Here is a 56,098-nt window from a genome sequence, read left to right as displayed (position 1 = left end):
GTGCCGGCGTTGAAGTTCACGAAGCCCTCGTGCATCACGGTGGTGCCGGAGGCCAGGTGGGCGCCGAGCCGGACCCGGTCGGCGTCGGCGATCCGCACGCCGGAGGGGACCACGTAGTCGGTCATCCGGGGGAACTTGTCCACCCCGTGGACGACCAGGTGGCGGCCGGCGGCCCGCTCGATCACCCGCAGCTCGTCCACCCGCTCCGGCGGGCACGGCCCGGCCGAGGTCCAGGCCACGTTGGCCAGCTTGCCGAAGATGCCGTCCAGGTTGACCTCGTTGGGCCGGACCAGGCGGTGGGAGAGCAGGTGCAGCCGGAGGTACGCGTCGGCGGCGTCCTTGATCGGGTCGTCCAGCGAGCCGATCACGGTGGTCACCTCGACCGTACGCAGACCGGGCAGTGCCCGCTCGCCGAGCGCGCCGGGCGGCAGGTCGAGCACGTCGGCCTCGTCCTCGCCGGGCACCAGCGGCAACTCGCCGAGACCCAGCTTGCCGGTCGGGTACCAGGTGTCGAGCACCTGGTCGTCGGCGGTGACGGTGGCCAGGCCGATGCCCCAGGCGGAAACTGCGGACGTCACTGATTCACCTTTCGTTCGCGGCTGCGGGGCTCGGAAGCTCACTCCTCGCGCTCACGTGAACTGACGGTACCGTGCGAACCATGGAGAACCCGCTGACCCCCGAGGTCCTCGCCGATCCGGTGGCGCTGACCCGCGCCCTCGTCGACATCGAGTCCGTCTCCCTGAACGAGAAGGCGATCGCCGACTGCGTCGAGGAGGTGTTGCGGGGGGTGGCCCACCTGACCACCTTCCGGTACGGCAACACCGTGATGGCGCGTACCGACCTCGGGCGGAGCCAGCGGGTGGTGCTCGCCGGGCACCTGGACACCGTGCCGCTGAACAACAACTTCCCGTCCACCATGCGGGGCGACCTGATGTACGGCTGCGGCACCTCGGACATGAAGTCCGGCGTCGCGTTCGCGCTGCACCTGGCGGTGACCCTGCCCGACCCCCGCTACGACGTGACGTACCTCTTCTACGAGGCCGAGGAGATCGAGTCGAGGTACAACGGGCTGGAGCTGGTCGGCGCGGCGCATCCGGAGTGGCTGGTGGCCGACTTCGCGGTGCTGCTGGAACCGACCTACGGCATCGTCGAGGCCGGCTGCCAGGGCACCATGCGGGCGATCGTCACCACGCACGGCGAGCGCGCCCACGCGGCCCGGTCCTGGCACGGGGTGAACGCCATCCACGGTGCCGGCGAGGTGCTGCGCCGGCTGACCACGTACGAGGCGCGCCGGGTGACCATCGACGGCTGCGACTACCGCGAGGGGCTCAACGCCGTGCGGATCAACGGCGGGGTGGCCGGCAACGTCGTCCCCGACCGCTGCGAGATCGAGATCAACTACCGGTACGCCCCGGACCGCGACCCGGCGGCCGCCGAGGCGCACCTGCGGGAGGTCTTCGCCGGCTTCGACCTGGCGGTGACGGACGCGGCGGCCGGCGCGCCGCCCGGGCTGGACGCGCCACCGGCGCAGGAGTTCCTGGCCGCGGTCGGCGCCGCGCCGATCGGGAAGCTGGGCTGGACCGACGTGGCCCGGTTCGCGGCCATGGGCATTCCGGCGCTGAACTTCGGCCCCGGCGACCCCAACCTGGCCCACCACCGGGACGAGCACGTCGAGATCAGCAAGATCCGCGACGGCGCGGCCACCCTGCACCGCTGGCTGGCCTCCGCGTAGGTGTCCCTCGCGTGACCAGGAGGTTCGCGTCGACCGGGTCTGCCCCGGTGACGCGAACCTCCTGGTCGAGAACGGGCCCCGGCGGGTGGGCGCCGGTGGGCGGTCAGAGCGGCAGGGACGTGTCCGGGGTGGCGCGGACGTCCGTGGGGTCGCCGGCCGGGTCGGCGGCGACGGGCTCCATCTGTCGGGCGCGGCGGCGCTCGGCCACCACGTCGCGGATCCGCCGCTGCATCTGCCGGCGGATCCGGATCATCTCGCTGTTGCTGATCACGCTGACTCCTCCCCCGAAGGCGCGCGCCGGGGCATACCCGGTATGTGAATAGTAAGACGTACGAGCGAGCGAATTAGTTGCCCAAGATCGCGGAATTTTTCCGGCCTCGTCGCCCCGCGCACCCGGCCGGTACGACTCCACTACGGTTGCTCCCATGAGTCAGAGCAACGGGCGGGAGGCCGGCCGCGCACCCGGGCGGGAGCGGCACCGGGGCGCGGTCACGCTGCGCCGGCAGGCGATCCCCACCAGCACCGCCGACCAGCGCCTGCTCGACTCGCGGGCCCGCAGCGACTGGAAGACCAAGGACGCCTGGCGGGCGCTGCGGATCCTCTCCGAGTTCGTCGAGGGCTTCGACACCCTGGCCGACCTGCCCCCGGCGGTGAGCGTCTTCGGCTCCGCCCGCAGCCGGCCGGAGAGCCCGGAGTGCCAGCTGGCCGAGGCGCTGGGCGCCGCCCTGGCCCGGGCCGGCTACGCGGTGATCACCGGTGGCGGCCCGGGGGTGATGGAGGCGGCCAACCGGGGTGCCAGCGAGGCGGGCGGCCTCTCCGTCGGGCTCGGCATCGAGCTGCCGTTCGAGCAGGGCCTCAACGACTGGGTCGACCTGGCCATCGACTTCCGCTACTTCTTCGCCCGCAAGACCATGTTCGTCAAGTACGCCCAGGCGTTCGTGGTGCTGCCCGGCGGTTTCGGCACCATGGACGAGCTGTTCGAGGCGCTGACCCTGGTGCAGACCGGCAAGGTCACCCGGTTTCCGGTGGTGCTGATGGGCGCGGACTACTGGAGCGGGCTGCTCGACTGGCTGCGCGACACGATGGCCGCCGACGGCAAGATCGGGCCGACCGACCTGGAGCTGATCTGCGTGACCGACGACGTCAACGCGGCGGTCCGGCACATCGTGGAGGCCGAGGCCACCCTCTCCGCGGAGCAGGAGGCGGTCCGCGAGGAGGCCGTCGCCCGGACCGCGGCCGACCAGCAGGCGGCGGGGGAGGCGACCAGCGGTGACCGGGCGGCCGGTGGTCCGTCGGCCGGCGGTCGGCCGGCGGGCGGAGCGGTGGAGCCGGTCGGCGGCGGGGCCACCGGCGAGCGCCCCGGCCGGATCACCGGTGCCGGTGGCGACCGCTCGGGCGAGCGGCCGGCCGGTCCGGCCCGCCCGGCGGGTGACGGGGAAGGGGCGGGCTGACCGTGGCCGCGATCTGCGTGTTCTGCGCGTCCTCCCGTACCCTCGACCGGCGCTGGCTGGATCTCGCGGCCGAGACCGGCGCGGAGATCGCCCGGCGGGGGCACACCCTGGTCAGCGGCGGCGGGTGCGTCGGCATGATGGGCGCGGTGGCCGACGGCGCGCGGGCGGCCGGCGGCCCTACCGTCGGGGTCATCCCGCAGGCGCTGGTCGACCTGGAGGTCGCCGACCTGTCCTCCGACGAGCTGCTGGTCACCGACTCGATGGCCAGCCGGAAGAACCTCATGATCGAGAAGTCGGACGCCTTCCTCACCCTGCCCGGCGGTCTCGGCACGCTCGACGAACTCTTCGAGGTCTGGACCACCGCCACCCTGGCCCTGCACGCCAAGCCGATGGTGCTGGTCGACACGGACGGCTTCTACCGGCCGCTGCTCGACTGGCTGGCCACACTCGCCGACGCCACCTTCCTCAAGCCCGCCGGCCTCGGCCTGCTCACCGTGGTCGACACCGTGCCCGCCGCCCTCGACGCCATCGAGTCCCGGCTCACCTGACGCACCACGCCCGCCATTCCCGGCCGGGCCCGGGCACGTGGCGCCAGGCCTGGGCACGCGGCGCCGGGCCCGGGCACGCGGGGTCCGGGCCGAGCGGGGGCGGGTGTGCCGAGCGAAGGGGCCAGCAGCAGGGGGGGCGGCGGCCGTGGCGGCCGGTCACCCCGTCCGTGACGCGTCGTCGGGAACCGGCGGACGTGCGGCCGCGGGGGCCGTCGCCGCTCGCCCGCTGGTCGCCGGCTCACCGGACGGGTGCGCGCTGCCGGGACGGGTGGAGTGTCGGGGAGGGGGTGTCGTACCGGCGTGGTGGGATGGGCGGATGCAGGCGTACCGGTTGGTGCGTCGGCCGGACCGGCCGACCGAGGAGCTCGGGTCGACCGGGCGGCCGACCGAGGAGCTCGTGCCGCGGCGCGACGACCCGGTGCAGGCGGAGGTCATCGGGCACACCGACGGGCCGATGCTGGTGCTCGGCGGCCCCGGCACCGGCAAGACCAGCACCCTGGTCGAGGCGGTCGCCGCCCGGGTGGCCGAGGGCGTCGATCCGGAACGCATCCTGGTGCTCACCTTCGGCCGGCGGGGCGCCACCGACCTGCGCCACCGGATCGAGGCCCGGGTCGCCCGGGGCGGGCCCCGGGTGCTCCGCGAGCCGCTGGTGCGCACCTTCCCGGCGTACGCCTTCGGCCTGCTCCGCCGGGCCGCGGCCGAGCGGGGCGAGCCGTCGCCCCGGCTGCTCACCGGCCCGGAACAGGATCTGATCATCCGTGAGCTGCTGGACGTGGTCGGCGAGGAGCCGGACGACGACCCGGTCGGCTGGCCGGAGGACCTGCGCCCGGCGCTGCGCACCCGGGCCTTCGCCGCCCAGCTGCGCGACCTGCTGATGCGGGCCGCCGAGCGCGGGGTCGGGCCGGTCGAGCTGGCCCGGCTCGGCGAGAAGCTCGGCCGGGCCGACTGGCCGGCCGCCGCCCGCTTCCTGCGCGAGTACGTCGCGGTGCTCGCGCTGCGCGACGTCAGCAACCGCGGTTCCATCGCCTACGACCCGGCCGAGCTGGTCCGGGCCGCCACCGGGATGCTGCTCGACGACGAGGAGCTGCTCGCCGCCGAGCGGCGCCGGCTGGCCCACGTCTACGTCGACGAGCTGGCCGACACCGACCCGGCCCAGCTCGACCTGCTGGCGGCGGTGGCCGGGGGCGGCAAGCCGCTGGTCGCCTTCGCCGACCCGGACTCCTCCACGTACGCCTTCCGGGGCGCCGACCCGGCCGGGGTGACCACCTTCCCGCACCGGTTCCGCACCGCCTCCGGGGCGCCCGCCGCGCAGGTGGTGCTCACCACCTCTTACCGGGCCGGGCCCCGGCTGCTGTCCGCGTCCGCCCGGCTGGCCCGGCGGTTGCGCGGCCCGGCGGCGCACCGCCGGCTGCGCTCGCTGCCCGACGCGGCGCCCGGGTCGGTCGAGGTGCACACCTTCCGCTCGGCGACCAGCGAGGCGGCCTGGCTGGCCCACGCGTTGCGGGCGGCGCACCTGCTCGACGGCGTCCCCTGGTCGGAGATGGCGGTGCTGGTGCGCTCCACCGCACGGCAGTTGCCCTCGCTGCAACGGGCGCTGCACGCCGCCGGGGTGCCGACCGTGGTGCACGGCGAGGACCTGCCGCTGCACCTGCAACCGGCGGTGGCGCCGCTGCTGCTCCTGCTGCGCTGCGCGCTGGAGCCGGAGCGACTCGACGAGGAGGCCGCGGTCGCGCTGCTGCACTCGCCGCTGGGCGGCGCCGACCCGCTGGCCGAGCGGCGGCTGCGGCAGGGGCTGCGGGCGCTCGCGCTGGCCGCCGGTGACCGCCGCCCGTCCGGTGAGCTGATCGTCGAGGCGCTGCGCGACCCGGCCGAGCTGGCCGGGATCGAGCGCCGCTGGGCGGAACCGGCGCAGACCGTGGCCGGGCTGCTCGCCGTCGCCCGGGAGGCGGCAGCCCGGCCGGGGGCGACCGCCGAGGAGGTGCTCTGGGCGGTCTGGCGGGCCAGCGGGCTGGCCGAGCTCTGGTCGTCGGCGATCGGCCGGGGTGCGGCGGCGCCCGGCGAGGGCGACGTGGCGCGGCGGCGCCGGGCCGAGGCGGCCGACCGCGACCTGGACGCGGTGATGGTCCTCTTCGACGCCGCCGCGCGGTTCACCGACCGGCTGCCCGGCGCGCGGACCGAGGTCTTCCTCGACCACGTGCTCGGCCAGGACCTGCCCGCCGACACCCTGGCGCCGACCGCCGACCGAGGCGAGGCCGTCCGGCTGCTCACCGCGCACGCGGCGAAGGGGCTGGAGTGGGACCTGGTCGCGGTGGCCGGGGTGCAGGAGGGGGTCTGGCCCGACCTGCGGCTGCGCGGCAGCCTGCTCGGCTCGGAACGGCTGGTCGACGTGCTCGCCGGCCGGGCGGGCGGGGGCAGCGTGGCCACCCTGGTCGGGCAGACCTCGGCGTTGCTCGACGAGGAACGCCGGCTGTTCCACGTCGCGGTCACCCGGGCCCGGCGCCGGTTGCTGGTCAGCGCGGTGGCCTCGGCCGCCGTCGGCGGCGACGACCACGAGGAGCAGCCGAGCCGTTTCCTCTACGAGCTCGGCCCCACCGACCCGCCCACCGGCGGCGACCCGCCGGACGGGCCCCCGCCGACGCCCGACCGCGGCGGTCCGGACGACGCGTCCGCGCCGGCCGGCGACGGCGCAGGCGGTGACCCGGCCGGGCCGGGCGACAGCGGGAACGGCGCGGGGCACCCGCGGCCGGGCGGTGTGGCCGGTGCGGAGCCGGACCCCGGCCGGTCGGCCGGCGAGGCCGACGAGGGCCGGCCGGGCAGCCTGCCGGTGAGCCGGCCGCCCCGGGCGCTGACCCTGCCGGCGCTGGTGGCGGAGCTGCGGACCGCGGTCAGCGACCCGGATCTGCCGTACGCCCGCCGGCGCGCCGCCGCGGCCGAGCTGGCGAGGTTGGCCGCCGCCGGGGTGTCCGGCGCGCACCCGGACGACTGGTGGGGGCTGCGCCCGCTCTCCGACGACCGCCCGCTGGTGGACGACGGGGAACCGGTCCGGGTCACCCCGTCGGCGATGGAGAGCGCCCTGCGGTGCAGCCTGCGCTGGCTGCTGGAACGGCACGGCGGCAGCGGCCCGGCCAGCGCCGCGCAGGGGGTGGGCAACCTGGTGCACGCCGCCGCCATGCTGGCCGAGGACGCCAGCGCCGACCGGGGCGCGTTGCTCGACTACGTGGCCGCCCGGTTCGACGCGATCGAGCTGGCCGCCCGCTGGATGGCCGGGCCGGAACGGGCCCGGGCCGAGGCGATGGTGGACAAGCTGCTGCGCTGGCTGGCCGCCAACCCGCGCCGGCTGCTCGCCATCGAGCACGAGTTCGCGGTCCGCCTCGACGACCCGCAGCGTCCGGTCCAGCTCACCGGCCGGGTCGACCGGCTGGAGGTGGACGCGGACGGCCGGCTGGTGGTGGTCGACCTGAAGACCGGCAAGTCCACCGCGGTGACCGCCGCCGACCTGGCCGAGCACCCGCAGTTGGGCGCGTACCAGGCGGCGGTGGAGGCGGGGGCGTTCGCCGAGTTCGGCGACGAGCCCGGCGGGGCGGCCCTGGTGCAGCTCGGCACCGGGGCGAAGGACGCGAAGGAGCAGAGCCAGCCGCCGGCCGGGGAGGGTCCGGAGGCGGGCTGGGCGACCGCGCTGGTCCGGCGTACCGCCGATACGATGGCCGCCGCCACCTTCGCCGCGGTCGCCAACTCCAAGTGCCGGGTCTGCCCGGTGCGGACGAGCTGCCCGGTCTCCGGGCAGGGGCGCCAGGTGGTCGAACCGCCCACCGTCCGTCCCTCCGAGAACCCGTGAGCGCGAGGAGTGAGCTTGCGAGCTGAGGTGGCACCGTGACCCAGCCGACGCTCTTCGGCACCGCGACCCCGGCGCCCCGGGTGGCCGACGCCGGCCCCCGGTACACCCCGGTGGAGCTGGCGAAGCTGCTGCGGCTGCCGGCCCCGACCCGGGAGCAGGCGGCCATCATCGCCGCCCCGGTGGAGCCGCTGCTGGTGGTCGCGGGCGCCGGGTCGGGCAAGACCGAGACGATGGCGGCCCGGGTGGTCTGGCTGGTGGCCAACGCGTACGTGCGGCCGGAGCAGGTGCTCGGGCTCACCTTCACCCGCAAGGCGGCCGGCGAGCTGGCGCACCGGGTGCGTACCCGGCTGGACCAGCTGGTGCGCCGGCTCGGCCGGCAGCGGCGGGACCCGCTCGACGACCCGCTGGCCGGGGAGCCGACCGTCTCCACCTACCACTCGTACGCCGGCCGGATCGTCACCGAGCACGGCCTGCGGGCCGGCTACGAGCCGTCCACCCGGCTGCTCACCGAGGCGTCCCGCTGGCAGTTGGTCGACCTGCTGGTGCGCAACTACGACGGCGACATGTCCGAGGTGGACCGGATGCCGAGCACCATCACCGACGCGGTGCTGGCGCTCGCCGGCGAGCTGGACGAGCACCTGGTCGACCCGGACGACCTGGCCGCCTGGACCGGGCGCTTCTTCGCCGAGGTGCAGGCCCGCCCCGGCCGGGTCTACGCCGACGTGCGCAAGGCGCTCGCCCTCCAGCAGACCCGGCTGAAGCTGCTCCCGCTGGTGCGCGCGTACGCCCGGCGCAAGGAGGACTTCGAGGCGATGGACTTCGCCGACCAGCTGGCCCGGGCGGCCCGGGTGGCGCGCGACCACCCCGGCGTCGGCGAGATCGAGCGGGACCGCTTCCGGGTGGTGCTGCTCGACGAGTACCAGGACACCAGCCATGCCCAGGTGGTGCTGCTCAACGCGCTCTTCGGCGGCGGGCACCCGGTGACCGCGGTCGGTGACCCGTGCCAGTCCATCTACGGCTGGCGCGGCGCCTCCGCCGGCACCCTGGACCGCTTCCCGACCGAGTTCGCCCGTGCCGACGGCACCCCGGCCGAGGTGCTCAGCCTCACCACCAGCTGGCGCAACCGCCCGGAGATCCTCGGGGTGGCCAACGCGCTGGCCACCCCGCTGCGGGCCGCCGGCGCCCGGGTGCCGGAGCTGCACGCGGCGCTGAGCGTCAAGGACCCGGTGCCGCACCGCAGCGCCCGCGGCGCCGCCGGCGGCACCGTGCACTGCGCGCTGCTGCCGACGTACGCCGACGAGGCGGAGTGGATCGCCGACAGCGTGCTCAACGCGTGGCGCGGCGCGGCCGGCGCAGCCGGCGCGCTGCCCGAGCACATCCCGGTGCCGCTGCGCCCGACGACGGCGGTGCTGGTCCGGCTGCGCAGCCAGATCCCGGCGATCGAATCGGCGCTGCGCGCCCGTGGCCTGCCGGTCGAGGTGGTCGGGCTCGGTGGCCTGCTGGACACCCCCGAGGTGCGGGACGTGGTCTGCACCCTGCGGGTGCTGGCCGATCCGACCGACGGGGCGGCCCTGCTGCGGCTGCTCACCGGGGCCCGCTGGCGGATCGGGCCGCGGGACCTGGTGGCGCTGCACCGCCGGGCGCGGGCCATCGCCGCGGCCCGCCGGCAACTGGCCGACGACGGTACGCCGGAGATCACCCCGGACGCGCTGGACGAGGCGACCCTGGTCGAGGCGCTGGCCGACCTCGGCCCGGCGCAGGCGTACTCGGCCGAGGGCTACGCGCGGCTGCGCGCGTACGCCCGGGAGCTGGGCCTGCTCCGCTACCGGATGGACCAGTCGCTGCCGGACCTGATCGCGGACATCGAACGGACCATCGGCCTGGACGTGGAGGTCGCGGTCCGGGCCGGCCGGGACGGCGCCGGCGACGCCGGGCTGGCCCGGGGGCACCTGGACGCGCTCGGCGACGTCGCCGCCCGGTTCAGCGGGGAGACCCCGGGCGCCACGTTGTCGGCCTTCCTCGCCTACCTGGCCGCCGCCGAGGACGAGGAGCGCGGCCTCACCCCGGGCGAGGTGGAGGTGGTCGAGGGGGCGGTGCAGATCCTCACCGCGCACGCCGCCAAGGGGCTGGAGTGGGACGCGGTGGCGGTGGCCGGGCTGTGCCGGGGGGTGTGGCCGGGGCCGGTGCGCAACTCCGACCACTGGCTCGGCGGGCTCGGCGTGCTCCCCTTCCCGCTGCGCGGCGACGCCGACGGGCTGCCCGAGCTGGGCCTGGCCGGGGCCGAGGACCAGCGCGGGGTGGCCCGGGCGCTGGAGGACTTCACCGACGCCTGGCGGGCCCACGACGAGCGGGAGGAACGGCGGTTGGCGTACGTGGCGGTCACCCGGCCGCGCCGGCTGCTGCTCTGCTCCGGCTACTGGTGGGGGGAGGGCACCAAGCGGCCGCGCGGCCCGTCGGTGCTGCTCCGCGAGGTGCACGACGCCTGCCTGGACGGTGGCGCGGGGCACCTGGTCGACGAGTGGGCGCCGGAACCCCCGCCGGACGCGACCAACCCGACCGCCGAGGTGGTGCTGCGGGCCGAGTGGCCGGCCGACCCGCTGGGCGCCCGCCGGCCGGCGCTGGCCGAGGCGGCGGCGCTGGTCCGCCGGTTCCTCGCCGACGGCGACGGCGACCCGGCCGACGGCGATCCGCTGGCCGACGACCCGGAGGTGGCGCGCTGGCGGCGGGAGGCCGACCTGCTGCTCGCCGAGCGGGCCGAGCTGACCCGGCAGGCCGGCGCGGTCGAGGTGGCGCTGCCCGGGCACCTCTCGGTGACCCAGCTGGTGGCGTTGCGCCGGGATCCGGCCGGGCTGGCCCGGACGCTGCGCCGCCCACTGCCCAGCGAGCCCAACCCGTACGCCCGCCGGGGCACGGCGTTCCACGCCTGGCTGGAGCAGCGGTTCGGGGCCGACCGGCTGCTCGACGTGGACGAGCTGCCCGGCGCGGCGGACGCGGACGCGGCGCCCGACGAGGCGCTCGCCGAACTCCAGGAGCGCTTCCTGGCCAGCGAGTGGGCCGACCGGGTGCCGGTCGAGGTGGAGGTGCCGTTCGCCACGGTGATCGCCGGGGTGGTGGTGCGGGGCCGGATGGACGCCGTGTTCGCCCGTCCGGGCGGGCGGTTCGACGTGGTCGACTGGAAGACCGGCGGCCAGCCCACCGGGGCCGCCGCCGAGGTCGCCGCGGTGCAGCTCGCGGTCTACCGGCTGGCCTGGGCGGAGCTGGCCGGGGTACCGGTGGAGCGGGTCGGCGCGGCGTTCCACTACGTCCGCGACGGGGTGACCGTACGCCCGGCGGACCTGCTCGACGCCGAGGGGCTGACCGCGCTGATCGCCGCCGTGCCGGAAGTTCCGCAAGACAGCGCGCGCCAACCGTGATAGGTTCGGTGAGTTGCAGTTTTGGTTACCAGAGACTCTGTGTGCGCCTGGCGGATTGTGGCCCCAGGCGCTCTTTGTTGTGTCCGGAGTTCTCCGGGCGGGGCGACCAGCAGCGACAGGCGAGCCACGCACTCCGCGTGGACCGCTCCTTTCGAGCCCGCAACAGGTGCGGGTTCGACGTTCCGTCAAGGAGACGAGACAAGCATGGCTATTGGCACCGTCAAGTGGTTCAACGCTGACAAGGGCTTCGGTTTCATCACCCCGGACGGCGGCGGCGCCGACGTCTTCGCCCACTTCTCGGCGATCCAGTCCTCCGGCTACCGGAGCCTGGACGAGAACCAGCGGGTCGAGTTCGAGATCACCCAGGGCCAGAAGGGCCCGCAGGCGGAGAACATCCGCCCGCTCTGATCTGCGGCGACATCCGTAGTTCGTGACATCCACCGCGCCCTCCGGGCGCGGTGACGGGGCCGGCCCGCCCCACTGCGCGGCGGGCCGGCCCCGTACCCCCTCGGTTCGTGCTTGTGACCACCGCGGCCTGCCGCCGCCGGTGACAGCGCCGCCTCCGGCGCCTTCCTCGACACGTGCCGCCTCGAGGAAGGCCTCCTTTTGACCACCGTCGTACCCTCCTTCGCCGGCACCGGCCTGGCGCCGGCTCTGCTCGCCACGCTGACCGCGCAGGGCATCACCGAACCGTTCCCGATCCAGGCGGCCACCCTGCCCGACTCGCTCGCCGGCCGGGACGTGCTCGGCCGGGGCCGTACCGGCTCCGGCAAGACCCTCGCCTTCGGGCTCCCGCTGCTGCACCGCACCGCCGGCCACCGGGCCCGGCCGGGCCGCCCGCTGGCGCTGGTGCTGGTGCCGACCCGGGAACTGGCCCAGCAGGTCACGACCGCCCTGGCCCCGTACGCCCGCGCCGTCGGGCTGCGCTGCGCCACCGTGGTCGGCGGCCTGTCGCTGGGGCGCCAGGCGGACGCGCTGCGTGCCGGCGCCGAGCTGGTCGTGGCCACCCCCGGCCGGCTGCACGACCTGATCAACCGCGGTGACGTCCGGCTCGACCAGGTCGCCACCACCGTGCTCGACGAGGCCGACCAGATGGCCGACATGGGCTTCCTGCCGCAGGTCACCAAGCTGCTGGAGCAGGTCGCCCCGGACGGGCAGCGGATGCTCTTCTCCGCCACCCTGGACGGTGGCGTGGACCGCCTGGTCCGCCGCTTCCTCAGCGAGCCGGTCACCCACTCGGTCGACCCGGGCACCGCCACGGTGACCGCGATGACCCACCACCTGCTGCACGTCGACGCGGTGGACAAGCCGGCCACGCTCACCCAGATCGCCGCCCGCGAGGGCCGCACCATCCTCTTCATGGGCACCAAGCACCGCGCCGACCGGCTGGCCCGGCAGTTGCTGGCCAAGGGGGTCCGCGCCGCGGCGCTGCACGGCGGCAAGTCGCAGCCGCAGCGCACCCGGATCCTGGAGCAGTTCCGCACCGGGCAGGTGACCGCGCTGGTCGCCACCGACGTCGCGGCCCGCGGCATCCACGTCGACGGGCTGGACCTGGTGGTCAACGTGGACCCGCCGGCCGAGGCGAAGGACTACCTGCACCGGGGCGGGCGTACCGCCCGGGCCGGCGAGTCCGGCACCGTGGTCACGCTGGTCCTGCCGGAGCAGCGCCGGGACGTGTCGCGCCTGATGGCGGCCGCCGGCATCCGGCCCCACTCGGCGCAGGTCCGCCCCGGCGACGCGTCGCTGGTCCGGGCGACCGGTGCCCGCGAGCCGTCCGGCGTGCCGGTGACCATCGCCGCCCCGCCGGCCCCGGCCGCCCGCGCCACCGGCGCCGCCCCGGGCACGGCCGGTCGCACTCCGCACCGCGCCTCCGGCCGCCCGCGTCGCCCGCGTCGCCCCCGCGCCTCCTGACGCCGGCCGCCGCTTCGGTCACCGTCACCCCGGTCGGCGCCGGCCCGGCGCCGGTCACCCTGCTGAGTCGGCAATCAGCGCCGACGGGGTCGGGTGGCCGACTGTGCCGGTCCGGTCCGTGGTCGAGGCTGACGGCGGGGGGAACGGCCGGGCGGATCGGCTCGACACGGGAGGGGTGACCATGGCGGGCGAGACCGGCTCGACGGCACTGCGCGAGTTGCTGTTCGTGGTCGCGGTCGCCGCCGCCGGGCTGCTGCTCGCCATGGTCGCGGTCTTCACGCCCTGGCACGCCACGCCGGGCGGGGCCGCCCCGGCCGCCCCGGTGGAGCTGCACAGTCCCGCCGGTGTGGTGGACGAGCCCGGCCCGGCCGGGCGGACGGACCCGACCGCCGGCTGAGCCGCGGTCGTCGTACCCCGGCCGGACCGGAGCCCGCGGAGGGGCGGGCCCGGTCGCGCGGCGCGGGGTGCGAGGTGTGGTCGGGCCGGCGGGGCACCGGCCCGGCCACGCCGACCGGCGCCACCGCCGTCCGGTCCCGGTCGGCGGAGGTCGCCGGCACGGGGGTGCCGACGCGTTAGAGTCGATCACGTGCCGACGCGGAGAGCGAGAATCCCAGTCACCAAGTACCCGGCCGAGCGGTTCACCCTCGACAACGGCCTGCGGGTGGTGCTGACCCCAGACCGCAGCGCACCGGTGATCGGGGTGGCGGTCGTCTACGACGTCGGCATCCGCTCCGAGCCGGAGGGCCGCACCGGCTTCGCCCACCTCTTCGAGCACCTGATGTTCCAGGGCTCGGAGAACCTGGAGAAGCTGGCCCACTTCCGGCACGTGCAGGGTGCCGGCGGCACCTTCAACGGCTCCACCCACCTGGACTACACCGACTACTTCGAGACCCTGCCGAGCAACGCCCTGGAGCGGGCGCTCTTCCTGGAGGCCGACCGGATGCGCGGCCCCCGGCTGACCGAGGAGAACCTGCGCAACCAGGTCGACGTGGTCAAGGAGGAGATCCGGGTCAACGTGCTCAACCGCCCGTACGGCGGGTTCCCCTGGCTGACCCTGCCACCGGTCATGTTCGACACGTTCCCGAACGCGCACGACGGCTACGGCTCCTTCGTCGACCTGGAGTCGGCCACCGTCGCCGACGCCGCCGACTTCTTCCGCCGCTACTACGCCAGCGGCAACGCGGTGCTCGCGGTGAGCGGCGACATCGACGTGGCCGAGGCGACCGAGCTGATCGGCCGGCACTTCGGGGACGTGCCGGCCCGGCCCGCGCCGGAGCGACCGGACTTCACCGAGCCGGACCTGACCGTCGAGCGGCGCACCGCGTACACCGACAAGCTGGCCCCGCTGCCGGCGGTGGCCTCGGCCTGGCGGGTGCCCGACCCGGTCGTCGACTTCGCCGGCTACCTGCCCTTCGTGGTGCTCGCCGAGGTGCTCACCGACGGCGACGCGTCCCGGCTGGTCGAGCGGCTGGTGCTGCGGGACCGGACGGTCACCAGCGTCGGTGGCTACCTCGGCTTCATGGGCGACCCGTTCGACGTGCGGGACCCGACGGCACTGCTGCTCCAGGCGCACCTGCCGCCGGGCGGCGACGTGGACAAGGTGCTGCGCACCGTGGACGAGGAGCTGGACCGGCTGGCCACCGACGGCCTGACCGACGGGGAACTGGGCCGCACCCAGGCCAGGATGGCGACCCACCTGCTGCGTGACACCGACCCGGTGCTCACCCGGGCGCTGCGGATGGCCGTACTGGAGCAGCAGCGCGGTGAGCCGGGTCTGCTCAACGAGCTGCCCCGGCTGGTCGGCGAGGTCACCGAGGAGCAGGTCCGGGCCGCCGCCGCCACCCTGCGGGCGGAGCGCCGGGCATCCGTCGAGGTCATCCCGGGAGGTGCCCGGTGAGCGCGAGGAGTGAGCCGGTTTTGCGAGCCCCGCAGTCGCGAACGAAGGTGGCGCTGTGAGCGCGAGGAGTGAGCCGGTTTTGCGAGCCCCGCAGTCGCGAACGAAGGTGGCGCTGTGAGCGCGAGGAGTGAGCCGGTTTTGCGAGCCCCGCAGTCGCGAACGGAGGAGGCGCAGTGACGGCGACCGTCCCCACCGGGCCGCGGGCGCTGCCGCCGCTCGGTCCGCACCGCAAGCTGAAGCTGCCCCGGCAGGCGGAGCGGACGCTCGGCAACGGCCTCACCGTGATCGCGGTACGCCGGTCCGCGGTGCCCCTGGTCGAGCTGCGGCTCTGGATGCCGTTCGGCCGCGCCCACCTGGCTCGCGGCGCGATGCTCGCGCAGACCCTGCTCTCCGGCACGGAGACGATGTCCAGCGTGCAGCTCGCCGCCGAGTTGCAGAAGGTCGGCGGCGGGCTGTCCGCCGGCATCGACCCGGACCGGCTGATGCTCTCCGGCGCCAGCCTGGTCACCGGCCTGGACCGGATGCTGGAGCTGCTCGCCGAGGTGCTGACCGGGGCGAGCTACCCGACCGGCGAGGTCACCACCGAGCGCGACCGGCTGGTCGACCGGATCCAGGTGGCGCAGAGCCAGCCGGCGCACCTGGCCCGCACGGCGCTGCTCAAGCGGATCTACGGCCGGCACCCGTACGCGGTGCAGACGCCGGAGCCGGAGCAGGTCCGGGCGGTCCGGCCGGGCGCGCTGCGGAGCCTGCACGCCCAGCGGGTGCACCCGGCCGACGCGGTGCTGGTGCTGGTCGGCGACGTGCAGCCGGAGCGGGCCCTGGACGCGGCCGAGAAGGCGCTGTCCGGGTGGAACGGGGCCGGCCACACCGCCGATCTGCCGCCCGCTCCACCGCTGGAGCCGGGTCCGCTGCTGCTGGTCGACCGGCCCGGCTCGGTGCAGTCGTCGCTGCGGGTGGCGTTGCCGGCGGTGCCGCGCACCCACCCCGACCACGCCGCGCTGCAACTGGCCAACCTGGTCTTCGGCGGCTACTTCTCGTCCCGCTGGGTGGAGAACATCCGCGAGGACAAGGGCTACACCTACGGGCCGCACTCGCTGGTCGAGCACTCGGTGGCCGGTTCCGTGCTGGTCGCCGCCGCCGAGGTGGCCACCGAGGTGACCGGGCCGGCGCTGCTGGAGACGACGTACGAGCTGGGCCGGCTGGCCGCGCTGCCGCCCAAGCCGGACGAGCTGGAGCAGGCCCGCCGGTACGCCCTCGGCACGCTCCAGCTCGGTATGGCCACCCAGGCCGGACTGGCCTCGCTGACCAGCGCGTACGCCGGCAACGGGCTGCGCCTGGAGTTCCTCGCCGAGCACGCCGCCCGGCTGGCGAAGGCGACCGTCGACGACGTGGCCGAGGCGGCGGCCCGCTACCTCGCCCCGGCCCGCGCGGTCACCGTGGTGCTCGGCGACGCCGAGCGGGTCGCGCCGGCGCTGGCCGCGCTCACTCCGGTCGAGGTCCAGCCGGTAAAGGCATGAGCGAGCGCAGCGAGCGAGTCATCGAGTTCGGTGCGTTGGGGCCTCGTGGCGGCACGGAGCGCAGCGGAGCGCCGGCATGAGCGAGCGCAGTGAGCGAATCGAACCCGGTGCGTTGGGGCCTCGTGGCGGCACGGAGCGCAGCGGAGTGCCGGCATGAGCGGAGAGGCCGCCCCACCGCTGGCCCGCTCCACGCTGGACCGGGCGGCGCACCGGCGTACCGACCCGGACTGGCTGGCGCAGGCGTGGCAGCAGGCCCGGGTGCTGGTGCTCGACTCGACGAACGAGGGCCGGGCGCTGGTCCGTGCCGACGTGACCCCGCCGGTGCTGGTGCTGCTCGGCCCGGACGACGTGCCGCCGAGCGCCGGCGCCCCGCCGATGTTCCTCGGCGTCGAGCCGGACGGGGTGCCGGTCTTCGCGGTGGACGCCCCGCTGCCGGCCGTGCCGGGCGCCCGCGCGGCGCACCTGCGCGAGGTGGGGCACCTGCTCGGTGACCGGGACGCCGGGTTGTTCACCACCGCCCTCGCGCTGGTCAACTGGCACCTTCGGCACCGCTACTCGTCGGCCAGCGGCCAGCTCACCGAGGTGGACGAGGCGGGCTGGTCCCGGATCGACCCGGCCGGCGACCGGATCTGGCCGCGTACCGATCCGGCGATGATCGTGCTGGTGCACGACGGGGAGCCCGGCCCGGACGGCCGGTGCCTGCTGGGCAACAACGCCACCTGGCCGGGCGTGCCGGGCGAGCGGCGGTTCTCCTGCCTGGCCGGCTACGTCGAGCCGGGGGAGTCGGCCGAGGCGGCGGTGCTGCGCGAGGTGCACGAGGAGGTCGGCGTCCCGGTCGAGGGCATCGCGTACGTGGGCAGCCAGGCGTGGCCGTTCCCCGGCTCGCTGATGCTCGGCTTCCTCGCCACCGCCGACCCGGAGCACCCGGTGCGGCTCGACCCGGCGGAGATCGCGTATGCCCGGTGGTTCACCCGGCGGGAGATCGGTGCGGCGCTGGCCGGACGGACCGTGGACGTGGGCGGCGCCCGGCTGGTGCTGCCGCCGCCGTCGTCGATCGCGCTCTTCCTGATCCACCGGTGGCTGGACGGCTGGGTGGACGGCGACCGCTGACCGGGTGTCCGTGCGGTCCCGGCTCGTGGCCGCCGTTGCCGCGACGGTCACGAGCCGGGAACACGGGCCGCCGTGGTCGGCGGGGCAAGGAACACGGCGGGGGAGCCGGTCCGACCACGACGGACGTCGGTCAGCCGCCGGGGCCGGGCGGCCGGTGCGGCCGGGCCGGCGCGTCGAGCGGCAGCACCTTCACCCGTTGCTTGCCGGCGCGTACCGCGCCGACCGTCGACAGTGCCCGGGCCAGCAGCAAGGCGGCGTCCCGATCCTCGGCGTGGACGATCTGGCGGCGCGGCTCGGGCGTGGTGGTCTCGTCCCGCAGTCGGATCCCGCCGGCCCAGGCGGCGGCGATGTCCACGTCGGCGGCGGCGCGGATGTCGGTGCGAACGATCAGGAACCGCATGTCGGTCTCCGGATGTACCGCGACGGATGGGAACGGGTGGAAGTTCCACGTCACTCTGGGGGCCATGTTACGCCGCGTGGTCGAGTCAGCAACCCAAACGCGACGATCGACCCGCAGCCTCATCCGATCAGCCGATGACAGGTTGGCGCGGTCGGGCCATCGAACAGGCGACGGGGCCGCCGGCGCGTTGCCGACGGCCCCGTCCCGTTCACCGGATCAGTCCAGATCGAACTGTCCGTTCTTGGTGCCGGCGAGGAAGCCCAGCCAGCCGGCCCGGTCGAACAGCAGCACCGGGCCGCGGCGGTCCTTGCTGTCCCGCAGGGCGACCGCGGCCGGGCCGGTCCGCAGCGGGGCGACCTCGACGCAGTTGGAGGTCTGGCTGCGCGTGCTGGTACGCCACGGGGCGTCCGCCAGCTGCGCGAGGACGGACGGCGTGTTGCGGAATTCGTTCATCGTGCCACTCCTGAAATGAACCGTTGCGATGGCTCGAGTGGCGCTGCACGTCCCGACCTGGGTCCCCCGTGGATCACCGTTCGGTCAGGCGCCCGGAATGCCGGCGACGCTGGACCGGCGCCGTTGCCGGTCCGAGCGCCACTGTGGACGGGGCCGCCGTCTCGGTCAGCCGCCCCGACGCCTCGATCAGCCAGGAGAGGGTGTCCGATGCGGAGAGCGCCGCCGTGCATAACCACTCGAACACCACTTTATAGCGATTTAGGGTGTTTACCTCGGTGGACATGACGTCGGTGAACCCGCCCTCGATGGCGAGGGTCTCCGGATCCAGCGGATCGGCGAACCGGTAGAGGGAGAAAGCGGTCGGCGGGAGGTACCACTCGCCGATCGGCGTGTCCCGCGGCAGCACGTGCAGTGTGACGTTCGGCAGCATGGCCAGCTCGCAGAGCTGGATCACCTGCTCGCGCAGCACCTCCGGCGGCCCGGCCCGGCGGCCCAGCGCCGCCTCCTCCAGCACCGCCGTGTAGCGGGGCGCGTCGGTGCCGCGGGTGAGCAGCTTCTGCCGGGCCAACCGGGCCTGCACCTGCGTCTCGGTGTCCTCGGCGTCCGGGTCGCCGGCGTCCTCGCCGACCTGCCGGGCCGAGGCGATCCGCACCCGCGCGTAGCCCGGGGTCTGCAACAGCCCGGGCACCAGCACGGGGTTGTACTCGGAGATCTCCGCGCAGCCCGCCTCCAGTTCGGCGAAGCCGCGCTGCTGCGGGGTCATCGCCGGGAACGACCGCAGCCAGCCGCGCATGTCGCCGGCCTCCTGGGTGATGCCCAGCAACTCCTCGCCCAGCGCCTCGTCCGCGCCGTAGAGGTCGAGCAGGTCGCGCACGTCCTGCGGGTCGGGCCGGCTGCGCCCGTTCTCCAGCCGCGACAGCTTCGACGCGGAGGCCCAGCCGATCCGCTCGATGACCTGGTCTCCGGTGAGACCGGCGGCCTCGCGCAGCCGGCGCAACTCGGTGCCCAGCCTGCGGCGGCGCAGGATCGGGCTCGGTGAGGCAGGAGGCACGGCGTCCTCTTTCCCGTCGACCGTCACGGACGCGACGGTAACTGTATGACATTCGCCCCCCACGGTCAGTATGGACGGCGCGACCGGCGTCGGTGGTTCCCGGCGAGGGCGTGTCTTGCAGAAAAGAGGACCGTGGAGGGGTGCGGCCGGTCGGTGACCCGCCGCCGGGCCCGACCACCGCCGCCCCGACCGCGTCTCCGGGCGCGGGCCATCCCGCCGGAGGGACCCATGCGCACCGTCCTGCGCCGACCGGACTTCCGCCTGCTCTTCACCGGCCTGTTGGCCAGCATGGCGGCGGAGTCGATCCTGCTGCTGGCGCTCGCGGTCTGGGTGAAGGACCTGACCGGGTCGGACGGCCTGGCCGGCGCGACCATCTTCGCCGTCATCGCGCCGATGACCCTGGCGCCGCTGGTCGGCTGGTTCGTCGACCGGCTTCCCCGCCGGCCGTTCTTCGTGGCTGCCAACCTGGCCACGGCGGCACTGCTCACCCCGCTGTTCGCGGTCCGGGACCGGGCCGACGTGTGGATCGTCTACGCGGTCGCGGCGCTGTACGGCCTGTCGTACATCACGCTCAGCGCGGTGCTCAGCGGGCTGATCCGGCAACTGGTCCCGGCCGAACTGCTGGCCGAGGCGAACGGCGTGCTGCAGACCGTCCGGCAGGGGCTACGGCTGATCGGCCCGCTGGCGGGCGCCGGGCTCTACGCCGCCGTGGGCGGGTGGCTGCTGGCCGCGCTGGCGATGGGCGGCTTCGCAGTGGCGGCCGCCGTGGTCGGGGTGCTGCGGGTGCCCGAGGGCCCGGCGGCGACCGCGGAGCTGCGCTGGCCTGCCGAACTCGGGGCGGGGCTGCGGCACCTGGCCGGCGAGCCGGCGCTGCGCCGGGCGCTGTTCGGCTACGGGCTGGGCTCGCTGGTGATGGGCGTCAGCGAGTCACTGATCTTCGCGTACGTCGACCGGGGGCTGGGCCGGGACGCCGCGTTCGTCGGCGTGCTGGTCACCGTGCAGGGGGTCGGCGGGTTGCTCGGCGGACTGCTCTCGGCGGGCGTGGTACGCCGGGCCGGCGAGGTCGGCACGCTCGCCGCCGGGGTCGCCTTCTTCGGGCCGGCGGCGCTGGCGCTGGCGTACCCGAGCCTGTGGCTGGGCTTCGCGGCGGTGCTGCTGGCCGGGGTCTCGCTGCCGCTGACCATGGTCGGGCTGCACACGCTGATCCAGCGGCGCACCCCGGCGGGGCTGATCGGCCGGGTGGCCGCGGCGGCCGAGGCGGTGGTCAGCGGCCCCCAGGCGCTCTCCATCGGGGCCGGCGCCCTGCTCGTCGGCGTGCTGGACTACCGGCTGCTCTTCACGCTGATCGGCCTGGTCACCCTGCTGGCCGGCGGCTACCTCTGGCACCACCGCACCCTCACCCCACCCCCCGCACCCGCCCACCGTCCCCCCGCACCCGTCCCGTCCCCCCGCCGTCCCGTTGATCATCGGTTCGTCGGCGCGACACGCCGGCGACGGGAGCGGCAGTTTCATGATCAACGCGGGCGATGAGGGGCGGAGACGCGGCGGAGCGGCCGCCCGGGTGGGCGGCCGCTCCGGCGGGGTGCTGCGGGTCAGCCAGCGAGGCTGGCCAGGCGCTGCTTGACCTGGGTGATGGAGGGGTTGGTGAGGGCGCTGCCGTCGGCGAAGCGCAGCGTCGGGACGGTCTGGTTGCCGCCGTTGACGCTCATCACGAACTCCGCGGCCTTCGGGTCCTGCTCGATGTCGACCACCTCGTATCCGATGCCCTCCCGGTCGAGCTGCGACTTCAGCCGGTGGCAGTAGCCGCACCAGGGGGTGGAATACATCGTCAGCATGGTCAGATCCTCCAACAGTCGGCCACGGCTTGCCGATCAAGCCCGGGCTAACCGCTGTAACGTCCGGGCCGGCTGCGAGAATTCCGGGCTGTGGGGGTTCACTCAGCGACCGAACGGGTGCTCGCCGGACTGGATCCGGAGCAGCGGTCCGCGGTGACCGCCCCGGCCGGCCCGGTCTGCATCCTGGCCGGCGCCGGCACCGGCAAGACGCGGGCCGTCACCTCCCGGATCGCCTACCGGGCCCTCTCCGGCGAGATCCCGGCCCGGCACGTGCTGGCGGTCACCTTCACCGCCCGGGCCGCCGCCGAGATGCGCGCCCGGCTCACCGCGCTCGGGGTGGGCGGCGTCCAGGCGCGCACCTTCCACGCGGCAGCGCTGCGCCAGGTGCGCTACTTCGCGCCCCGGCTGCTGGAGGGCCGGGCCATGCCCGAACTGCTGGACAGCAAGGTCCGGCTGGTCACCCTCGCCGCCGCCAAGGTGGGCCTGCGCACCGACCGGGCGGCCGCGCGGGACCTCGCCGGTGAGATCGAGTGGGCCAAGTCGTCCCTGGTCGAGCCCGCCGAGTACGTGGTGGCGGCGGCCAAGGCGCTGCGCGACACCCCGCACGAGCCGGCGAAGGTGGCCGACGTGTTCGCCGCGTACGAACGGCTGAAGCGGGCCAACGGGGTGATCGACTTCGAGGACATGCTGCGTGCCGCGGTGTGGGGGATCGAGGAGCACGCCGACGTCGCCGAGCAGGTCCGCGGCCAGTACCGGCACTTCGTGGTCGACGAGTACCAGGACGTCAACCCGCTCCAGCAGCGGTTGTTGGAGGCCTGGCTGGGTGGCCGCGACGACCTGACAGTGGTCGGCGACGCCAGCCAGACTATCTACTCCTTCACCGGGGCCACCTCCGGCTACCTGGTCGACTTCCCCCGCCGCTACCGGGGCGCCACGGTGGTCCGGCTGGTCCGCGACTACCGCTCCACCCCGCAGGTGGTCGGGCTGGCCAACGCGGTGATCTCGCAGGCGCGCGGCGCCGAGGCGCGGCTGCGGCTGGAACTGGTCGGGCAGCGCCCACCCGGCCCGGAACCGGAGCTGCGGATCTTCACCGACGAGCCGGCCGAGGCCGCCGCGGTGGCCGCCCGCTGCCGGGCGCTGGTCGACGCCGGCACCCCGGCCCGCGAGATCGCCGTGCTGTTCCGCACCAACGCGCAGTCCGAGGCGTACGAGAAGGCGCTGACCGAGGCGAGCGTGCCGTACCAGGTGCAGGGGGCGGAGCGGTTCTTCGAGCGGGTCGAGGTGCGGCAGGCGATGGTGGCGCTGCGGGCGGCCACCCGCTCGATCCCGGGGGAGACGCCGCTGCCCGCCGCCGTGGTCGAGGCGCTCGGCGCGGTCGGCTGGGCGCCCGAGGCCGCCCCGGCCGGCGGTGCCGCCCGGGAGCGGTGGGAGGCGCTCGCCGCGATCGTCCAGCTCGCCGAGGAGTACGCGGCCACCCCCGAGGTGTTGCCGATCGGCCCGGCCGCCGCGGTGGAGCGCCCGGTCACCCTGGCCGACTTCAACGACGAGCTGGCCCGGCGAGCCGCCGCCCAGCACGTGCCGACCGTGGACGGGGTGACGCTGGCCTCCCTGCACTCGGCCAAGGGGCTGGAGTGGGATGCGGTCTTCCTGGTCGGGCTCTCCGAGGGCACCCTGCCCACCACGTACGCCAAGACCGTCGAGCAGGTCGAGGAGGAGCGCCGGCTGCTCTACGTCGGCATCACCCGGGCCCGGGAGTGGCTCTGGCTGTCGTACGCCACGGCCCGCTCGCCGGGCGGGCGGGCCCGGCGGCCGACCCGGTTCCTGCCCCAGCTGGACCGCTCCGCAGGTGGCGCCGAGCGGGCCGGCGCCGGCCCGGCCCGGCGTACGGAGCGGCGCCGGACCCAGATCGTCTCCTGCCGGATCTGCGGCGCCACCCTGCTCGCCGGCCCGGACCGCAAGCTCGGCCGCTGCGCCACCTGCCCGTCCGACATCGACGAGGAGCTGCACGCTCGGCTGCACGAGTGGCGGTCGCGGGTGGCCGGCGCGCAGAAGGTCCCGGCGTACGTGGTCTTCACCGACGCCACCCTGACCGCGCTGGCCGAACGCCGGCCGGGCCGTCCCGAGGAACTCATCGCGATCGCCGGGATCGGCCCGCGCAAACTGGGCCTCTACGGGGAGTCGGTGCTGGCGCTGGTGGGCGGCGCGACGGTCGACGACGTTCTGCCCGAAGAAAACTTTTGAAATCTGGCCGTAAATCGTTTGCCCTCGCCGGGGGCCGAGGAATAGCCTCATGGCACACCTCGCGAGCGGCGCCATTCGGGCTGCTCAAGAGGCTGAGACCGTGCCGATCACGAGTGAACGTCAGGGAGGTGGCACCAATGGAGATCTTCTACACCAACGAGCGTCCGGCGGCGCTGCCCGCTGCCGTCGCTCCGCTGTCGGCTGTCCGGCTTGCCGTCGCGGCCACGCGACCGTCGGCTCCGCAGGTGCACCAGGTCGAGGCTCAGGCCGAGCTGATCCTCGCGACCGCACCGAACGGGGTCCAGGGGACCAGTGGCTTCACCGGCATGGGCATCGATGGCGCCAAGAAGCGCACGGATGTCCGCGGCGTTCCACCTCGAGGTAGACCGGTCTGACCATCAGACCACCGGCTCACCTCGAGGCCGCGGAACCCGCATACCGGGATCCGCGGCCTCAGTTTTTGTCCCGCCGAAGTACGTCGGAAATGCGATCCACGAGATCGAAGTGAGAGAGAGGTGACCGGGCGATGAGTCTGGCGTTGGCCCCGCTCGACGTGAGCGTTGAGCTGGAGGCGAACCTGCCCTGCCGGAAGTTCGACCCCGACCTGTGGTTCTCCGACTCGCCCGCCGAGCTCGAGCTGGCCAAGTCGCTCTGCGGGGACTGCCCGCTGCGCGTCGAGTGCCTCGCGGGTGCGGTCGAGCGGTCCGAGCCCTGGGGCGTCTGGGGTGGCGAGATCTTCGAGCGTGGCGCGGTCGTTCCGCGCAAGCGGCCCCGTGGCCGTCCGCGCAAGGAGGACGTCGCCCGGGACGCCGCGCTCCGGGTCGAGGCCGAGGCGCGCCTGGCGGCCAGTGGGCTGTCCGGGGCGCGCAACGCGGTCCGGCTGGCGGCCTGACATGAACCCGATCCGTATCCACCCCGCCGGTGCCATGCCGGCAACGAGAGAGCTGACCACCATGCTGCACGTTCCGAACGGAGCTTTCGAGATGCAACTACTCCATGAAGCGTTGTCCCGGGCTCGAATGCGCCGGCCTCAGGCCGGTCGTACCACCACGAGCACTGAGGCAACCCGATCCGCCCGTACCGTCGCCATGAACAGCCGCAAGCAGTCGGCGCGCGACCTGGGCGTTCTCTGATCCACCGATGACGAGGGGCGGGTGGCCGGTTTCCCGGCCGCCCGCCCCTCGGCGTCTGCTCCGGCTCAGCCGACCGGGGCGAAACCGGGCAGCCAGCGCTCCAGGATGCCCCGGTAGGGCGCCTTCGCCTCCAGCTGGCAGAGCACGCCGATCGAGCCGAGCGTCACCCGGTGGATGAGCAGGTACGACGGCGGCAGGTTGAGCTGCCGGCTGAGCTGGTAGGCGGGGGAGCGGGGGCTGGCCAGCCGGGCCGCCTCGGCGCGCAGCCAGGCCCGGGTGAACCGGAACTCCTCGGCGGCGATGGGCTCCAGCATCGGCCGGAGGAAGTCGAGCACCGCCTGGGCGTCGATCTCCTCGGTGGAGCCGATGAAGCCCTCCGCCCGCAGGCCCGCCACCACCTCGTCGGCGTTGCCGCGCAGGGCCAGCGCGGCGATCCGGCCGATCGGCTCGGGGGTGCCCTCCGGCATCCGGGCCACCGCACCGAAGTCGATCACACCGAGCCGGCCGTCCGGCAGCAGCCGGAAATTGCCCGGGTGCGGGTCGGCGTGCAGCAGGCCGGCCCGCTGTGGCGCGGACAGGTGCAGGATGGCCATCAGCCGGCCTGCCTCGTCGCGCTGCTCCTCGCTGCCCGACCGGATGATGTCGGCCAGCGGCGTGCCCTCGACCCACTCGGTGATCAGGACCCGGGGGGCCGCGGAGACCACCGCCGGGATGTAGATCTCCGGGTCGTCGGCGTACGCGGTCGCGAAGGCGCGCTGCGACTCCGCCTCCAGTTCGTAGTCCAGTTCCTCGGTGATCCGCTCGCGCAGCTCCACCAGGAGCGGCTTGACGTCCAGTCCGGGCTGGATCGCCCGGAACATCCCGCCGAGTCGGGACAGCTGCTTGAGGTCGGCGAGCAGGGCGTCGCCGGCGCCCGGGTACTGGATCTTGACGGCCACGTCCCGGGTGTTCGGGGCGCCGGAGGGGCCGTATCCGGGCTCCCGCCAGACCGCCCGGTGCACCTGGCCGATGCTGGCCGCGGCGGCCGGGGTGTCGTTGAACTCCACGAACCGGTCCCGCCAGTCCGGCCCGAGCTGTTCGGTGAGCACCTTGTGCACGCTGGCCGCCGGCAGCGGCGGCGCGGCCTCCTGGAGCTTGGTCAGCGCCTGCCGGTAGGGGGCGGCGATCTCCTCGGGCAGCGCCGCCTCGAAGACCGACAGCGCCTGGCCGAACTTCATCGCCCCGCCCTTGAGCTGCCCCAACACGCTGAACAGCTGCTCGGCGGTGCGCTGCTGGATCTCCGCGGAGATCACGTCGGAGGCGAGCCCGGTGACGCGCTTACCCATGCCGAGGACGGTCCGACCGGCGAAGCCGAGCGGCAGAGCGGCGAGCTTTGCGGTCCGGGACACGGCCCGGCGCGGGATGTCGGTCACCCGGCCATTGTTACCGACGCGAGGGCCCCGCTGCTGCTCTGCGCCGCCCTCGGTGCTCACCGCCGCCCTCGGGAACACCCACAGGAGGCGTGCGGGGGCCAGACCCGGCGCCGGAGCCGGCCCGGCCCGGCCACCTCCACCGCGCAGCCGAGCGTCTCCGGGGTGCCGCCGTCGAGCTGGGCCAGCGCCTCCGCGCTCGCGTGGCCACCGGCGGCCAGCAGCGTCGCGGCGGCGCACGCCGGCTCCGGGCCGTCGGCGGCGAGCTGCGCGGCGAGCGCCGGCCAGTCCGGGTCGCGGTCGGTCCGGTGCAGGTCGAGACAGTTGAGGCAGGGGCCGACCGGGGGTCGGACCAGCGGCCCGATCACCGGTACGCCCTCCCGCAGGGCGACCAGCAGGTGCGGCTGGCGCCGTTGGGCGTACCCGGCGGCGAGCAGCGCGGCCGGCCGGTCGACGCCGAGCCGGACCACCAGGTCGACCCGGCCCTGCCGGAGCGGCCCGGTGCGGGTGCCGGGGGCGGCCCGGGCGACGGCGTCGCGTACCGCCGCGGCGAGCGGACGGCCGACCTCGGCGGCCGGGATGCCGGTGCCGACCAGGTCGGCCGGTCGGACCGGACCGGCCAGGTCCGGGCACACGTGCCCGACGCCCGCCTGGGCCAGCGCCACGGTGACCGCGGCGCCGAGCGGCCCGGCCCCGCTGACCACCACCCGGGCGGCCAGCCGGCGGCGCAGCACCTGGGCGGGGGTGCCGGGCAGCCGGGCGGCGGCCAGGGCCAGCGCGCCCGCCTCGGCACCGAGCCGGGCCCGGGCCGGTCCGGCCAGCTCCCGGGGCAGCAGGGTGTGCGCGGGCACCACCAGGCCCGCCGCCCGCAGCGCGTCGAGCAGCGTACGGGCGTCGTCGGGCCGGACGTCGGCGTCGGTCGCGTACGCCAGCACACGGCGTTCGCTGCGGCTGCCGTCGAGCAGGTCGAGCAGCCGGGCCGCGCGCGGGTCGGCGACCTCCAGCAGGACGGCCCGTCCCGGATCGACCCCGAGCTGGAGGGTGTGCCGGTCGCGCCAGAGCCGGGTGATCCCGGGCAGCAGGGTGGGTCGGGGCAGCGCGGTGGGCCGGGGTGGCGGGGCAGGGGTCATGCGACGGATCGTGACCGTTCCCCTGCTGTCCGTCGATCGTTGTCCACAGGTGCGCGGCACCCTGTCCAGGGCTGTCCACAGGAAATCGCGCGATATCCACAACCAGCGGGTAACCGGTGTCGCTCACCCGACAGCCGGAACGAAAAGCGGGAGGGGTGGCCGCCGGCCACCCCTCCCGCACACCCGAATCGGGTCAGACCTTCGCCTTGCCCAGGATGCGGTTCACTGTTGTGCCGCACACCGGACACTTGCCCTTGGCCATGTTCATCCCGGTCTTGCTGACCTCGATGCGCCCCTCGAAGTCGCGCTTCTCCTTGCACTTGACGCAGTAACCGTTGTAGGTCTGGGCCTGGTCGGCCACGGTGCCCTCCTCGTCTCGTCCGCCGGTCACTGCCTACCGGCGGTTGTCCCGGCGGCGGGCCACGCGGGGCGCCGGCGCTGGGTCGTTCTCCGCGGCCACCCACGTGACCGCTGGTCGCGGACCCTACCCAGGTCTGGGCAGTTCCATGTCAGCTGTGCATCGACACTGTGAGGAAGTCGACGTCGAGAGTGTGCATGGCGAATAACGTCTGATAAGTCAGTTTGGCGGGGACACGCCGACCGAACCGCCTCGAAGGCGGTTGCGGACCCCCGAGCGGCGCCCGAACGGATGATCACCTACGGTGGAGGGGGAGCGGCGTACGCGGCCCGCCGACCGCCACGAAGGGTGACGGTGGTGCGCCGCGCGGGCCCGGCTAAGAATTTTTTCGGGACTCCTGGCGACCAATCCCCATTTTCCGGGCGCGTGTCGAGGGGTTGACTCTTGCGTACCCCTGGTCACTACGCAGTAGCTTTCCTTCGTGGCAGGATTCCGAGGCTGCGCGGCCCGCTGATGGCAGGGGTGCGGAAGCCGGTCGTCGAGGTACGGCGCAGCCAGCGTCGGCGACGCACGGTGTCCGCCTACCGCGACGGTGAGCGGGTGGTCGTCCTCATTCCCGACCAGTTCTCCCGGGCCGAGGAGAGCGAGTGGGTCGACCGGATGCTCGCCCGGCTCGCCGCCCGGGAGGGGCGGCTGGCCCGTTCCGACGACGAGCTGCTGGTCCGGGCCACCCGGCTGATCAAGCTCTACCTGCCCGAGCACGGCGCGCAGGCCGTCCCGGCGAGCGTCCGCTGGGTCACCAACCAGAACGGCCGGTGGGGTTCCTGCACGCCGGCCGACGGCACCATCCGGCTCTCCCACCGGGTCCAGGACATGCCCGACTGGGTCATCGACTACGTGCTCCTGCACGAGCTGGCCCACCTCATCGTGCCGAGCCACAACGCCCGGTTCTGGGCGCTGGTCGGCCGGTACCCGAAGACCGAGCGGGCCCGCGGCTACCTGGAGGGCGTCGCGGCCGCCGCCGGCACGGCCCTGGCCGACTGACGCTCCCGCCCGGACGCCGCGCCGCCCGGGCAGGAGCGGATGCCGCCCGGCCGGCTGGTCGGATGCCCCGCCCCGGGACCGCGCCAGCTCGCCACGCTCGGGGTCCCCTCCACACGCCACCGCCACCGCACCCCGCGATGCCGCACTGCGCCGCCACGACGCTCCCGTGGATCGTGCGCTCCGACGCCGCTACGGCGACCGGGTGGGCTCGTGATCCACTCCGTTTGCCGTGCATGGCGGTATCGGGGCGTCGTTGATACCGCGACATCCGGGAAGTGGAGTGGATCAACGGTGGGAAGCCATCGCGACGCCGCCGCCACGCGGCGGTGCGGCCGGCTTGGCGTCGACCAGGGCGGGGCGGTGGGTCGGTGGGATGTCCGGGATCCGCGTAGGGTCGGGGCGTGGCACGACGTGTGGTGGTGGCGCTGCTCGGCCCGGTGAGCTGGGCGCCGCCGGGCATCGACCGGGCGGACTGGCGGAGGGCGCTCGCCGAGGACGTGGTCGACCTGCTCGCCACGCTCAACGAGGTGCGCACCGCGGTGGCGGTGACCCCGGCCGACCGCTGGCTCGCCGACGCGGTGGTCTGGCCCGGCACCGAGGTGTACGAGGTGCCCGAGCCCACACCGAACGCGGTGCTCGCCGCTGTCGACGGCTACGACCAGGCGGCCGTCATCGCCGGGGACGCGCCGGACGTGCCCGGACTGACCGTCGGCAAGCTGCTCCGGCCGCTGACCAGCCGGCCGGTGGCGGTCGCGCCGGTCGAGGGCGGTCCCGGGCTGCTCGGGGTGGCGGCCCGGCTGCCCGTACCGGCCTGGCTGCCGGCGGTCGACCTGGAGCGCGGGCTGCCGACGGCGGTCCGCACGGCGGCGCCGAGCCCCGGCGACCTGGCGGTGACTCCCGGCTGGCACCGGCTCCGCGGCCCGGGCGACCTGGCCCGGCTCGACCCGGCGGTGGAGGGCTGGGAGGCGACCCGCGCGCTGCTCTCCGGCGCCGGCCATCCGGGCTGACCCGCCTCAGGCGTGTCGGGGCTGACCCGGCCCGGGCGTGCCGGGGCTGATTCCGATTCAGGCGCGCGAGGGTGCGTGACCCGGGCCGGCGGGGTCGTGGGCCGCCGGCCGGCCCGGTCGCGGTGGTCAGCGGCGCTCGTCGTCGCCGTCGGAGTCGTCGGTGCGCCGCTCCGGGCCGCCCGGTGCCTGCTCCTCCGGGCCACCGGGGGCGGAGAAGTCGAAGTTCTCCAGCTCGCTGAGGTCGAACTCGGCCATCGCGAAGGCCACCGGGTCGGCGAAGTCGTCGTCGGAGGGGAGCAGGTCGGGGTGACCCCAGAGGGCGTCCCGGCCGGCGATCCCGCGGTGCTCGGTGAGCGCCGCCCAGAGCGCCGCCGCCTCGCGCAGCCGGCGTGGCCGCAGCTCCAGGCCGACCAGCGCGGCAAAGGTCTGCTCGGCCGGGCCGCCCGCGGCACGGCGCCGGCGGAACGCCTCGCCGAGCCGGACCACGTTCGGCAGCCGGCCGCCGGCGGCGCTGTCCACCACGTGGCAGACCCACCCCTCGACCAGGGCCAACGCGGTCTCCAGCCGGGCCAGGGACGCCTTCTGCGCGGGGCTGTCCTCCGGGGTGAAGATGCCCTCCAGGGCGATCGCCTGCATCGACTCCGGGTCGGTCGGGTCGACCCGGCCCATCGCCTCCTCGATCGCCTCCCGGTTGACCCGGATGCCGGCGGCGTACGTCTCCACCGCGCTCAGCACGTGCCCGCGCAGCCACGGGACGTGCTGGAAGAGCCGCTGGTGGGCGGCCTCGCGCAGGGCCACGTAGAGCCGGACCTCGTCCTCGGGCAGCTCCAGGCCCTCGCCGTACGCGCGGATGTTGGCCGGGATCAGCGCGGCCGTGCCGGCCGGGCCGAGCGGCAGCCCGATGTCGCCGGCGGAGAGCACCTCCGCGGCGAGCGAGCCGAGCGCCTGGCCGAGCTGGCCGCCGAAGAGCGCGCCACCGAGGGTGGCCACCATCGACTGCATCGGGCCGAGCTGGGCGCGCGCCTCCGGCGGCACCAGGTCGCCCATCGCGCCGACCATCCGGCTGGCCACCGGGTCGCAGAGCTTGCGCCAGACGTCCAGGGTCTTGTAGATCCACTCGTTGCGGTTCCAGGCCACCGAGGTCTGGATGCCCGAGGGCAGCGCGGAGGCGGGCTCGAGCCAGAGGTCGGCGAGCCGCAGCGCCTCCTCCACCGCGTTGCGCTCGTACGGCGAGACCGCCGGGTCGCCCGCGGCGGCGAGCTGGCTGGCGGCCACCTGCCGGGCCAGGTCCCAGTTGACCGGCCCGCTGCCCGACGCGGAGAGCAGGTGCTGCAACTGCGACATGAACTGCTGCATCTGCGCGGGGTCGTTGGGGTCTGGTGGTTGCCCACCCGGGAGCGCGAAACCGAACGGAATATCAGGCACGACGTCTACGGTACGCGTGCCACGCCCCGGGGCGCCCCCGCTGGCGTTGCGCTGAGGGCGAAGTCGTGGTTCACCCGCCGGGGCGCCCCACCCCGGTCGGTACGCTCTGCCGCATGAGACGTCGCGGCGTGACCGTCCTGCTCGGTGCTCTGCTCACCACCCTGCTCAGCATCGGCGTGCTCGGCGCGCCCATCCCGTACGTGGTGCTCGGTCCCGGGCCGACGGTGAACACGCTGGGCAAGGAGGACGGCAAGGACGTCATCGAGGTCAGCGGCCGGGAGACCTCCACCTCCGCCGGGCAGTTGCGGCTGACCACGGTCGGCGTCCAGCCCTCGGTCAAGCTGCGGTCGGCGCTGGCCGGGTGGTTCTCCGACGACGAGGCGGTGGTGCCGCGCGAGCTGGTCTACCCGCCGGGGGAGACCCAGCAGCAGGTCGAGGAGCGCAACGCCGAGGACTTCAAGGTCTCGCAGACCAGCGCGGAGACCGCGGCCCTGCGCGAACTGGGCTTCCCGGTGCGGGTGGTGGTCAAGACGGTCGCCGCCGACGGGCCGTCGGCCGGGGTGCTCAGGCCCGGCGACGTGGTGACCTCGGTGGACGGGCAGCCGGTGCCGGTGGCGTCCCGGCTCACCGAGCTGATCCGGGCGAAGCCGGCCGGGACCGCGCTGGAGATCGGCTACACCCGGGACGGCGCGGCGGCCACCGCGTCGGTGACCAGCCGCGAGCAGGACGGCCGGCCCCGGATCGGGATCGAGATCGAGCAGCAGCAGCCGCACCCGTTCACCGTGAAGATCGACCTGGAGGACATCGGCGGCCCGAGCGCCGGCCTGATGTTCGCCCTCGGCATCGTGGACAAGCTGACCCCGGAGGACCTGACCGGCGGCAAGATCATCGCTGGCACCGGGACGATCGACGACGAGGGCCGGGTCGGCCCGATCGGCGGCATCGCGCAGAAGCTGGTCGGGGCCAGGCACGCCGGCGCGACGGCGTTCCTGGTGCCGGCGGACAACTGCGCGGAGGCCGTCCGCAACCCGCAGCCCGGCCTGCCGTTGGTGAAGGTGGGTTCGCTGGACGAGGCGCTCGCCGCCCTGGAGACGCTGCGCGCGGGCGGTCAGCCCACCCACTGCTGACCGCCGGCCGACCGGCCCGGCCCCGGCCGTTCCGCCCCGGCCGTCCCGCCCGGCACGACGGCCCGGGCGGGCCCACCGGCCGGCCGGTGACCGGCGGCGCGCGGCCGCCGCACGACCGTGCCCCGACACGTTCAGGAAGACCCCGTACTCTGGGTGCCTGGTCGGAGCCGATCACATCGAGCGTGCGGAGCCAACAGTGGTCATGCGTAGCAGCAGCCCCCTGCCGAGGATGAGCCGACGCGGACGCGTCACGATCGGCGTCCTGGTCGGGGTGTTCGTGCTCTTCACCCTGCTGGGCTGGGGTGTACAGGCGTGGACGGACTGGCTGTGGTTCGACGAGGTCCGCTACACCCAGGTCTTCACCGGCGTGCTGGCCACCCGGCTGCTGCTCTTCCTCTCCGTCGGGCTGGGCATGGCGGTGATCATCGGCGGCAACCTGTGGCTCGCCCACCGGCTGCGCCCGCGGATGCGTCCGCACTCGCCGGAGCAGGCCACCCTGGAGCGCTACCGGATGCTGCTGAGCCCCCGGCTTGGCCTGTGGATCGCGTTGGTCGCGGCCGTGATCGGCCTCTTCGCCGGGCTGAGCGCGCAGAGCCGGTGGAGCCAGTGGCTGCTCTTCCGCAACGGCGGTGACTTCGGCGTCAAGGACCCGGAGTTCGGGGTGGACGTCGGCTTCTACGTCTTCGAGCTGCCGTTCTGGCGCTACCTGCTCGGGGTCGGCTTCACCGCGGTGGTGCTCTCCCTGATCGGCGCGCTGGCCGTGCACTACATCTTCGGCGGGGTCCGGCTGCAGGGCGTGGGCGACCGGATGAGTAACGCCGCCCGGGCCCACCTGAGCACCCTGGTCGCGGTCTTCGTCCTGCTCAAGGCGGTCGCGTACGTGCTGGACCGGCGGGCCATGCTGCTGGAGTACAACGACGGGGCCAACGTCTACGGCGCCGGCTACGCCGACGTCAACGCGCTGCTGCCGGCCAAGGAGATCCTCGCCTACATCTCCGTCGTGGTGGCCATCGCGATCATCGTGTTCTCCAACGCCTGGATGCGGAACCTGGTCTGGCCGGGCATCTCGCTGGCCCTGCTCGGCGTCTCCGCGGTGGCGATCGGCGGCATCTACCCGTGGGCGGTGCAGACCTTCGAGGTGAAGCCGAGCGCCCGGGACAAGGAGGCGCCGTACATCCAGCGCAGCATCGACGCCACCCGGGCGGCCTTCGGGTTGGACGTCACGAAGACCATGCCGTACGCGGCGGCGAATCTCGTTCCACCGGCGAGCCTGGCCACCGACACCTCGGTGGTGCCGAACGTCCGGCTGCTCGACCCGCAGCTGGTCAGCGAGACCTACACCCAGCTCCAGCAGGTCCGCGGCTTCTACGACTTCGGCCCCAAGCTGGACATCGACCGGTACGGGGTGAACGGCAAGACCTCCGACTACGTGGTCGGCGTCCGGGAGATCAACTACGGCGAGCTGACCGCCCAGCAGAACAACTGGATCAACCGGCACACCGTCTACACGCACGGCTACGGGCTGGTGGCCGCGCCGGCCAACCAGGTGGTCTGCGGTGGCCAGCCGTTCTTCGTCTCCGGCTTCCTCGGCGAGAAGGCGCAGGAGGCGTGCTCCTCCCAGACCGAGCAGATCCCGGCCAGCCAGCCGCGGATCTACTACGGCGAGCGGATGGAGGCCGGCGACTACGCGATCGTCGGCAAGGCCGACCCGGACGCCAACCCGGCCGAGTTCGACCGGCCGGTCGGTGAGGGCGGCGAGGCCGGTGAGGCCTACTACACCTACACCGGTGAGGGTGGCGTCGAGATCGGCTCGTTCATGCGCCGGCTGCTCTACGCCATCAAGGAGCAGGAGTCGAACTTCCTGCTCTCCGAGGCGGTCAACGACAACTCCAAGCTGCTCTACGTGCGCAACCCGCGGGACCGGGTGGAGAAGGTCGCGCCGTTCCTCACCCTCGACGGCGACCCGTACCCGGCGGTGATCGACGGCCGGGTGCAGTGGATCGTGGACGGCTACACCACCTCGGCGACCTACCCGTACGCCGAGCGGGTCAACCTCCAGCAGGAGACCACCGACGAACTGACCGGGCGGGGCACCTTCCAGCTGGCCCGGGAGAACGTCAACTACATCCGCAACTCGGTCAAGGCCACCGTCGACGCGTACGACGGCACCGTCAAGCTCTACGAGTTCGACGAGAACGACCCGGTGCTCAAGGCGTGGAACAAGGCGTTCGGCGGCGACCTGGTGCAGCCCAAGGCGCAGATCCCGGCGGAGCTGGCCGAGCACTTCCGCTACCCGGCCGACCTGTTCAAGGTGCAGCGCAACCTGCTCACCAAGTTCCACGTGACCAACCCGGGCGACTTCTACTCGGCGCAGGACTTCTGGCAGGTGCCGAACGTGCCGGACGCCCCGGACAGTGGGCAGAAGCAGCCGCCGTACTACCTGTTCACCCAGTTCCCCGGGCAGGACACGCCGCGGTTCCAGCTCACCTCGGCGGTCACCCCGAACGGGCGGCAGAACCTGGCCGCGCTGATCTCCGGGTCGTACGTCGACGGGCAGCCGCGGCTGGAGGTGCTGGAACTGCCGGACCAGACCCGGATCTCCGGCCCGGTGCAGGTGCACCAGCAGATGACCAACAACGCCAACATCCGCCAGCAGCTGAACCTGCTCTCCTCCAACCAGGCCCAGGTGCAGTACGGCAACCTGCTCTCGCTGCCGTTCGGCGACGGAATGCTCTACGTCGAGCCGGTCTACGTCAAGAGCAACCAGCAGGACGCGTACCCGCTGCTGCAGAAGGTGCTGCTGTCGTACGGCGACGGCGGTTCCTACGTGGCGCTGGCCGACAACCTCACCGACGGCATCAAGCAGCTCGTCGAGCAGGGCAAGCGGGCCGCCCAGGGCGCCCCGCCGCCGCCCACCGGCGGCACCCCGCCGCCGACCGGGACGCCGACCACCCCGCCGGCGCTCACCGGCGAGCTGGCCGAGGCCGCGAACCGGGTCCAGGCCGCGATCACCGAGGTGCGGGCCGCCCAGGCGTCCGGCGACTTCGAGCGGTACGGCCGCGCGCTGAAGGCGCTCGACGAGGCGCTGACCGCGTTCCAGCAGGCGCAGCGGGCGGCCGGTCCGGCGGCCACCCCGGCCCCCGGCGGCACCCCGTCGGCGAGCCCGGGCGGCAGCGCGCCGCCCACCCCGAGCGGCGGCTGACCCGCGTACCACGACACAGCCCCCGGCCTCGCGGACCGACCCCGGTCCCCGGCGCCGGGGGCTGTGTCGTGCAGCCGACCGAGATCCTGGACCGGGGCCGTGCAACCTGGCGGCCCGGTGTGCCGTCCTGTCTGCAAGACAAGGCGAGGAACCGGGGGGATGCGTGGTCGGGCCATGAGGGACGCGCACAGTTTCGACGAGTTCTACCGGAGCACCTCCCGGCGGATGCTCCGGTACGGCTACGCGGTCGTGGGCGACTACACCGAGGCCCAGGACCTGGTGCAGGAGGCGTTCGCCCGGGCCTGGCGGCAGTGGGGGAAGCTGGTCACCCATCCGGCCCCCGAAGCCTGGCTGCGGCTGGTGGTGGCCCGCCTGGCGACCGACCGGTGGCGTCGCCTGCACGGCCTGCGCGGCGTGCTCAGCCGCAACGGTCCGCCCCCGCCGGTGCCCGCCCCCAGCGAGGACAGCGTGCTGCTGGTGGGCGCGCTGCGCCAGCTGCCCGCCGCCCAGCGGCAGGCCCTCGCCCTGCACTACCTCTTCGACATGTCGGTGGAGGAGATCGCCCGGGAGAGCGGGGTGCCGACCGGCACCGTGAAGTCCTGGCTCTCGCGGGGGCGGACCCGACTGGCGGCGCTGCTGCCGGACTACTCCTCCCCGGAGCTGGAGGCCAACGATGTCGCGTGACCTGTCCGATCTCTACCGTTCGCTCGCCGAGGACGCCGACCGCGGGCAGCTGGCGCTCCCCGAGGTGCTCCGGCGCCGGGCCGACCGCCGGGCCCGGGTCCGGGCCGCCGGCACCGCGCTCGCGGTGATGGTGCTGGTCGGCGGGGTGGTGACCGGGGCCCGGCTGACCCGCACCGCGAACCCGGCCCCCGCCCCCGCACCGGCCGCGACGCCGACACCGACGCCGACCGTGGCCGTCCCCACGCCGACCCCGTCGGCCACCCCGCCCGCGCCGCCGTCCGCGTCCAGCGTTCCAGGCGCCGGTCCCAGCGGCCTGCCCACGGGTGCCGCGCGCACGCCCACCTCGATTCCCGACCGGGCGTTCTTCACCCTGGCGAAGGCGAACCGCACCGGGCAGGAGACGGTCATCCGGGACTCCACCACGCTGCCGAAGCTCTGCGACGCCCGCTACCCCAGTGACGGCGCGGTCGTGCAGAGCCGCAGCCGCAACCTCGCCTACCGGCTGGCCGGCACCCCGGAGGGGTCGGTCCCGGACGGCAGCTACGCGCAGACCATCACCATCTACCGGGCCGGCCGGGCCGACGACTTCCTGCGGGAACTGCGCCAGGCGGTGCGCGACTGCCCGGAGCAGCAGGGGCAGAGCAACGGCAATCCGGCGGCCTCCCGCCAGCGGCTGCTCCCGGACGGCGGCTACGGCGACGAGTCCGTGCTGTTCGAGATGCGGGTGGCGGCGCGGGACGTCAACGGCGATCCGACCGGCGACGACGAGGTGCGGCTGGTCCGGGCGGTCCGGGTCGGTGACGTGGTCACCGTGCTCTGGGAGCAGGGCTGGGAGAACACCTCCAGCAAGCGGTCCCAGGTCGACGCCGACAGCCGCCGCGCGGTGGCCGCCGTCCAGGACTGGCTACGGTGACCCGCGGGGTCGTTTTGCGGCACCCCCGGGTGGTGCGCTACGGTTGACGGACCGACGCGGGGTGGAGCAGCTCGGTAGCTCGCTGGGCTCATAACCCAGAGGTCGCAGGTTCAAATCCTGTCCCCGCTACTAGCGCAACCGCAGGTCGAGGGCACTCTCCCGGACACGGGAGAGTGCCCTCGGTCGTTGTGGGGGCGGTCTGGGAGCAGCCGGAGCACGAGCCCGGGTGCTCGGGTGACGGCGCCGCGCCCTGGGCTCCATCCGCCGTCGTCGTCGCCGTAAACTGCCGGCTCGCGCGATCGCGGGGTGCGAATCCGGACGCGCGGTGACGCGAGGGAGAGACGGCCGGGTGGAGCTGCGGGACATCGAGATCTTCCTGACCCTGACCGAAGAGCTCCATTTCGGGCGTACGGCGGAACGTCTCCGGGTGTCCAAGGCGCGGGTCAGTCAGTCGATCAAACAGCAGGAGCGCCGGATCGGCGGTGCCCTGTTCGAGCGGACCAGCCGCAGCGTGCGGCTCACCCCGCTCGGCGAGCGGCTGCGCGACCGGCTCGACGCGGGTTACGGCGAGATCATGGCGGGCATCGACGAGGCTGCCGCCGCCGCCCGGGGGTACGTCGGCACCCTGACCGTCGGCACCTTCGACACCCACCACCAGGAGATCGCGGGCGTCCTCGAACTGTTCCGGCAGCGGCATCCGCAGTGTGAGCTGCACATGCGCGAACTCCTCCCCTCCGACCCGTTCGGCGGGTTGCGGGCGGGTCGGATCGACGTGGGGCTGCTCTGGCTCCCGGTCCGCGAGCCCGACCTCGTCGTCGGGCCGGTGTTGTACACCGAGCAGCTGGTGCTGGCTGTCGCCGCCGACCACCCGCTGGCCAGCCGGGACCAGGTCGAGATCGAGGATCTCGGCGACCACGCGGTGGTGCACCTGGAGGGGCCCATCCCGGACTACATGTGGGAGGTGAAATGCCCGTCCGTGACCCCGGCCGGGCGGCCGATCCGGCGCGGAAGCGCCGTGGCCACCCTCGCCGAGGCCCTCACCGCGATCGGCTCCGGCAGGGTGGTGTCTCCCATCGGGTCGCTCGTGGCGGCCGGCCGGAAGCGCCGGGACATCACCTTCGTGCCCATCACCGACGGACCGACCCTGTCGTACGCGCCGGTGTGGCGCGGCGCCGGTGAGACGTCGCTGGTCCGCGCCTTCGTCCAGGCGGCCCGGGACGCGCGGAACGCCCGGGCGGCCGACGCGTCGCCGCGGACAGGATCTCGCCGGACCGGTGGACGGCCCCGATAGCGCTCACCGCGACCCCCCACAGCCGGCCGCGCCGGCGTGCCGGCCGTCGGCGAGCTGCGGCCGGTGCCGCGCGACGGCCGGGATCACGGGGGGTGGCTGATCATCCGGGCGCGGATGCGATAGAGTGGTGAGGCCGACGCGGGGTGGAGCAGCTCGGTAGCTCGCTGGGCTCATAACCCAGAGGTCGCAGGTTCAAATCCTGTCCCCGCTACTGTCCCGAAGGCCCCGGATGATCTCCGGGGCCTTCGGCGTTCTCCGGTGCCGACGCCCCCTCCGCCGGCGATTCCCGCTCTCTGGCCTGCCGTGGTTGCGGTTCTCGGCGAGGATGTGGGCATGTCTGCTTTCGGCAAGTGGTGGGGCCGGCTGAGCGCCGTCCTCGGTGCGGTGGTGCTGTCCGTCTTCGTACCTGTTGCGGCCTGGGCGTCGACCGGCACGGGTGAACTGGTGGTCGAGGCCGCCCGGCGGCGACGCGGCGGCGGCTTCGGGTTCCTCGGGCTGCTCTGCTGCCTGGTGGTCGTCGCCGTCATCGTCTACCTGGTGTTCTGGATGACCCGCAACCGGCGGGGCGGCCCGCCGCGCTGATTCGTCCGCGGGGCCGGCGACCGCCGGGCCGGCCGGCAGTCCGGATGCCGGTCCGCCCCTGGCACGGTGACGTCCGGGTCCACGGGCCTGCTCGGGATGCCGGCGGTCAGGCCAGGGCGGCGTTGGCCTGGGCCAGGAACCGGGCCGCGGCGGCCTGGCTGCCGGCCCGGCCGGTGCGGACGCTCTCGGCGGCGTCGAGCAGCAGCGCACGGACCCGGGGGTGTCCCGCCGGGGGCGGGCTCGGCGCCGGGCCCAGCCCGCCGGCCAGGGTGGCGCCGAAGGCGGCGGCCCGCTGTTCCACCGGGTCGGTGAGGACGCCCTCGGTGTAGCGGCGGACGGCCAGGCTGGCGCTGAGGCCCCGGTCGTGCCCGAGCACGGCGCCGGCCTCGCCGTTGGTGGTGAGGAAGTTGAGCACGTCCACCACCACGGCGGGGTGCCGGGTGCCGCGGAAGGCCGCCCAGTACATCGACGCCCGGGCCCACTGCGCGGCCGGCGGCCCGGGCAGGGCGGCCAACGCCAGCTCGTCCCGGGTCAGCCGTTGCAGTTCCGGGAGCTGGTGCGACCAGGCGACGGACGCGGCGGTGGCCCCGGTGACCACGAGCTGCCGGGCCGGCTCGCCGCTGTCGGCCTGCTCCGCCAGGGCGGCGCTGGGCGTGGCCCGGCCCGCTCGGGCCCGATCCCACAGCGCGAACCACTCGACCAGCGCGTCGGTGGCGAAGCCGAGCTGCCGCCCCTGGTAGAACTCACTGCCCCGGCCCCGCAGCCAGAGCCAGAGCGCCCGGTAGTCGCCGGACGGGTCGGTGGTGCCGGCGACCCGGCCACCCCCGGCCCGGGTGACCTGTTGCGCCCAGGCGACGTACTGGTCCCAGCTCATCCCGGTGCGCGGCTCCGCCACCCGCAGCCGGCGCAGCAGGTCGCGGTTGACCACCAGCGCGGCGGCGGTCTGCCCGGCCGGGACGCCGACCGTCCGTCCGGCCACCTCGCCGTACCGGGCCAGGCCCGGGGGCAGGGCGCTCAGGTCCAGCCGCCGGTCGGCGACGTACCCGCCGAGGTCGAGGACGATCTGGCGCTGCGCGTACTCGGTGAGCACGCTGTCGTCGAGCTGGAACAGGTCGGGCACGTTGCCGCCGGCGGCCTGGGTGGCCAGCCGGTCGTAGTAGCCGCCGCTGCCCTGCCAGGTGACCCGGAAGGTGACCCGGGGATTCCGCTCGGAGTAGAGCCGCAGCGCCTTCTCGGTGCGCTCGGCCCGCGCGGCGCCGCCCCACCAGAACACCGACAGCTCGACCGGCCCGTCGTCGGTGGGGGTGGCCTGCTCGCCGGTGCACCCGGCCAAGCCGAGGACCGGGGCGCCCAGCAGCGCGGCGAGCACCCGGCGCCGGCCCGGGTCCGCGCCGGGACGGTGCGGGGCGGGACGGGCGGCGGGCACGGGGCCTCCTGGGTACCGGGCGGGCGGGGGTCGGATCATTCACGCAGGCGCCGCCGGAGGGTGTCAACGGCCGTCCGGCCGACACCGGCTGCCGGGCGGAGGCGGCCCTCCGCCGGCAGCACCGGCGACCGGACGTACGCAGGTCGCGTGATGTACTAGGGCACGTGGAACTTCTGCACTCGGGCAAGGTCCGGGACGTCTACGCCGACGGCGACGACCTGATCCTGGTCGCCTCCGACCGGATCTCGATCTACGACGTGGTGCTGCCGACACCGATCCCGGACAAGGGCAAGCTGCTCACCGCGCTCTCGCTGTGGTGGTTCGAGCAGCTTTCCGACCTGGTGCCCAACCACGTCCTCTCCGCCACCGACGTGCCGGACGAGTTCGCCGGCCGGGCGATCCGCTGCCGGCGGCTGGAGATGGTCCCGGTGGAGTGCGTCGCCCGGGGCTACCTGACCGGCGGCGGCCTGCGGGAGTACCAGCGCACCGGCGCGGTCTCCGGTGTGCCGCTACCGCGCGGCCTGGTCGAGGCGTCGATCCTGCCCGAGCCGATCTTCACCCCGTCCACCAAGGCGCCGGTGGGGGAGCACGACGAACCGATCACCTTCGCCGAGGTGGTGGACAAGGTGGGCACCGAGACCGCCGAGCGACTGCGGCAGATCACCCTCGACGTCTACCGGCGGGGCGCCGAACTCGCCGCCGACCGGGGCATCCTGGTCGCCGACACCAAGATCGAGCTGGGCTGGGCGGCGGACGGCACCCTGATGCTCGGCGACGAGCTGCTCACCTCGGACTCGTCCCGGTTCTGGCCGGCCGAGTCGTACCAGCCGGGGCGGGTGCAGTTCTCCTACGACAAGCAGTACGTCCGGGACTGGGCCACCGACAGCGGCTGGGACAAGCAGGCGCCCGCTCCCGAGGTGCCGGCCGAGGTGGTCGAGGCGACCCGGGCCCGCTACGTCGACGTCTACGAGCGGCTCACCGGCAACCGCTGGGGCTGACCGCGGCGCGCCGGCCGGTGGCGGCGGGACGCCGGGCGCCGCGGGCCCGGTGGGCTCAGTGGTTCCAGACGTCCCCGCCGAAGACCCGCGACCAGACGTTGTCGACCACACCCGAGGTGCCCCAGACGGTGTCCCCGTCGGCGTCCGCGCCGGCCGGCGCAACCTGCGTCATTCCGCCGTAGACCAGGTAGCCGGGCCCGTTCGGGGAACCGGCGATGTGCCGGCCGCTGCTGTGGATGCCGTAGCCGACGAAGTCCCGCTCCCACTTGGAGAGGAAGCCGGCGGCCACGTTGTCGAGCCCGTCCACGGTGGCCTGGACCAGGTCCTTCAGCACGTCGGTGCGCCCGGTGCCCAGCTGCATCCCGACGTCGAAGGCGCCGGCCGCGGCGATCGCCGCCGCCCCGCCGGTGGCCACGGCCTCGGCCATCGCCTCGATCCCCTTCAGGAACCCGAGCGCCGAGGCGGCGAAGGAGTTCGCGGTGGCCAGCGCGGAGGCCGCGGCGGGCGATCCGACCACGGTCGCCGCGGCGGCTGCGATGAAGGTGGCGAAGGCGAAGAGGATGGTGGCGACCACCGTGTACGCCACCACCAGGCAGAGCAGGATGGCGCCGACGCAGAGCATGGTGACGCCCACCGTGACGGCCAGCACCTGGGTGCCGACGACCTGGACGTCGTACCTGCGGACGTGCACGCCGAACGCGTCCCGGTCGCGGCCGCTCCACTGGTCGGCGGTCAGCGTGCCGACGGCCGAGTCGAGGTTGTCGCGGGCGGTGCCGAGCTGATCGTAGATCGAGAGCCAGTCGCCGCCCTTTCGCATGATCGTTTCCGGGTCGCACTGGTTGAAGTAGACGATCTGGGCGACCGGCCAGGCGGCGGGGATGACCGCCGCGGCCACGGAGATCTCCAGCAGCGCGGTCTTGGCGGCGATCGCGGGGTAGGTCGGGTCTGCCATGGGTTCTCCGGCGGGCTCAGCGGGTGGCGATGGTGCTGGCGGTCTCGGTGGCCTCCCAGTTGTCCGCCGTGCTGGACAACCGCGACCGGATCTCGGTGAGGTGCTCGCGCTTGCTGCGCAGCTCCTCCTCGACGAACTCGACCGCCCCGACGTAGGCGACCGCCAGGTGGGGCACCACCGAGGTGAAGTTGCTGTGGGTGATGGCGCGGGCCGAGGCCAGCAGGTCGGTGCAGGCGTCCAGGGCCGGGCCGACCTCACGCTCGATCGTCTCGCCGAGCGCCCGGATCGCCGGCGGATCCACCTTGATCACTGGCCCCCCCGTTGGCGCGATCGATGTTGGTTGCTGCCAGAGCGCGGACAGCGTACCCGATCTTGGCTGGGGGAGGGTGCCCGGCGCTGGTAGCCTCCGAGCCATGCCGTCCGGACGATCCGCCCCGACGCCGCCCGACGACTACGTGTCCCGGATGGCCCGCCGGCCGCGCTGGCAGCGGCTGCTGGTGCCGGTCGTCCTGGTCGCCGTAGCCCTGGCGCTTCCGGTCGGCCTGGGCCGCAACGCGATCGGCGCCGAGCGGGTGACCATCCGGGTCGAGTCCTGCGACCTCGACGGTCCGAAGGCGACCGAGCGGTGCCGCGGCAGCTGGCGGCTCTCCGACGGCACGGTGGTCGCCGGCCCGGTGGGCGGCGGCTCGGTACGCGAGGGCGAGCAGGTCGACGGCTGGGGTAACGACACCCGGGCCACGGTGAACCTGATGAGCTGGCTCGTCGCCCCGCTGCTGGTCGGCTCCGCACTGCTGGTGGTCCTGGTGGCGCTCGCCGTCGTGTTCCTCCGGGCGGCCGGGAAGCGGGCTCGGCCCGCCCGCTGACGCTTCCCCCGGCGGCCGCGGAGCGAGGCGGGGCGCGACCGCCGACCCCGCTCCGGGCCGTCCCGTCAGACGCCCAACTGGCGCCGCAGCCGTTCCAACATCTGGGTGCTCTCCCGCAGCGGCCCGCTGACCAGGTCGTTGAGCTGCGCCAGCTTGGCCTGCGCCGCCGCCGGGTCGTGCACCAGTGCCTCCGGCCCGGCCGGGCCGGTCAGCTCGCGCAGTGCCTCGCCGGTCTCCCGCTGAAGGTCGGCGCGAGCCTTGCGGAGCAGGTCGCCGAGCAGCTCGGCCAGCTCGGCCGCCGGCAGGCGCAGCGCGCGCGGGTCGATGTGCAACTCGTGGGCGGGATCCTCGGCGGTGCAGGTGACCCGGACCAGCCCGTCCTCGCTCTCGGCCCGCCCGGTGAGGCCGGCCAGCCGGGTGCGCAGCTCCTCGCCGCGGTTCAGTTGCTCCCGCATCCGCTCCATCAGTTGCGCCATCACGTCGCCCGTCGGCGCGCTCCCGTTCGGCCCGGTCATCGTGCCCCCATTCCGGTGTCGTCCGTCCGTGTGCGGGGCCGACCGTAGCCCCTACCGGCCACCGACCACCATGGAGGGTCGGCGGCGGTCGTCGGACCTAGCTCAGGCGTAGGAAGACCGCGACGCCGACGACCAGCACGATCACACTGACGCCGAGCAGCGTGACGAAGGGGACGACCACCGAGGAGGTGCCGCCGACGCCCGGCGCCTCGACCAGGATCCGGGTCGGGCGGGCCGGCTCGTGCACCACGGTGACCGGCCCCGGCGCCGCCGACAGCGGGGTCTGCCGCCAGCGTCCCGGCGTCGCGGTCACCTCCCGGCCGTTGGCCGTGCGGAAGCGCACCACCGGGTGGTACGTCCGGGGACCGAAGCCGAACGTGACGGGGCGCAGTTCCACCACCTGGCCCGGCACCCGGACGCCCCGGCGCAGCAGGTCGAGGTCCCGCTGAAACCGGACGACCGCACAGGTCACCCCGGACAGACCGAGCACCGTCATGATCGTCAGCACCAGGGTCGGCATCGGTCTCCCTTCGGCACCGTCGGGTCGCCGTCAGTCCACCCAGTTCAGCGTGCGCTCGACCGCCTTGCGCCAGTTGCGCAGCTCGCGCTCGCGGTGCTCCGGTGCCATCGCCGGGGTCCACTGGGCGTCCGAGCGCCACTGCTCGCGCAGGGTGGCCAGGTCCGGCCAGAAGCCGACCGCCAGGCCGGCCGCGTAGGCGGCGCCGAGGCAGGTGGTCTCGGTGATCCGGGACCGCACCACCGGCACGTCGAGCACGTCGGCGAGGAACTGCATGAGCAGCCCGTTGGCGGTCATCCCGCCGTCCACCCGCAGCCGGCGCAGCGCGACGTCGGAGTCGGCGTTCATCGCGTCGACCACCTCGCGGGTCTGCCAGGCGGACGCCTCCAGCACCGCCCGGGCCAGGTGCCCCTTGGTGATGTAGCCGGTCAGCCCGGCGATCACGCCCCGGGCGTCGCTGCGCCAGTGCGGGGCGAACAGCCCGGAGAAGGCCGGCACCACGTAGCAGCCGCCGTTGTCGGCGACGGTGCCCGCCAGCTCCTCCACCTGGGCCGCGGTGGAGATCAGGCCGAGGTTGTCGCGCAGCCACTGCACCAGCGAGCCGGTCACCGCGATCGCCCCCTCCAGGGCGTACGCGGCCGGTTGGCCGTCGATCCGGTAGGCGACGGTGGTGAGCAGGCCGTGCGCCGAGGCGACCGGGCTGGCGCCGGTGTTGAGCAGCAGGAAGCTGCCGGTGCCGTAGGTGCACTTGGCCTCGCCCGGCTGGAAGCAGGTCTGCCCGAACAGCGCGGCCTGCTGGTCGCCGAGCGCGCTGGCCACCGGCACCCCGGCGAGCACCGCGGTGGCCTCCCCGTAGACCTCGGCGGAGCTGCGGATCCGCGGCAGCATGGCGGCCGGCACGCCCATCGCGTCCAGCAGCTCCGGGCTCCAGTCGAGGGTGGACAGATCCATCAGCATGGTGCGGCTGGCGTTGGTCACGTCCGTGACGTGCCGGCCGGTCAGCTTCCAGATCAGCCAGCTGTCCATGGTGCCGAAGAGCACCTCGCCGGCCTCGGCGCGCGCCCGCAGGCCCTCGACGTGGTCGAGCAGCCAGCGCAGCTTCGGCCCGGCGAAGTAGGTGGCCAGTGGCAGGCCGGTGCGGGTGCGGAACAGCTCCTCGCCGTGTGCCTGCTCCAGTTCGCGCAGCAGCGGGCCGGTGCGGGTGTCCTGCCAGACGATCGCGTTGGCCACCGGACGGCCGGTGGCCCGGTCCCAGACCAGCGTGGTCTCGCGCTGGTTGGTGATCCCGACCGCGGCCAGCCCGGTCGCGTCGGTGCCGGCCGCGTCCAGCGCCTCCCGGACCACCCGCTCGACGTTGTCCCAGATCTCCTCGGCGTCGTGCTCCACCCAGCCCGGTTGCGGGAAGAGCTGCCGGTGCTCCCGCTGCGCCACGGCGACGATCTCCCCGGCCCGGTCGAAGACGATGCACCGGGACGAGGTGGTGCCCTGGTCGATGGCGGCGACGAACTCTCCGGTCACGGCAGCACCGTACCGGGCCGGGCGCCACCACGCCGCCCGGCGCCGGGCCCCGGCCCCGGTCCCGCCGGTGATCCGTACGATGTGCAGACGTGCGTGACATCGCCGTGTTCAGCGGAACCGCCCATCCCGAACTCGCCGCCGAGATCTGCGCCCACCTCGGGGTGCCCCTGCACCCGGTGCGGGTGTCCCGGTTCGCCAACGACTGCCTGGAGGTGCAGTTGCAGGCGAACTGCCGGGAGCGCGACGTCTTCCTGATCCAGCCGTTGGTGCCGCCGGTGCAGGAGCACCTGGTGGAGCTGCTGCTCATGATCGACGCCGCCCGGGGCGCCTCGGCCGGCCGGATCACCGTGGTGCTGCCGCACTACGCGTACGCCCGGTCGGACAAGAAGGACGCGCCCCGGATCTCCATCGGTGGCCGGCTGGTGGCCGACCTGCTCACCTCGGCCGGCGCCGACCGGGTGCTGGCGATGACCCTGCACTCCCCGCAGGTGCACGGCTTCTTCAGCGTGCCGGTGGACCACCTGCACGCCCTCCGCGAGCTGGCCGAGCACTTCAGCCGGTACGACCTGGCCAACACCGTGGTGGTCTCGCCGGACCTGGGCAACGCCAAGGAGGCGGCGGCCTTCGCCCGGCGGCTCGGCACCCCGGTGGCGGCCGGCGCGAAGCAGCGGTTCAGCGACGACCGGGTCACGATCAGCGCGGTGATCGGCGACGTGGTGGACCGGGACGTGATCGTGCTGGACGACGAGATCGCCAAGGGCAGCACGGTGATCGAGCTGATGGAGCACCTGCGCGAGCTGAAGGTCCGCTCCATCCGGCTGGCCTGCACGCACGGCCTCTTCTCCAGCGGCGCGCTCGACCGGCTCAGCGAGCAGGAGGGGGTGCTGGAGATCGTCTGCACCAACACGGTGCCGATCCCGGCCGAGAAGCGGGTGCCGAAGCTGAAGGTGCTGTCGGTGGCGCCGGCGCTGGCCGAGGCGATGCGCCGGATCCACGACGGCGAGTCGGTCAGCGCCCTCTTCGCCTGAGCCCACGGTGCCGTGCGCGGCCGGGAGGCCGGCGCGTGCGGCGGCCGCGGCCGGTGCCGGGACGCGGCGCGACCCGGGGACGGGGCACCACCGCCCCGCCGCGACCGGCCGCCGCGGTCAGTCGCGGCGGTGCCGGCCGATGTGCTCGCGCTCGCCGACCGCCGCGCTGATCCGAACCGTCGTGCCGGCGGCGCCGGTCTCGACCTCCATGCTGTCGCTGAGCTCGCGGGCCAGCCAGAGGCCCCAGCCGCCGGCGGTGTCCGGCGCCGGCCGGGTCCGGTCGTCCAACCGCCGGGCGCTGATCCCGGTGCCGTGGTCGGAGACCTCGCAGAGCAGGTGACCGGCCTGCCGCCACAGCCGCAGCCGGCCCCGCCCGCCGCCGTGCCGGACCGCGTTGGTGATCAGCTCGTTGACCGCGAGCACGAAGTCGTCCAGCCGCTGCCCGCTCAGTCCGCAGGCATGCGCGCAGGAGGTGACCGAGTGGCGTAGCTCGGTCACCTGAGCCTGTCCGAAGGCTTCGGCGATCAGGAGGGAGGGTTCGATGGGCACAACCGTACGCGGTGCCGGGGGATCAGCGTTCGTCATGGCCCCGTCCCGCCAGCGGATCTCGGAGGTGTTCGCGGTATTTCCACCGTACGTCAGGATTCCGCCGGCCGCACCGGCCGGGGTGGCGGGCAGGCCCACGCGCTGTGGCATCGTGACCTCCGTGCCGTCCCCGCCCGGTGGTCTCGAGGTCCCGCTCTGGCGGGCCGTCGCGGTGTTCCGCGTCGCCTCCCTGGCGTACGTCTGCGTGGTGGTGCTCCGCGACGCGGACCGCTACGCCCACCCCCTCGCGGCGGGCGCGGTGGTCCTGGTGATGGCGGCCTGGACCGGGGTGACCGCGGCCGGGTACGCCCGGCCCCGCTGGCGGGGCTGGCCGCTGCTCCTGGCCGACCTCGGCGTCGTCCTGGCGATCCTGCTGGTCACCCCGTGGGTGGTCGGGCGCGCGGCGCTCGCCGCCGGGGTGACCACCCTGGCCGTGGCCTGGCTGGGCGGGCCGGTGCTGGCCTGGGCCGTCTCCGGTGGGCGGCGCCGGGGCGCGGTGGCCGCCCTGGTGCTCGGCGCCGCCGACCTGGCCACCCGGGGGATGGTCTCCCCGTCCGCGCTCAACGGCACCATCCTGTTGCTGCTCGCCGGCGTGGTGGTGGGGCACGTGGCCCGGCTCGCGGTGACCGCCGAGGAGCGGCTGCAGCGGGCGGTCGAGCTGGAGGCCGCGAACCGGGAACGGGAGCGGTTGGCCCGGGACATCCACGACTCGGTGCTCCAGGTGCTGGCGCTGGTGCAGCGGCGTGGCGCGCACCTGGACGGCGAGGCCGGCGAGCTGGCCCGGCTCGCCGGCGAGCAGGAGGCGGCGCTGCGGGCGCTGATCGCCGGGGCCGGCCCGGCCCCCGTCGCCTCCGACGACGGTCCGGTGGACCTGCGCGCCCTGCTCGGCCGGTACGCCTCGGCGACGGTGTCGCTCTCGGCGCCGGCCACCCCGGTGCCGCTGCCCGGGCCGGTGGCCCGCGAGCTGGCCGCCGCCACCGCCGCCGCCCTGGACAACGTCGAGCGGCACGCCGACGGCCGGGCCTGGGTGCTGGTCGAGGACGAGGGGGCGACGGTGACGGTGTCGGTCCGCGACTCCGGGCCCGGGTTCCCCGCCGGCCGGTTGGCCGAGGCGGCGGCGCAGGGACGGCTCGGGGTGGCCCGGTCCATCCAGGGCCGCCTCGCCGACCTCGGCGGCACCGTTTCGATCACCTCGACCCCCGGCGCGGGCACCGAGGTGGAGTTGACAGTGCCCCGGGCGCGGGCATGAGCGTGGACAGGGGGTGCGGGACGTGGCGCGGGTGATGGTGGTGGACGACCACCCGATGTGGCGCGAGGGGGTCGCCCGGGACCTGACCGAGGCCGGCCACCAGGTGGTGGCCACCAGCGGCGAGGGACGGCAGGCGGTCCGCGTCGCGGCGGCCGCCCGGCCGGACGTGGTGGTGCTCGACCTGCAACTGCCGGACATCTCCGGCGTCGAGGTGATCCGGGGGCTGCGCGCGGCGCTGCCCGAGGTGCGGGTGCTGATGCTCTCGGCCAGCGGCGAGGCGCAGGGCGTCCTGGACGCGGTGAAGGCGGGCGCCACCGGTTACCTGGTGAAGTCGGCCGCGCCGGCCGAGTTCCTGGACGCCGTGCGGCGCACCGCCGCGGGCGAGCCGGTCTTCACCCCAGGCCTGGCCGGGCTGGTGCTCGGGGAGTACCGGCGGCTGGCGGCCGAACCGGGCGGGGCCACCCCGGCGGGCACCGGCCCGCGCGGCGGCGACGGCGCGGCACCCCGGCTCACCGACCGGGAGACCGAGGTGCTGCGCCTGGTCGCCAAGGGGATGTCGTACAAGCAGATCGCCGAGCGGCTCGGGCTGTCGCACCGGACCGTGCAGAACCACGTGCAGAACACGCTGGGCAAGCTCCAGCTGCACAACCGGGTCGAGCTGACCCGGTACGCGATCGAGCGCGGGCTGGACGACTGACTCAGACCGAGTGCGGCGGGCGCGTCTCGTGGATGGCCAACTCCTCGGCGGTGGCCCCACCGCCGGCCGAGCCCGCGTCGTAGGCGACCGAGTCGGTCTCCTGGTCGGTGTGCGCCCCCTCGTCCGGTTCGACCAGCCGCCCCACCTGCGCGTCGGCCACGCTGCCGAGCTGGCCGTGGTCGTAGATGGAGACCGGGGACTTCGGGTCCGAGGTCGGGCCCGGGTCGAGCACGTCCGCGTCGAGCTGCGCCTGGGCCGCCTGCTCCCGGCTGTCCGCCTCGGCGGCGATGTCCGGGTCGATCGGGCCGGCCAGCGGGTCGTCGACCGGGCGTTCGAAGGACTCCCGGGCCAGCTTGTAGTCGAGCGACTCGCCGTCGAGCTGTTCCTCGGCGGTGGTCCCGAACCGGTCCACCGCCACCGGGTCCCGGTCGGCCGGAATCTGCGCCGGCTCCGGGCCGTCCGCTTCGCGCCCGGTCAGGACGTCGTCGTTGGCGGTCGAGTCGTCGTCGGCGGTGTCGGGCAGGCCCTCCGCCTCGGGGTCGGACACGGGGGTCGGGTACTCGTCGTCGCGCATGACCGGTCACTACCCACTGCCGGCACCCCCGTAACCGCCACCACCGGCCACGCAGGCCGGGCAACCGGCCGATTCGGGGACACCCGGCCGCACACCGCCCGCTCCCGCCACGACGGGCCGGCCGCACCGACCCGGGCGGTCAGCCCCGGGCGGCGGCCTCGTCGTCCGGGTGCAGCACGCACCAGACGACCTTGCCGTCGGGCACCGGGCTGCTGCCCCAGCGGCGGGCCACCGTGTCGATGAGCAACAACCCCCGGCCACCGGTCGCGGTCAGCGGGGCCAGCCCGGCGTACGCCGGCTGGCGCGCGGAGTGGTCCCGGACGGCCAGGTGCAGCTCGCTGTCGCGGGGCGCCAGCCGGACCGTCATCGGGGTGTGCGCGTGGGCGACCACGTTGTTGACCATTTCGGTGACCGCGATGCAGCCCGGCTCGGCCAGCCCCGGCACCCCCCAGCGCTGGCAGCCGTCGGTGACCAGTTGCCGGGCCTCCCGCGCGGCGCCGACCGAGGGCGGCAGGTCGGCGGTGAGCACGGCGGCCATCGGCGCGGCGGCCAGCGCGGCCATCGCCCCGTCCAGGGTCGGCCAGGCGGGCACCCCGGCGACCGCGCCGGACGGGTCGTAGAGCAGCAGGTCCGCGGCGGGCCAGTCGAGCACCTCGCGGCGGACCTCGGCGAAGACGCGGCCGGCCGCCGGCTCGGCCACCCGCAACCGGGAGAGGTCCACCACGACCGGCCCGGGCCGGTCGCTGAGCCGGGTGAGCAGTGCGTCGCGCACCGGGCCGACTCCGGCCGGGTCGAGCACCCCGGTCACCCGGATCACGGCGGACGACCGGTCCGTCTCCACCAGGCAACGCACGTCGGTCGGCATGATCGCCCTATTCTGCCTGCCCGGAGCGGACCCCGCATCCGACCGGCCGGCCGGACCCATCAGCGGACCGTCCGGGTTCGTCGGGCCATCGCGGCGACCGTGCCCACCGCGGTGCCGGCGGCCGCCAGGCCGAAGGCCGCCGTCATCCGCACCAGCTGCCGCCGCCGGCCGTGCCAGCCCCCCTCGCGCCGGGCCGCGGCGTCCGCGTCGAAGACGTTTCCGGAGGTGTCCAGCCGGGGCGCCGGCCCGAACTGGGTGCGGTGGGCGTACCAGCCGAGCGTCCGCTCGGCCAGGGCCGGGGCGAGCCGCCACTGCAGGCCGATCAGTCGCGCGGCGCCGCCGGCGTACGCCTCCCGGCGCGGCCGGCGCAGCATCCGGACGATCGTCTGGGCGACCATCTCCGGCGGGTAGACCGGTGGCGGGGGCACCAGTTCCCGCCCGCTGTGGTTGGCGGCGTGCCGGAAGAACGGGGTGTCGATGGTGGCCGGCAGCACCGTGCAGATCGAGATGTTGCCCCGGCCGGTGACCCGCAACTCCTGGCGGACCGTGTCGGCCAGCCCGCGGATGCCGTGCTTGGTGGCGTTGTACGCGGACTGGTAGGGCATCGCCACCTCGGCCAGCACCGAGGCGTTGTTGACCAGCACGCCGCCGCCGGCCGCGGTCAGGTGCGGCAGCGCGGCCCGGGTGCCGTACGCGGCGCCGAGCAGGTTCACCTCCAGCACCCGGCGGAACTCCTGCACCGGGATCTCGTCGAACAGGCCCACCGCGCTGACCGCCGCGTTGTTGACCCAGCCGTCGAGCCGGCCGAACTCCTCCACCGCCCGGGCGGCCAACCGCTCCATCGCGGCCGGGTCGGTCACGTCGGTCGGCACGACCAGCGCCCGGCCACCCAGGTCGCGGCAGTTGCGGGCCACCTCGCGCAGGGCGGCCTCGCTGCGGGCGGCCAGCACCACGGCGGTGCCCCGGCGGGCGAGGGCGTACGCGGTCGCGGCGCCGATCCCGCTGGAGGCTCCGGTGATCACCACGGTGGCGTCGGCGAGGCTGCGGGTGAGCGGCATTCCTGGCCGGTACCCCGGCTGGCCGGGGGTCATGCGACCGACGCGGGTCGGATCCACGACCCCGGGAGCGGCCCGCGCGGGCGGCTCGACACTTGTCGCCGCGCAACTACCCGCCGGCCTCTTCCCGATCTGCCAGGTTTCGGCTCCCGAGCCCCGGGTTAATGGGACCCTCTGACCGGAGGACCACCGCTGGAGAAAATCGCATGGAGGTGACCCATGCGCGTCGGCCTCGTCTGCGCGCACGCCGGCCCGTCCAGCCACCCCGAGGGCCCGGCCGTCGGCACCCACCAGCACATCGCGCGGGTCGCCGAGGAACTGGCCGCACGGGGTCACGACGTCCGGGTGTACGAACGCCGGGACGACCCCGGGCAGCCGGAAACCGCCGACGTGCACGGCTACCGGCTGGAGCGCGTCCCGGTCGGGCCGGCCTCGGCGCTGCCCACCGCCGACCTGGTCCCGTACGTGGCCGAGTTCGGCCGCTGGCTGGCCGACCGCTGGTCGGGTGAGTGGACCCCGGACGTGGTGCACGGGCACTACTGGATCGGTGGGCTGGCCGCCGCGCACGCGGTCCGCGAAACGGACATCCCGGTGGTGCAGACCTTCCACTCGCTCGGCGTGGAGCAACTGCGCCACCTCGGGCAGCAGTACGGCGGCCCCGGCGAGCGGATCCCGCTGGAGCGCGCGCTGACCCGGGCGGTGGACATCGCGGTCGCCCAGTGCAACGACGAGGTCGACGAGCTGACCCGGATGGGCCTGCAACGCACCTCGGTGGCGATGGTGCCGGCCGGGGTCGACATCGAGCAGTTCCACCCCGACGGGGAGGCCGCGCCGCGCGACCAGCGGGCCCGGATCCTCTCCGTCGGCGGCCTCGCGCCCGGCCACGGCCAGGACGACCTGATCCGGGCCATGCGGCTGGTCGGCGACGCCGAACTGGTCATCGCCGGCGGTCCGCCGGCCGAGCAGCTGGCCAACCACGCCGAGGCGCGCCGGCTGCGCGAGCTGGCCGAGCAGAACGGGGTGGCCGAGCAGGTGAAGCTGGTCGGCGCGGTGCCGCACGACCAGATGGCCACCTGGTACCGCTCGGCCGACGTGGTGGCCTGCACCCCGCACTACTCCTCCGCCGGCCGGGTGTCGCTGGAGGCGATGGCCTGCGGCGTGCCGGTGGTCGGCTACGCCATGGGCGGCATCGCCGACGCGGTGGTCGACGAGGTCACCGGCCGGCTGGTGCCGCCGGGCGACGTGCGGACGCTGGGCGTGACGCTGCGCCGGCTGCTCGCCGACAACGCCGGCCGGTTCGCGTACGGGCACGCCGCGGTCGACCGGGTGCGGTGCAGCTACACCTGGGAACGGACGGCCGGCGCTTTGGAACGCCTCTACGAGCGGGTGGTCCGCCGCCGCAAACCGGTCGAAGCGGCCTGACGACGCCGTTTCCGTCCTCGGCGGCGGCGGTTCAGCCGACCCGGGCGGCCCCGACCATGGCCCGCTTCCGGTCCCCGGCGACCGCGTGGTGGTGCTGCGGCTCGGCGTACCGGGTCAGCCCGATGACGGCGGCCAGGGTGACCAGGAAACCGGCCGCGGCCAGCCACTCCCGGCCGGGCCAGATCTTGTCGTTGAGCAGCAGCAGGCCGACGATCGCCGCGGGCACCGCCCCGGCCGCGTCCATCGCCGCCACCGCCGCCGTGGTGGAGCCGCGCTGCATGGCCAGGCCGAGCAGCAGCTGGCCGACGACCGAGTGCCCGACCAGCAGGTAGAGCAGCGGGTTGCCGAGGAACGCCTCGGCGGTCGGCGCGGACGCCAGCGGCCGGGCGGCGACGGCGGCGGCGGAGAACGCCAGCCCGGCCAGCGAGCCGAGCGCCACCGAACCGGGCGCGCCGTGCAGCCGCACCGCGAAGAAGCCGAGCACCGCGATCCCGACGAGCGCCACCAGCAGGGCCACCGTGCCGGCCGTGCCGAGCTGCCGCGACGGTGCCGGCCGGGCGGCCAGCACCAGCGCCGTGATCCCGCCGAAGAGCAGCACCAGCAGCACCACCTCGGCCGCCGGTAGCCGCCACTTGAGCAGCAGCACGCCGAGCAGCGCGGTCACCCCGAGCCCGGCCGCCACGCTGGCCTGGACCAGGAACAGCGGCAGGTCGCGCCGGGCCAGGAAGGCGAGCACGAACCCGACCACCTGGCAGAGCAGCCCGACCAGGTAGGTGCGGTGCCCGGCCAGCCGCAGCAGCAGGCCGGGATCGAAGGTGTGGTGCACGGTGGTGCGGGCGGCGGCGACCGACTGGAGCAGGTTGGCGATGCCGTAGGCGACGATCATCGACGCGAGGAAGCACCAGCCGGAGGTGGACACCTGGCGAGGATAGAGGCTTGCCGGGGTCAGCGCGCGGTGGGCCGACCGAGCCGGGCGAGGATGTCGGCGTGCAGCGCGCCGTTGCTGGCCACCACGCTCTGCTCGGCGTCGCTGCCGGTGGCGGGGGCCGGTGCGCCGTGCAGGTCGGTGATGGTGCCGCCGGCCTCGGTGACGATCGGCACCAGCGCGGCGACGTCCCACAGCGACAGTTCCGGCTCCACCATCGCGTCCAGCGCGCCCTCGGCGAGCAGCACGTAGCCGTAGAAGTCGCCGTACGCCCGGCTGCGCCAACTGTCCCGCATGATCCCGAGCATCCCGTCCAGCCGCCCGTTGGCCGTCCAGCCGTCCAGCGACGAGTAGCAGAAGCTGGCGTCGGCGAGCGCGCTCACCCCGGAGACCCGGATCGGGGTCCCGCCGGCGGCGTCCGCGCCGGCGTAGGCGCCCAGGCCGCGCGCCGCCCACCAGCGGCGGCCCAGCGCCGGGGCGGAGACCAGCCCGACCACCGGCCGGCCCGCCTCCAGCAGGGCGATCAGGGTGGCCCAGATCGGCACCCCGCGGATGTAGTTCTTGGTGCCGTCGATCGGGTCGACCACCCACTGCCGGTCGTCCGGGCCGGTGGCCGGCGCGGCGCCGTACTCCTCACCGAGCAGCCCGTCGGCCGGGCGGTGCTCGGCTAGCAGCGCCCGGATCGCCCGCTCCACGGCGGTGTCCGCGTCGGAGACCGGGGTCAGGTCGGGCTTCGCCTCGACCCGCAGGTCGAGCGCGCGGAACCGGGCCGTCGACACGGCGTCGGCGGCGTCGGCGAGCAGGTGGGCGAGGGCGAGGTCGTCGGCGTACCCGGTCATGGGGGGCAACCTAGCCGATCCGGCGTCAACCGCCGGCGGGCGGCTCGCCGCGCGGCTCGGGCTCGGCCCGCGGGTCGCCCTCACCGGCCCGCGAGGCCAGCAGCCGGCGGTACGACGCCAGCCGGCGTGGGTCGGCCTTGCCGGCCGCGACCCAGGCGTCCAGCCCGCAGTCCGGCGCCTCGGCGGTGTGCGGGCAGTTGGCCGGGCAGTCGACGGTCCCCTCGACCAGGTCGGGGAAGCCGTGCAGCAGGCTGTCGGCGGAGACGTGCGCCAGCCCGAAGCTGCGCACCCCGGGGGTGTCGATGATCCAGCCCGGATCGCCCTCGGCGTCGCCGGCCGGCGGCAGCCGCAGCGCCACCGCGCTGGTCGAGGTGTGCCGCCCCCGGCCGATCGCGCTGACCTCGCCGACCGCCCGGGCGGCCTCCGGCACCAACCGGTTGACCAGCGTCGACTTGCCCACCCCGGAGTGCCCCACCATGACCGAGACCCGCCCGGCGAGCAGGCTGCGCAGGGCGTCCAGCTCCGAGTCCGGCCGGATCAGCACGTACGGCAGCTCCAGCTCGGTGTAGTAGCCGAGCACCGCGTCCGGGCCGGCCAGGTCGGCCTTGGTCAGGCAGAGCAGCGGCTCGATGTCGGCGTCGTACGCGGCCACCAGGCACCGGTCGATGAACCCGGTGCGCGGCGGCGGGTCGGCCAGCGCGCTGACGATCACCAACTGGTCGGCGTTGGCCACCACCACCCGCTCCAGCCGCCCCTCGGCGGTGGTCGCGTCGTCCTCCGCGGTGCGGCGCAGCACCGAGCGCCGCTCGGCGATCCGGACGATCCGGGCCAGCGCGCCGGCCGCGCCGGAGGTGTCCCCGACCAGGCCGACCCGGTCGCCGACCACCACCGACTTGCGGCCCAGCTCGCGGGCGCGCATCGCGGTGATCGTCGGGGCGTCCGGGCCGGCGTCGGGCAGCACGCAGGTGTAGCGGCCCCGGTCGACAGCGATGACGAAGCCGTCCACCGCGTCGGCGTGCCGGGGCCGGGTGCGGGTACGCGGGCGCGAGGACTTCCCGGGCCGGACCCGTACGTCGTCCTCGTCGTACTCCCGCCGTCTGGTCGCCAGGACCGTCCCCTCTGCGCGTCAGCTCTTGCCGGTCACCATTGCTGACCATAGTGCCGGGAACTCGGGCATGGTCTTCGAGGTACACGCCACGTCGTCGAGTTCGATGCCCGGCACGGCGAGCCCGGCCACCGCGGCGGCGTGCGCCATCCGGTGGTCGGCGTAGGTGCGGAACACGCCGCCGCGCAGCGGGCGGGGGCGGATCTCCAGCCCGTCGTGGGACTCGGTGAGGTCGGCGCCGAGCGCGCTGAACTCCCGCGCCAGCG

51 protein-coding genes, 2 tRNA genes and 2 pseudogenes (2 of these 55 running past the window's edge) are annotated in these 56,098 nt (G+C 74.7%); 31 read left to right on the top strand and 24 right to left on the bottom strand.

All coding sequences use genetic code 11. The features are described from left to right. A protein-coding gene (gene dapD / locus Q3W71_RS11990) for a 2,3,4,5-tetrahydropyridine-2,6-dicarboxylate N-succinyltransferase (protein ID WP_302919360.1) crosses the window boundary here: on the bottom strand, positions 1 to 578 show its 5' portion. 382 nt of this gene lie to the left of the window's left edge; 578 of the gene's 960 nt are visible here — the first part of the coding sequence; the start codon lies at positions 576 to 578; the stop codon falls past the left edge of the window. Between the two features lie 80 nt (positions 579 to 658). Here dapD and dapE point away from each other — a divergent pair, with 80 nt between their 5' ends. Next, positions 659 to 1,732, top strand: coding sequence for a succinyl-diaminopimelate desuccinylase (gene dapE / locus Q3W71_RS11985; RefSeq protein WP_302919359.1), 1,074 nt, complete (start codon positions 659 to 661; stop codon positions 1,730 to 1,732). Between the two features lie 103 nt (positions 1,733 to 1,835). Here the strand turns inward: dapE and Q3W71_RS11980 are convergent, their stop codons facing one another. Continuing rightward, a complete protein-coding gene (locus Q3W71_RS11980; protein WP_302919358.1) occupies positions 1,836 to 2,003 on the bottom strand; it encodes a hypothetical protein in 168 nt (55 codons plus the stop codon). 154 nt (positions 2,004 to 2,157) lie between these two features. Here Q3W71_RS11980 and Q3W71_RS11975 point away from each other — a divergent pair. The 10 genes and pseudogenes from Q3W71_RS11975 to nudC form a co-directional block, all read left to right on the top strand. After that, a pseudogene (locus Q3W71_RS11975) lies at positions 2,158 to 2,985 on the top strand (TIGR00730 family Rossman fold protein); the annotation flags it as partial. 200 nt (positions 2,986 to 3,185) lie between these two features. Further along, positions 3,186 to 3,731 carry a TIGR00730 family Rossman fold protein gene (locus Q3W71_RS11970; protein WP_302919357.1) on the top strand — a complete coding sequence of 182 codons (546 nt, stop codon included), beginning with the start codon at positions 3,186 to 3,188 and terminating at the stop codon, positions 3,729 to 3,731. 316 nt (positions 3,732 to 4,047) lie between these two features. Further along, entirely contained in the window at positions 4,048 to 7,566 is a 3,519-nt protein-coding gene (locus Q3W71_RS11965; RefSeq protein ID WP_302919356.1) for an ATP-dependent DNA helicase, read from the top strand. A gap of 35 nt (positions 7,567 to 7,601) precedes the next feature. Next, a complete protein-coding gene (locus Q3W71_RS11960; RefSeq protein WP_302919355.1) occupies positions 7,602 to 10,979 on the top strand; it encodes an ATP-dependent DNA helicase in 3,378 nt (1,125 codons plus the stop codon). Positions 10,980 to 11,183: 204 nt separating this feature from the next. Further along, positions 11,184 to 11,387 (top strand): cold-shock protein, encoded by a 204-nt coding sequence (locus Q3W71_RS11955; protein WP_007072850.1) that lies wholly within the window; start codon positions 11,184 to 11,186, stop codon positions 11,385 to 11,387. A gap of 198 nt (positions 11,388 to 11,585) precedes the next feature. After that, positions 11,586 to 12,890, top strand: coding sequence for a DEAD/DEAH box helicase (locus tag Q3W71_RS11950; RefSeq protein ID WP_302919354.1), 1,305 nt, complete (start codon positions 11,586 to 11,588; stop codon positions 12,888 to 12,890). A 181-nt stretch (positions 12,891 to 13,071) separates the two neighbouring features. Continuing rightward, complete coding sequence (locus Q3W71_RS11945; RefSeq protein WP_302919353.1) at positions 13,072 to 13,287, top strand: hypothetical protein; 216 nt, start codon at positions 13,072 to 13,074, stop codon at positions 13,285 to 13,287. 189 nt (positions 13,288 to 13,476) lie between these two features. Beyond that, complete coding sequence (locus Q3W71_RS11940; protein WP_302919352.1) at positions 13,477 to 14,787, top strand: pitrilysin family protein; 1,311 nt, start codon at positions 13,477 to 13,479, stop codon at positions 14,785 to 14,787. A gap of 173 nt (positions 14,788 to 14,960) precedes the next feature. After that, positions 14,961 to 16,304, top strand: a complete 1,344-nt coding sequence (locus Q3W71_RS11935; protein ID WP_302919351.1) for a pitrilysin family protein — start codon at positions 14,961 to 14,963, stop codon at positions 16,302 to 16,304. A 153-nt stretch (positions 16,305 to 16,457) separates the two neighbouring features. Next, on the top strand, positions 16,458 to 17,414 hold the full coding sequence (gene nudC, locus Q3W71_RS11930; RefSeq protein WP_302919350.1) for an NAD(+) diphosphatase: 957 nt from the start codon (positions 16,458 to 16,460) through the stop codon (positions 17,412 to 17,414). A gap of 130 nt (positions 17,415 to 17,544) precedes the next feature. Here the strand turns inward: nudC and Q3W71_RS11925 are convergent, their stop codons facing one another. From Q3W71_RS11925 to Q3W71_RS11915, 3 genes are all read right to left on the bottom strand, one after another. Beyond that, the gene (locus Q3W71_RS11925) at positions 17,545 to 17,814 is read right to left on the bottom strand and encodes a hypothetical protein (protein WP_302919349.1); all 270 of its coding nucleotides are present in this window, start codon (positions 17,812 to 17,814) and stop codon (positions 17,545 to 17,547) included. A 216-nt stretch (positions 17,815 to 18,030) separates the two neighbouring features. Further along, on the bottom strand, positions 18,031 to 18,267 hold the full coding sequence (locus Q3W71_RS11920) for a DUF397 domain-containing protein (protein ID WP_302919348.1): 237 nt from the start codon (positions 18,265 to 18,267) through the stop codon (positions 18,031 to 18,033). A 73-nt stretch (positions 18,268 to 18,340) separates the two neighbouring features. Beyond that, entirely contained in the window at positions 18,341 to 19,318 is a 978-nt protein-coding gene (locus Q3W71_RS11915) for a helix-turn-helix transcriptional regulator (protein ID WP_302919683.1), read from the bottom strand. A gap of 45 nt (positions 19,319 to 19,363) precedes the next feature. Here Q3W71_RS11915 and Q3W71_RS11910 point away from each other — a divergent pair, with 45 nt between their 5' ends. After that, positions 19,364 to 20,848: an MFS transporter gene (locus Q3W71_RS11910; protein WP_302919347.1), complete on the top strand. Its 1,485-nt coding sequence runs from the start codon at positions 19,364 to 19,366 to the stop codon at positions 20,846 to 20,848. A 62-nt stretch (positions 20,849 to 20,910) separates the two neighbouring features. On the opposite strand, the gene Q3W71_RS11905 is transcribed toward Q3W71_RS11910, so the two are convergent. Continuing rightward, entirely contained in the window at positions 20,911 to 21,153 is a 243-nt protein-coding gene (locus tag Q3W71_RS11905; protein ID WP_302919346.1) for a mycoredoxin, read from the bottom strand. 90 nt (positions 21,154 to 21,243) lie between these two features. Between Q3W71_RS11905 and Q3W71_RS11900 the strand changes: the two genes are divergently transcribed. The 3 genes from Q3W71_RS11900 to Q3W71_RS11890 all read left to right on the top strand — a co-directional run bounded on the left by Q3W71_RS11900 (position 21,244) and on the right by Q3W71_RS11890 (position 24,286). Beyond that, positions 21,244 to 23,394 (top strand): ATP-dependent DNA helicase UvrD2, encoded by a 2,151-nt coding sequence (locus Q3W71_RS11900; RefSeq protein ID WP_302919345.1) that lies wholly within the window; start codon positions 21,244 to 21,246, stop codon positions 23,392 to 23,394. A 137-nt stretch (positions 23,395 to 23,531) separates the two neighbouring features. Then, positions 23,532 to 23,789 (top strand): hypothetical protein, encoded by a 258-nt coding sequence (locus tag Q3W71_RS11895; RefSeq protein WP_302919344.1) that lies wholly within the window; start codon positions 23,532 to 23,534, stop codon positions 23,787 to 23,789. 131 nt (positions 23,790 to 23,920) lie between these two features. Next, entirely contained in the window at positions 23,921 to 24,286 is a 366-nt protein-coding gene (locus Q3W71_RS11890) for a WhiB family transcriptional regulator (RefSeq protein ID WP_088992065.1), read from the top strand. A gap of 306 nt (positions 24,287 to 24,592) precedes the next feature. On the opposite strand, the gene Q3W71_RS11885 is transcribed toward Q3W71_RS11890, so the two are convergent. The 3 genes from Q3W71_RS11885 to Q3W71_RS11875 all read right to left on the bottom strand — a co-directional run bounded on the left by Q3W71_RS11885 (position 24,593) and on the right by Q3W71_RS11875 (position 27,427). Then, positions 24,593 to 25,939, bottom strand: a complete 1,347-nt coding sequence (locus Q3W71_RS11885; protein WP_302919343.1) for an AarF/ABC1/UbiB kinase family protein — start codon at positions 25,937 to 25,939, stop codon at positions 24,593 to 24,595. A gap of 56 nt (positions 25,940 to 25,995) precedes the next feature. Beyond that, a complete protein-coding gene (locus tag Q3W71_RS11880; RefSeq protein WP_302919342.1) occupies positions 25,996 to 27,066 on the bottom strand; it encodes a hypothetical protein in 1,071 nt (356 codons plus the stop codon). A gap of 193 nt (positions 27,067 to 27,259) precedes the next feature. Continuing rightward, a complete protein-coding gene (locus Q3W71_RS11875; protein WP_165945332.1) occupies positions 27,260 to 27,427 on the bottom strand; it encodes a DUF5679 domain-containing protein in 168 nt (55 codons plus the stop codon). A gap of 510 nt (positions 27,428 to 27,937) precedes the next feature. Here Q3W71_RS11875 and Q3W71_RS11870 point away from each other — a divergent pair. Both Q3W71_RS11870 and Q3W71_RS11865 read left to right on the top strand, forming a co-directional pair. Continuing rightward, complete coding sequence (locus Q3W71_RS11870) at positions 27,938 to 28,468, top strand: M48 family metallopeptidase (RefSeq protein WP_302919341.1); 531 nt, start codon at positions 27,938 to 27,940, stop codon at positions 28,466 to 28,468. Positions 28,469 to 28,869: 401 nt separating this feature from the next. After that, on the top strand, positions 28,870 to 29,475 hold the full coding sequence (locus Q3W71_RS11865) for a hypothetical protein (RefSeq protein ID WP_302919340.1): 606 nt from the start codon (positions 28,870 to 28,872) through the stop codon (positions 29,473 to 29,475). 126 nt (positions 29,476 to 29,601) lie between these two features. Here Q3W71_RS11865 and Q3W71_RS11860 read toward each other — a convergent pair whose 3' ends face one another. Then, positions 29,602 to 30,900 (bottom strand): zinc-dependent metalloprotease, encoded by a 1,299-nt coding sequence (locus tag Q3W71_RS11860; RefSeq protein WP_302919339.1) that lies wholly within the window; start codon positions 30,898 to 30,900, stop codon positions 29,602 to 29,604. A gap of 113 nt (positions 30,901 to 31,013) precedes the next feature. Between Q3W71_RS11860 and Q3W71_RS11855 the strand changes: the two genes are divergently transcribed. From Q3W71_RS11855 to Q3W71_RS11820, 8 genes are all read left to right on the top strand, one after another. After that, on the top strand, positions 31,014 to 32,027 hold the full coding sequence (locus Q3W71_RS11855; RefSeq protein WP_302919338.1) for a PDZ domain-containing protein: 1,014 nt from the start codon (positions 31,014 to 31,016) through the stop codon (positions 32,025 to 32,027). A gap of 202 nt (positions 32,028 to 32,229) precedes the next feature. Next, positions 32,230 to 35,229, top strand: coding sequence for a UPF0182 family protein (locus Q3W71_RS11850; protein ID WP_302919337.1), 3,000 nt, complete (start codon positions 32,230 to 32,232; stop codon positions 35,227 to 35,229). 174 nt (positions 35,230 to 35,403) lie between these two features. Continuing rightward, positions 35,404 to 35,913, top strand: a complete 510-nt coding sequence (locus Q3W71_RS11845) for an RNA polymerase sigma factor (protein ID WP_302919336.1) — start codon at positions 35,404 to 35,406, stop codon at positions 35,911 to 35,913. Then, positions 35,903 to 36,826 (top strand): hypothetical protein, encoded by a 924-nt coding sequence (locus tag Q3W71_RS11840; RefSeq protein WP_302919335.1) that lies wholly within the window; start codon positions 35,903 to 35,905, stop codon positions 36,824 to 36,826. Before Q3W71_RS11845 ends, Q3W71_RS11840 begins: the two co-directional genes overlap by 11 nt. 55 nt (positions 36,827 to 36,881) lie before the next feature. After that, positions 36,882 to 36,955, top strand: a tRNA-Met gene (locus Q3W71_RS11835). A 196-nt stretch (positions 36,956 to 37,151) separates the two neighbouring features. Next, positions 37,152 to 38,117: a LysR family transcriptional regulator gene (locus Q3W71_RS11830; protein WP_302919334.1), complete on the top strand. Its 966-nt coding sequence runs from the start codon at positions 37,152 to 37,154 to the stop codon at positions 38,115 to 38,117. Positions 38,118 to 38,254: 137 nt separating this feature from the next. After that, positions 38,255 to 38,328, top strand: a tRNA-Met gene (locus Q3W71_RS11825). 122 nt (positions 38,329 to 38,450) lie between these two features. Further along, positions 38,451 to 38,699: a hypothetical protein gene (locus Q3W71_RS11820; protein ID WP_302919333.1), complete on the top strand. Its 249-nt coding sequence runs from the start codon at positions 38,451 to 38,453 to the stop codon at positions 38,697 to 38,699. A gap of 106 nt (positions 38,700 to 38,805) precedes the next feature. Here Q3W71_RS11820 and Q3W71_RS11815 read toward each other — a convergent pair whose 3' ends face one another. Continuing rightward, complete coding sequence (locus tag Q3W71_RS11815) at positions 38,806 to 40,125, bottom strand: ABC transporter substrate-binding protein (RefSeq protein ID WP_302919332.1); 1,320 nt, start codon at positions 40,123 to 40,125, stop codon at positions 38,806 to 38,808. A 164-nt stretch (positions 40,126 to 40,289) separates the two neighbouring features. Here Q3W71_RS11815 and Q3W71_RS11810 point away from each other — a divergent pair, with 164 nt between their 5' ends. Next, complete coding sequence (locus tag Q3W71_RS11810; protein WP_302919331.1) at positions 40,290 to 41,123, top strand: phosphoribosylaminoimidazolesuccinocarboxamide synthase; 834 nt, start codon at positions 40,290 to 40,292, stop codon at positions 41,121 to 41,123. Between the two features lie 55 nt (positions 41,124 to 41,178). On the opposite strand, the gene Q3W71_RS11805 is transcribed toward Q3W71_RS11810, so the two are convergent. Further along, complete coding sequence (locus tag Q3W71_RS11805; RefSeq protein WP_302919330.1) at positions 41,179 to 42,075, bottom strand: hypothetical protein; 897 nt, start codon at positions 42,073 to 42,075, stop codon at positions 41,179 to 41,181. Between the two features lie 16 nt (positions 42,076 to 42,091). After that, on the bottom strand, positions 42,092 to 42,385 hold the full coding sequence (locus Q3W71_RS11800) for a hypothetical protein (RefSeq protein ID WP_302919329.1): 294 nt from the start codon (positions 42,383 to 42,385) through the stop codon (positions 42,092 to 42,094). 103 nt (positions 42,386 to 42,488) lie between these two features. On the opposite strand from Q3W71_RS11800, the gene Q3W71_RS11795 reads away from it, so the two are divergent. After that, entirely contained in the window at positions 42,489 to 42,938 is a 450-nt protein-coding gene (locus Q3W71_RS11795; RefSeq protein WP_302919328.1) for a hypothetical protein, read from the top strand. Between the two features lie 65 nt (positions 42,939 to 43,003). Here the strand turns inward: Q3W71_RS11795 and Q3W71_RS11790 are convergent, their stop codons facing one another. The 3 genes from Q3W71_RS11790 to glpK all read right to left on the bottom strand — a co-directional run bounded on the left by Q3W71_RS11790 (position 43,004) and on the right by glpK (position 45,488). Continuing rightward, entirely contained in the window at positions 43,004 to 43,453 is a 450-nt protein-coding gene (locus tag Q3W71_RS11790; RefSeq protein ID WP_302919327.1) for a YbaB/EbfC family nucleoid-associated protein, read from the bottom strand. A gap of 97 nt (positions 43,454 to 43,550) precedes the next feature. Beyond that, on the bottom strand, positions 43,551 to 43,973 hold the full coding sequence (locus tag Q3W71_RS11785) for a DUF3592 domain-containing protein (protein WP_302919326.1): 423 nt from the start codon (positions 43,971 to 43,973) through the stop codon (positions 43,551 to 43,553). Between the two features lie 30 nt (positions 43,974 to 44,003). Continuing rightward, on the bottom strand, positions 44,004 to 45,488 hold the full coding sequence (gene glpK / locus Q3W71_RS11780) for a glycerol kinase GlpK (RefSeq protein WP_302919325.1): 1,485 nt from the start codon (positions 45,486 to 45,488) through the stop codon (positions 44,004 to 44,006). Positions 45,489 to 45,577: 89 nt separating this feature from the next. Between glpK and Q3W71_RS11775 the strand changes: the two genes are divergently transcribed. Continuing rightward, entirely contained in the window at positions 45,578 to 46,516 is a 939-nt protein-coding gene (locus Q3W71_RS11775; protein ID WP_302919324.1) for a ribose-phosphate pyrophosphokinase, read from the top strand. A gap of 117 nt (positions 46,517 to 46,633) precedes the next feature. Here the strand turns inward: Q3W71_RS11775 and Q3W71_RS11770 are convergent, their stop codons facing one another. Continuing rightward, complete coding sequence (locus Q3W71_RS11770) at positions 46,634 to 47,101, bottom strand: ATP-binding protein (protein WP_302919682.1); 468 nt, start codon at positions 47,099 to 47,101, stop codon at positions 46,634 to 46,636. Between the two features lie 121 nt (positions 47,102 to 47,222). Between Q3W71_RS11770 and Q3W71_RS11765 the strand changes: the two genes are divergently transcribed. Continuing rightward, positions 47,223 to 48,350 carry a MacS family sensor histidine kinase gene (locus Q3W71_RS11765; protein ID WP_302919323.1) on the top strand — a complete coding sequence of 376 codons (1,128 nt, stop codon included), beginning with the start codon at positions 47,223 to 47,225 and terminating at the stop codon, positions 48,348 to 48,350. A 34-nt stretch (positions 48,351 to 48,384) separates the two neighbouring features. After that, positions 48,385 to 49,047, top strand: coding sequence for a response regulator transcription factor (locus Q3W71_RS11760; RefSeq protein WP_302919681.1), 663 nt, complete (start codon positions 48,385 to 48,387; stop codon positions 49,045 to 49,047). 1 nt (position 49,048) lies between these two features. Here Q3W71_RS11760 and Q3W71_RS11755 read toward each other — a convergent pair whose 3' ends face one another. The 3 genes from Q3W71_RS11755 to Q3W71_RS11745 form a co-directional block, all read right to left on the bottom strand. After that, positions 49,049 to 49,621, bottom strand: a complete 573-nt coding sequence (locus Q3W71_RS11755) for a DUF5709 domain-containing protein (RefSeq protein WP_302919322.1) — start codon at positions 49,619 to 49,621, stop codon at positions 49,049 to 49,051. Positions 49,622 to 49,760: 139 nt separating this feature from the next. Continuing rightward, positions 49,761 to 50,486 carry an ATP-binding protein gene (locus Q3W71_RS11750; RefSeq protein ID WP_302919321.1) on the bottom strand — a complete coding sequence of 242 codons (726 nt, stop codon included), beginning with the start codon at positions 50,484 to 50,486 and terminating at the stop codon, positions 49,761 to 49,763. A 59-nt stretch (positions 50,487 to 50,545) separates the two neighbouring features. Next, positions 50,546 to 51,544: an SDR family oxidoreductase gene (locus Q3W71_RS11745; RefSeq protein WP_302919320.1), complete on the bottom strand. Its 999-nt coding sequence runs from the start codon at positions 51,542 to 51,544 to the stop codon at positions 50,546 to 50,548. A 216-nt stretch (positions 51,545 to 51,760) separates the two neighbouring features. Between Q3W71_RS11745 and Q3W71_RS11740 the strand changes: the two genes are divergently transcribed. Beyond that, a complete protein-coding gene (locus Q3W71_RS11740; protein WP_302919319.1) occupies positions 51,761 to 52,963 on the top strand; it encodes a glycosyltransferase in 1,203 nt (400 codons plus the stop codon). On the opposite strand, the pseudogene Q3W71_RS11735 reads toward Q3W71_RS11740, so the two are convergent. The 4 genes and pseudogenes from Q3W71_RS11735 to aroA all read right to left on the bottom strand — a co-directional run. Further along, positions 52,918 to 53,849 (bottom strand): annotated as a pseudogene (locus tag Q3W71_RS11735) (hypothetical protein). The gene Q3W71_RS11740 and the pseudogene Q3W71_RS11735 sit on opposite strands and share 46 nt — an antisense overlap. Positions 53,850 to 53,908: 59 nt before the next feature. Continuing rightward, the gene (hisN, locus tag Q3W71_RS11730; RefSeq protein ID WP_302919318.1) at positions 53,909 to 54,727 is read right to left on the bottom strand and encodes a histidinol-phosphatase; all 819 of its coding nucleotides are present in this window, start codon (positions 54,725 to 54,727) and stop codon (positions 53,909 to 53,911) included. A 25-nt stretch (positions 54,728 to 54,752) separates the two neighbouring features. Continuing rightward, a complete protein-coding gene (gene rsgA / locus Q3W71_RS11725; RefSeq protein ID WP_302919317.1) occupies positions 54,753 to 55,733 on the bottom strand; it encodes a ribosome small subunit-dependent GTPase A in 981 nt (326 codons plus the stop codon). Positions 55,734 to 55,853: 120 nt separating this feature from the next. After that, a protein-coding gene (gene aroA, locus Q3W71_RS11720; RefSeq protein ID WP_302919316.1) for a 3-phosphoshikimate 1-carboxyvinyltransferase crosses the window boundary here: on the bottom strand, positions 55,854 to 56,098 show its 3' end. Its footprint extends 1,057 nt past the window's final position; the window shows 245 of its 1,302 coding nt (coding positions 1,058-1,302); its start codon lies off the right edge, out of view — the gene reads right to left on this strand; the stop codon is at positions 55,854 to 55,856.

It is taken from the genome of Micromonospora sp. C28SCA-DRY-2, from assembly GCF_030519475.1.
GTDB lineage: Bacteria > Actinomycetota > Actinomycetes > Mycobacteriales > Micromonosporaceae > Micromonospora.
Note: the sequence above shows the minus strand (reverse complement) of the source record. Positions and strands in the feature narration are given on the sequence as shown.

Bases quoted from the DNA above. Each gene is read 5' to 3' on its own strand.
- dapE (WP_302919359.1), top strand. From the start codon at position 659: ATGGAGAACCCGCTGACCCCCGAGGTCCTCGCCGATCCGGTGGCGCTG.
- Q3W71_RS11965 (WP_302919356.1), top strand. From the start codon at position 4,048: ATGCAGGCGTACCGGTTGGTGCGTCGGCCGGACCGGCCGACCGAGGAG.
- Q3W71_RS11955 (WP_007072850.1), top strand. From the start codon at position 11,184: ATGGCTATTGGCACCGTCAAGTGGTTCAACGCTGACAAGGGCTTCGGT.
- Q3W71_RS11945 (WP_302919353.1), top strand. From the start codon at position 13,072: ATGGCGGGCGAGACCGGCTCGACGGCACTGCGCGAGTTGCTGTTCGTG.
- nudC (WP_302919350.1), top strand. From the start codon at position 16,458: ATGAGCGGAGAGGCCGCCCCACCGCTGGCCCGCTCCACGCTGGACCGG.
- Q3W71_RS11925 (WP_302919349.1), bottom strand. From the start codon at position 17,814: ATGCGGTTCCTGATCGTTCGCACCGACATCCGCGCCGCCGCCGACGTG.
- Q3W71_RS11920 (WP_302919348.1), bottom strand. From the start codon at position 18,267: ATGAACGAATTCCGCAACACGCCGTCCGTCCTCGCGCAGCTGGCGGAC.
- Q3W71_RS11910 (WP_302919347.1), top strand. From the start codon at position 19,364: ATGACATTCGCCCCCCACGGTCAGTATGGACGGCGCGACCGGCGTCGG.
- Q3W71_RS11905 (WP_302919346.1), bottom strand. From the start codon at position 21,153: ATGCTGACGATGTATTCCACCCCCTGGTGCGGCTACTGCCACCGGCTG.
- Q3W71_RS11895 (WP_302919344.1), top strand. From the start codon at position 23,532: ATGGAGATCTTCTACACCAACGAGCGTCCGGCGGCGCTGCCCGCTGCC.
- Q3W71_RS11890 (WP_088992065.1), top strand. From the start codon at position 23,921: ATGAGTCTGGCGTTGGCCCCGCTCGACGTGAGCGTTGAGCTGGAGGCG.
- Q3W71_RS11880 (WP_302919342.1), bottom strand. From the start codon at position 27,066: ATGACCCCTGCCCCGCCACCCCGGCCCACCGCGCTGCCCCGACCCACC.
- Q3W71_RS11870 (WP_302919341.1), top strand. From the start codon at position 27,938: ATGGCAGGGGTGCGGAAGCCGGTCGTCGAGGTACGGCGCAGCCAGCGT.
- Q3W71_RS11855 (WP_302919338.1), top strand. From the start codon at position 31,014: ATGAGACGTCGCGGCGTGACCGTCCTGCTCGGTGCTCTGCTCACCACC.
- Q3W71_RS11850 (WP_302919337.1), top strand. From the start codon at position 32,230: ATGCGTAGCAGCAGCCCCCTGCCGAGGATGAGCCGACGCGGACGCGTC.
- Q3W71_RS11845 (WP_302919336.1), top strand. From the start codon at position 35,404: ATGAGGGACGCGCACAGTTTCGACGAGTTCTACCGGAGCACCTCCCGG.
- Q3W71_RS11840 (WP_302919335.1), top strand. From the start codon at position 35,903: ATGTCGCGTGACCTGTCCGATCTCTACCGTTCGCTCGCCGAGGACGCC.
- Q3W71_RS11820 (WP_302919333.1), top strand. From the start codon at position 38,451: ATGTCTGCTTTCGGCAAGTGGTGGGGCCGGCTGAGCGCCGTCCTCGGT.
- Q3W71_RS11805 (WP_302919330.1), bottom strand. From the start codon at position 42,075: ATGGCAGACCCGACCTACCCCGCGATCGCCGCCAAGACCGCGCTGCTG.
- Q3W71_RS11795 (WP_302919328.1), top strand. From the start codon at position 42,489: ATGCCGTCCGGACGATCCGCCCCGACGCCGCCCGACGACTACGTGTCC.
- Q3W71_RS11790 (WP_302919327.1), bottom strand. From the start codon at position 43,453: ATGACCGGGCCGAACGGGAGCGCGCCGACGGGCGACGTGATGGCGCAA.
- Q3W71_RS11785 (WP_302919326.1), bottom strand. From the start codon at position 43,973: ATGCCGACCCTGGTGCTGACGATCATGACGGTGCTCGGTCTGTCCGGG.
- Q3W71_RS11770 (WP_302919682.1), bottom strand. From the start codon at position 47,101: ATGACGAACGCTGATCCCCCGGCACCGCGTACGGTTGTGCCCATCGAA.
- Q3W71_RS11760 (WP_302919681.1), top strand. From the start codon at position 48,385: ATGGTGGTGGACGACCACCCGATGTGGCGCGAGGGGGTCGCCCGGGAC.
- Q3W71_RS11755 (WP_302919322.1), bottom strand. From the start codon at position 49,621: ATGCGCGACGACGAGTACCCGACCCCCGTGTCCGACCCCGAGGCGGAG.
- Q3W71_RS11750 (WP_302919321.1), bottom strand. From the start codon at position 50,486: ATGCCGACCGACGTGCGTTGCCTGGTGGAGACGGACCGGTCGTCCGCC.
- Q3W71_RS11745 (WP_302919320.1), bottom strand. From the start codon at position 51,544: ATGCCGCTCACCCGCAGCCTCGCCGACGCCACCGTGGTGATCACCGGA.
- Q3W71_RS11740 (WP_302919319.1), top strand. From the start codon at position 51,761: ATGCGCGTCGGCCTCGTCTGCGCGCACGCCGGCCCGTCCAGCCACCCC.
- hisN (WP_302919318.1), bottom strand. From the start codon at position 54,727: ATGACCGGGTACGCCGACGACCTCGCCCTCGCCCACCTGCTCGCCGAC.